Source organism: Geomonas sp. Red276, assembly GCF_054784495.1.
The window spans coordinates 1-57,671 of the sequence record NZ_BLXW01000030.1 but is presented as its reverse complement, the minus strand read 5'-3'; the positions used below and the strand labels follow the sequence as shown (position 1 = coordinate 57,671).

Genomic DNA, 57,671 nt, shown 5'->3' with positions numbered 1-57,671 from the left:
TGACCATCGCGCTTCTGGGGCTGTACCGGATGTCACAGGTCCAGGAGCAGGTGGAACACGTGGTGAAGAGTAACTTCGTCAAGCTGAACACCGCCTTGGAGGCCTACGAAGCGATTCAAAACGTCACCGGCACCGTGAACAGGATCACCATCATCGAGGACCCGGCCGCTCGCCAGGCCGAACGCGCCAAGCTCGACGGCTACCGGGCCGCCTACCGCGAATGCATCACCAAACTCGATGAGATGGAGAGCCTGCCGGAGGGGAAGTCGATCATCGAACGGATGAAGAGTTCGACCAAGGAGGCGTCCGAGGTCAACAACCGGGTGCTCGATCTCGCCATGCAGGGGAGATTGCCGGAGGCGCGCCGCATCCTGCTTAACGAGACACCCAAGCCGGACCAGGAGATGCTGGCGAGCTTCGCCGCCATGCAGCAGTTCCAGAAACAACGGGTGGATTACCGGTACACCGAAGCGGTGACCCTTTACCATACGGCCAGGACCGGATTGCTCATCTCCCTGGTGTTTGCCGTCCTCCTCGGCTCCTTCTCCGCGTTCATGGCCTCAAGGAGCATCACCAAGCCGCTGAAGAGCCTCATCGAGATGCTGCGCGGCATCGCCCAGGGGGAGGGGGACCTGACCCAGCGACTGGAGGAGCATTCCAAGGACGAGCTCGGCCAGCTCGCCCACTGGTTCAACGTCTTCATGAAGGTGGTGCACGACATGGTGCAGACGGTAACCAGGGACGGCATCCAGGTGGTGATCGGCTCCGACCAGGTACACGCCGAGTCGGCGGCCATCTCCGCCAGCGCCGAGCAGCTGGCGGTCAGGGCGGCGTCGATCGCCACCGCCAGCGAGGAGATGTCCTGCACCTCGAGCGAGATCGCCCACAGCTGCGCCCAGGCCGCGGAAGCCGGCACCCAGGCGAGCGAGATCGCCGCCAGCGGGGCGGGAGTCGTTAGGGAAACGGTGCAGGGGATGAACCGCATCGCGGAACGGGTGCGGACCGTGGCGGAATCGGTGGGGCGGCTGGGGGAGAGATCCAAGGAGATCGGCGAGATCGTGGGAACCATCGAGGAGATCGCCGACCAGACCAATCTCTTGGCCCTCAATGCTGCGATAGAGGCGGCGCGGGCCGGCGAGCAGGGACGCGGCTTCGCGGTGGTGGCCGACGAGGTCAGGGCGCTGGCGGTACGGACCACCAAGGCGACCAGCGAGATCGGGGCCATGATCCGCTCCATCCAGGCGGAGACCTCGGCAGCCGTCGAATCGATGGATGCCGGCGTGCGTGAGGTGCACAAGGGATCCGAGGACGCCGAGCGCTCGGGTGCCGCTTTGGATCTCATCATGGGGCAGATCGAGGCGGTGACCATGCAGGTAAGCCAGATCGCCACCGCCGCCGAGGAGCAGACGGCGACCACCAACGAGATCGCCGGCAACATCCAGCAGGTGACGACTACCGCCCAGGCGGCCTCGGAAGGGTCGCAGGGGAGCATGGCGACCTCTCATAAACTGATGGAGCGGGCCAAGGAGCTGATGGCGATGCTGGCCAAGTTCAAGGTGGAGGAGGATGCGTCTCTCTCCATCAACAAGGGAAAGGCCGCGCACCTCGTCTTCGTCGGGAACATCAAGGCACACCTGGACGGCGCGAAAAGGGTCGACGCCCACGCACTCCCCACCCATCTCACCTGCGCCTTCGGCAAGTGGACCCAGGAGACCGGGCGGGAGCGCTGCAGCCATTCCGGTTATTTCCAGAGGATCGAGGGGCCGCACGCCCGGGTCCACGAGCTGGGCAAGCTGACGATCCAGGCCTTCGACGCGGGGGACCGCAGCAAGGCGGAGGGGTACTGCGAGGAGATGGTGCAGCAGTCAAGGGAGCTGATCGGGATACTCGGGGAGCTGGAGAGGGAGTGCGGGAACGGGAGGTAGTACAAACCTCCCTCACCCGGCCTCCTTATACCCTCTCCCCTATTCAATCTCCCCTCGCCCGATGAGCGGAGCTAGGGCAGAAGATCAGTGGAAGATGATGCCGGTTTCGCCTTCCAGACTCAACTGGAGGGAGAGACGGTCCTGCTGGACCAATAGATCGTTCAGCTTCAGCGAGTTCAGCTTCCCGGAGAGGTAGACGTTGTCGGCCAGCTTTACCCTGTCCAGCGATTTTCCCGCCAGCTCGCGGGCCTGCTCCAGGCGCGGGGTCAGGTCCATGGCCAGCTTTTCCTCGATGGTGCGCCTGAAGGTGCCGTGCAAGAGCCAGTCGGCGGACCGCACCAGGAGGCTCTGGGTCTGCAGGTCGAAGTCGACGTCCTCCATCGAAAACCGGTTGGTCTCCGGCCTGAAGACCGGCTTCCCCGTCAGGTAGAAAGTCCCCTCCACCGTCCCCGCCATCTCCACCTTGAGCTGAAGGTGATCCCCGTTCCCGCTGATATCGATCGCTTTCAGGATGACGCTCTTGCCGTCTTGCCCGAGCTCCCTGTTGAGCAGCAGCGGAGCCGCCGCCTTGGCGAGGTCGTGGTAGAAAAGGTCGGTGGCCAGCGAGATCTTGAAGGAACGGTCGTTCCCGCCAACGAGCTTCAGCGGGGGAAGCGGAACCGGCCTTCCCGCCGCCGGGCGGGGGCCAACGACCACCCGGGCCACCGAGGTCACCCCCACCGCAACCTTCATCCGGTCCCTCTGCAGGGAGAGCGGATAGAGCACCACCTCCCGGGGAGCCATCACCAGCCAGGCGCCGTAGCGGCTATCGAGCAGCAGGGGCTGCTGGGCCTGCGTCCAAACCTTCGCCACCTTCCCCCTCAGATCGAGCATTTCGTTCAACTTGGTGGTCGCCAACTGGGAGAGCGTTCCCTGCAGCGGACGGGTCATGTCGTTCACCAGACTCTTCGGCTGCACCGAGAAGGGGCCCACCCGGAGCTCCGCCGGCAAGGCGTCGGCGAGCCCCAGGAAGCGGACGTCGGCCACCACCTTCCAATCCGGCGTGAAGCGCGCCCCCACCTCGAAGTTCAGCCTGGTGGGGAGGGCCGGCGTCTGGATGATCCCATAGCCGAGCGAGATCCCGACCGGGATGGTGACTTGGCAGCGGTTGTCGGCGAAGGCAACCGAGATGGGACCTCTGCGGGTCACGGCGAAGGGAAGGTCGGTGGAGGTGTTGCCCCGGTAGAAGTCGTGGGGTACGACTCGGTTGAGGGTAGCGCTCAACTCGGCGGCGGACATCTCCACCCCGACGTTGACGGTGGAAAGCTCCTGCTTCACCTCCGTCCGGAACGCCTCCTGCCGCGGCATTTCCGCGGTCAGCCGCTGGGCAGGCGTGACACCTGCACAGGCGGTCAGGGCAAGAAGAGTGATGAAGGGAAGAGCAAAACGAAACATGCGGATGAGACAGTTCATGGCAACCTCTTCACGCAGCCGCTCCCAATCCATTCAAGATGAAAGGCGGAAACAGGCTGGACAGAAAGTATTCACGGGAGAGATGAGAGATTAACGAAGCGGGAGTGTAATTCCTTGTCGCCCACAACTCAACCCTTAAGTTGCCGCTGGCGATCGATGCCCGGTCAACACGCTCAAAGTTAAAAGATATCCCCAGGGCTACCTATTGATACGATAACCAATATGGTTAATATTGGCAGATAGAAAAGCGCACGCCACAGTACGATTTAGCCGAAGTCAAGTTGGTCGTCGCCAACCGCCGCGCCACGGCTTTCACTCGGAAAAGCGATCGAAAACGGCAGGCGGATGGGGCTAACGGTTGACGAAATGGTAGAGGTGGTGCGCTCCATGAGCGGGAGCAATTTATACAAGTCGATGACGGCCTATCACGACCACACGGAATGGCAGGATGTCTATCATGCTCTGACGCCCCACGGCACGGTAGCATACATCAAGGTTTCCAATCCGCATCGGAAGGTCCCGGTAATTCAATTTAAAGAGAAATAAACGGGAGATTGAAGCCAGCTATGAGGGAATCGATACAGTGTACAAGCTGCGGGTTTAAGGGGATGGTACGCGAAGAGAACCGTACCGAGACCCTCACCCATAGCGGCGAGTCCGTCACACTCACCGGCCTCTCCGGTTGGGTTTGCCCGTCCTGCCACGATGGCTGGTTCGACGAGGCTGATCATATCCGGTTTGCTGCTGCGGGCGACGAGTTGGTACGCCGTGCGCGGGAGCGCGAAAGTAAGGAGCTTAGAAGGATACGTAAGAAACTGGGGCTGACACAAAAAGACGCGGCGAGGATTTTCGGCGGCGGGGTCAACGCCTTTTCCCGTTATGAGCGGGGGGAGATAGAGCCCAGCACATCCACTATGAAACTTCTCCGCCTCTTGGACCGACATCCCGAATTACTAGTCGAGGTGGCGAAGGAGTAATTCCCGGCCGCCTCTGACTCCACGAGAACCGTGCATCATCCTCACCCCAGCCCTCCCCTGGTAGGGGGAGGGAGAGATTGAGAAGGCGCGAATTGACTCTACGGGATGCGGCTTTCGCAGGGGACTTTGGTCTGGCAGAGGCCGCAGCCGGTGGCGGTGACGCCGTATGCTCGGGCGACGGCGTCGGGGGCGGCGCCGTAGACGTACTGGCGGCAGACGGTCTTGTCGTGGCCGTCTTTGCTGAGGGCGCCGACGGGACAGCGGGCGATGCAGGCGCCGCAGCTGCCGTTGCGGTAGTAGAGACAGTTATCGGTGTGGTTGGGATAGGTCCTGAGCGTCGGTTCGAGCTCGAGGTCGGTGATGACGCTTCCCAGTCGATGGGCGATGCCGCGGGGGGTGATGACGGCATCGTTCAAGCTGAAGGTGCCCAAGCCCGCGGCGTAGGCGGCGTGGCGCTCGGACCAGGAGGAGGCGACGCCGACCGGGGTGTCGACGTACTCTTTCCAGGCGGGATGAAACTGGGGGGCGAAGGCGCGGCATCCACGGGCGGTAAGGAAGGCGACCAGGTGCCTGCGGAGGGCGCCGTTGAAGGCCTCGCCGAAGTTGCGGGTCTGGGCCCAGGCGCGCGAGGGGAAGCGATCTTCGCGGCGGTTGGTCTCGCGGGTGGCGGCGGTGATCGGGAGCACCCAGGTGATCACCGTCTTCGGCTCCCAACCTCCCCCCTCCTCCAGCCGGTCGGCGAGTTCAGTCGGGGTCAGGTGGAAGTCGCCGATGACCGACTTGTACTCGGCGAAGAGGGGATCGGCGGCGGCAGAGAAGCCGACCAGGGGTGCGTCGAAATAGGGGGCGCCGTCGGGAAAGCGGTTGCCGGCATCGTCGCGGACAAAGCGGCGGATCTCTTCGCAGATGGTCTCTCTCATCCTCTACCTCCTCGTTTTAGCCCTACCCTATCCTCACCCGTTGCCGTGCCCCGTCAACTTCTCCCGGCCCCAAACGTCAGCTCGGTTTGGCCCCATCCTCACCCTGTCCCTCCCCTTGCAGCGGAGGGTACCTTGGTCCGGCTTGGTCGTTTTGTAGTCTTTCGGAAAACCGCGTGGGCACGGGGTGCCCACCCTACGAGTCGCCAATCGTCAGCTGGCCTCGGCTTCCATCCTCCCCCAGTACCCCTTGAGGGGAGGGGTACTGGGGGAGAACTTCGCAGTATAAACGGGCGACGAGGAAGAGCAGACGAAATAAGGCGGATCGTTTGGCGCGGTAGGTTAGCATGAGTCGGGGAATGGAGATAGAAAAATTAGAGGGATGGGGCGGCAGGGCGGCAGGCTGAGACTTCTTATGAGGGTGGCCGGAAGGCCCCTGCCCCTCTCCCCTGAAGGGGCGAGGGGATAGTGCCCTGATTGGCGGGGGAAAACCGAACAGGGTGGCCTAAACGTGGAACTTGCGGGCGAGGTCGTTGTCGATCACGTAGACGCAGATCTCCTTGGCGGCCTGCTTGGTGTACTTGAACTTCTCCGAGCTCAGGTTGTTGATCAGGAAGGTCACGTCGTCCCGGATCCGCTTGTCGTAGGTCTTGAAGGCCTCGGTGTCGTAGTCCTTGATCGCCCGCCGGAAGTTGGAGTTCTCCAGGAACGGCTCCAGCACCTTCTCCTTCAGGTTGTAGACGTAGCGGTCGTGCAGCGACTGGAAGAGCTGGGTCTCCTGCGGCGGCTTCCCTTCCACCATGATCTCCTGGGTCAGCGTCTTGCCGGTGTACTCGTGCTGGACCTCCTGGCGGAAGGTGAGCCGGGACTGGGTCTCGGCCTTGGCCGCCCCCAGAAGCCTCCCCTCGATGCCGGAGAGGAGCTCCTCGGTGACCTCGAGCTTGTCGCCGGTGAAGGTGCAGATCTGCACCGCGCCCGGCTCGAAGTTCACCGCGAACATGTAGTTCAGGATGTCGCGCTCGATCTGGGCCTCGTTGTAGTAGTACAGCGCCTCCTTCACCTCCTGCAGCACCAGGTAGTCGTAGTTGTGGATGAGCGACTCCATGAACCCCTCCGGGATGGCCTCCTTCAGCTCCTTGTGCCAGCGCGTGAAGAAGGTGGAGAGGTGGGACATGGTGATCATCTTGTCCTTTCTCGCGTAGGCGGAGTAGAAGTCGGAGAAGATCTTGATCGACTCCCTCCCGGAGAAGCCGTGGTCCCCCTCGTGCTCACTTTCGGCGATGATTTTTTTGCGCCGCTTGGCGTTGAGCCTTTTGCGGTCGTCTTCCGTGAGCCAGTCGGGGATGTGCCCGGTGTAGATCTCCATCTTGAGGATCTGCAGGTGCTCGTCGCAGTAGAGGCGGTACTTCTCAGGGTCCCCGACCCATTCCAGGAGCGCATCGGACTTGATGTTCATCCTGGTCGAGATGATGACCCGGGCGAAGTTGTGCAACACCCGCGGCAAAAAGCTCTCGTCGATGTGCTTGCCGAAGATGTTCCGGTAGATCTCCACCTCGGTGTTCAGGTCCATGACGTAGGGGATGTTGATGAACTCGATGCGGTCGGTGAAGGACTGGACCCCTTCGATGCTCCGCTCGTCCTCGGGATTCATGAGGGCGATGAAGAGCGAGCGGACGTTCTCCTCGACCTCCTCGACCTTGTGGATCCCCTCGGAGATGATGTTGTGGAGCTCCAAAAGCCTCTCGGCGTTGTGGGACTTCACGTCCATCAGCGCGTAGATCCCGTTGTTGGTCTTGGCGAAGTTGGAGAAGATGTACTTCACCTCGTTGGAGTCCCCAAGGAGGAGATCGATCTTCCGCTGCAAGAGCTCGTTCGAGTGGATGTTCACCTTGGTCGAGCGGTCGCCCGGGTTGTAGACGGTGATCCCCTCCCCCAGCCGCCGGTTGAACCGGTAGGGGCGGACCTGGATCATCTTGAAGAGGTCGGCGGGGTCCTCGAGCCTCGCACAGAGCGCCTGGAAGAGCGAGGTGCAGATGGTGCAGGGGGAATCCCTGAAGACCCAGTCGTACTCCTTGTCGGTGAACAGGCGCCATTTGAACGCGTCGTTCTCGAGGAGGTCGTCGAAAAAGGCGCGCCGCTGCGACTTGTCGATCATCAACAGCGGGTGGTCGTGGGAGGGGCAGGGGACCTCCACCACGTCGGAGCCGCGCAAAAGCGCCGCCTTGGCCTCGGAGAGGTCGGAGGGATCGAGCTCGTACTCGTCGAGCAGATGGGAGAGCCTCTCCATGAAGGAGGCGACCTGGTGCTCCTTGAAGCGCCCGAGCACGTAACGGTCGAGATGCCAGACCACCTCGTAGCAGCGGCCGGCCTCGGTGTTCGCGTACTCCTCGAACTTCATCAGGAGGTTGTTCAGGAAGGTGCTCTTCCCGGAGCCCGGCGGCCCCTCGAAGATGTAGATCTTGTTCTGCCGCGCCCCGGTCTTCATGGCCGCCACGTGGCTCATGAAGCGGTTGGCGAACAGGCGGTCGGCGAAGAAGGGACGGTCGGAGTTCTCGACGAACAGCCGCCTCGTGTCGTAGTTGACGAAGTTGATCGACTCGGGGTCGTCCGGGTACTCGTCCACCCCTTCCGAGACATAGTTTTTGATCATATCGTGAAACAGCTGGAAGATGTTGCGCATCATCATCTCCGGCTGCTGCGACACGAGCTGCATGTACTCCTGGAACGAGAAGGTCATCGACTTCTCCCGTTCCACGATGGTACGGCCCAGTTGTTTCAGTACGGTATCGAGTTCCGGCATAGTTTTCCCGCCTGTCACAGCGCTTTCCTTTCCAGTACCTTGTCCTTCATGGTGTAGACCACCCGCTGCCAGGTTATCTCGGGCTCTTCGCCCCCGTCGCGGTTGCCGCGCGGGGCCTCCACCACCGCCTCGCTGGTCTCCAGCTGGACCGGGGCCCCCCAGAGGTACTCGATCCCCACCATGGTGTTGGCGATGTAGTCCTGGACCAGCTGTTTCCCCTCGAAGTGGTGGACGAGGTAGAGGGAACCGTGCTCGCCCCGCTCGGGGGCGATCTCGATGAACGGCGGGTGGTAGAGCGAGGCGAGCACCATGTCCCGGTACTGCCGGGCGTCCCTGCTCTTCACGTAGTACTGCCAGACCATCCGCTGGGGATCGAGCCGTTTGCCGGTCACGAAGAGGTCGAAGCGGTCGGTGAAATCCTGGTCGACGAAGTCTTTTATGAAAAGGTAATCGCAGTAGTTGGAGCGGACCCGGAAGAGGAACTCGTCCCCCTTCCCCGCCTCGCTGTCATACTTCTTCCTCATCTCGGCATTGGTCAGCCGATGGAAGTCGTACCCGGTTCTCCCCTTGTCGGCGGTCTCCTTCAATTGGTACATGAGCCTCATGCCGAGGGCGTAGGGGTTCATCCCAACCCGCGGCATGGAGGTGACGCCGGCATGCACGCGGGCGAAATCGACCTCGTGCCCCTTGATGCGGTCGTCCTCGAGGAAGAGCTTCTCGTGCCAGTAGCTCGCCCACCCCTCGTTCATGATCTTGGTGCGGATCTGGGGCTGGAAGAAGATGGAGGTCTTCCTGACCACCTCGAGCACCGAGCGCATCCAGACGTTGTCGTCCTTGGCGAGGAACTCGGAGTTCTCGATCAAAAACTTCAGGAGGTCGTAGCGCTCGACCCGCTTCACCGTCAGCTGTTTCTGGTAGTGGGCCTCCATCTCCGGATACTTCCTGGTCACCTCGATGAAGAAGACCCGCTCCCCGTCGTCGCCGAAGGCGTCGATGTTCTCGTTGTAACGGGTGATCTCCTTCAGGTACTCGCTGACGGCGACCTTCTTCTCCACCTGGAGAAAGACGTCGAAGTAGTAGTTGAGGCGGCTGGAGCAGGCGCGGTCCGGGGAGGCGAAGAGGGGTGAGAGCTCGGCGTGGTAGCCGACCAGGTTGTCGAGGGAACGGGCGAACTCGAGGATGTAATCCACCCAGCGTCCCTTCTCGGCTCGCAGTTTGGCGATCACCCGCTTGTCCGACAGAGCCTGCCCGGTGAAGTCGTACTCCCAGGTATGGCGGAAGTAGAGGTTGTTCTGGAAGAAGTCGATGTGGCCCAGCACGTGGTAGAAGATCATCACGTTCAGCCAGTCGGGGTTGTTGTCGTTGTAGAAGGAGATCGGCGGCCGGGTGTTGATGACGGTCTCGTAGGGGTTATGCGGGTAGAGCTCGTACTCGCCGCGCCCGCGCAAGACCTCCACGTCGTGGACCCAGTAGTCGTAGAGGGTCGGGATCATCACCTTGGGGGAGAGCTCGATCAGGTCCCGGTTGGTGACGATGTACTCCAGGCTCTCGTCGGTGAAGGAGAGCCCCGCCGCCCGCGCCCGGACCTTGCACCCTTCCATGATCTCCTTGGTATGTTGGTTGATAAGTTCCATACGCGGTCACATCCCGTTTCTAATAATTCGAACGTTCGAATTTTTTCTGCAACCTCTCGTGATCACACGCGAATTCCGATTTTTTCTGCGCGGCCCGGTCTCCTTTTCCCGCCGTTTCCCCGTCTTCGGGGGCCATCGCTGCTAGCTGATCAGCCGCTTGATCCCTTCGATCACCCTCGCTTCCTCGGCGTCCTCGGCCATCACGTCCATCCGCAAGAGGTGCGGTTTGTCGCGCAGGAGCCCGGAGTTCTCCAGGTAGCGCGCCACCTCGGTCCACTGGGTCCCGGAGTGCTCGGCGATGGTGACCCCCATGCGGCTTACGTAGGAGAGGATCTTGATGAGCTCGGGGATCGACTTGTCCCCGCCGGTGTCCCAGTCGTCGCCGTCGGTGCCGTGGAAGACGTAGATGTTGTAATCCGCCGCCAGGTTCTCCTTCTCGACGATCTCGTTCACGAGCTTGTAGGCGCTCGCCACCTCGGTCCCGCCGGCCACCCGGGAGTTGTAGTAGGTGTGGAAGTCGGGGACCTCCTTGGCCTCGGTGTCGTGGAGGATGAAGCGCGACTCCACCTGCCCCGCGTACTGGTAAAGGAGCCAGGAGTAGATCATCACGTGCTGGGTCGCCACCAGCTCGGTCACCTTGCCGGCCATCGACCCGGAGTAGTCCCTGAGGAAGAAGACCATGGCCTGCGGCTCGTAGTCCTTCTCCTCGGAGAAGATCCGGTACACCTTGTCGCGGGGGGAGATCAGGAAACGGGTCGGGTCGAGATCGGAAGGGTCGGTGATGTTCCCGAGCGAGATGTTGGTCTCCATGATCTTTCTCAGCGTCGCCTTCTTGTCGAGCACCTGGCCGGAGCCGCGGTTTCGGTCGGTAAGATCGTAGATGTAGCGGGTGAAGGAGCGCTTCTTTCCTTTCTCCTTGAGGTTCGGGAGCTGGAACTGCTCGGTGAGCACCTTGCCGAGCTCGTAGGCGGAGGCGCCTACCTCGTGGGCCTCGCCCTCCCCCTGCCCCGGCCCCTGCCCCGGCTCCTCGCCGGTCTCGCGGACCTTCTGCTCGCCGATGACCTCCCCTTCCTCCCCCTTGCCGCTGCCGCCGGTGGCGCCGCCCTCACCGGGAGGGCGCACGGAGGGGTCGTGGACGAACTTCTCCTCCTCGGTGGAGGGGACCACCACGACCTTACCCTTGCCGCCGACCTTACCCGGCTTGATGAGGCGGCCTACCCGGATCTTCCTCGGGAAGCCGTCCTTCTCGCGCTGGCGGTCCCGCTCCAGGAGGTCGTCCAGCGACTTCATCTCCAGGCCGAAGGGATTCTGCACCGGCTCGCGCCCCTCCAACGCCGCCATGTCGTGCCAGGCGTAGAGGCTCTTGGCGAAGTCGGGGAAGGGGCCGCCGCGGTCGGAGGAGGTGAGCTCGGCGCGGCGCCGGGCAAGCTCGTCTCTGAAGCGCTCGTAGCGCTCCGGGTCGAGCCCCCTGGCTTTCAGTTCTTCGAGGTATCGTTCGGGATCTCTCATGGCGTCGACCGCTCGCTAGCTCTCGTCCTCTTGGGTGCAGAAATACTCGATGGTCTTCTGGGAGCAGGTGCGGCAGTAGCCGAGCTTGCTCAGCATGGTCACGATCATCCGGTCGTAGAGCTTCTGGTTCTCCTCGTTGGTCCGGTTGGCCAGGGCGCCGATCAGGCTCCCGGCCCCGGCGATGTCCGATTTCAGCCGGACGTCGGTGACCGCCTTGACGAGCTCCAGGTTGTCCATGAAGTCGTAGTTGGGGTCCACCGAGATCTTCTGGCCGTAGATCTTCCTGATCGAGGTCCTGAAGGAGGAGCGCTGCTCCTCGGTCTTCAAACCGATCCGCTCCTCGACGCTTTTCACGTAACGCTCGTCGATCTTCAGGGCCTTCAGCTCGCCCGACTGGGGGTCCTTGTACTTCCACATCCGGTCGGGTCCGAGATTTTCGGCGTCGATGCCGATGATCATGTTGACATAGTTCTGAACGTCCTTCTTAATGGCGAACGGCTCGTCCATGTAGGCGTTGAACATCTCGGTCATGATCCGCTCGCGGTAGAGCTTCTTGGCCGTCTTCAGGTCCTCGAGGTACTTGGCCCGCTCGTTGGTCTCCACCACGTAGTCGAGCACCACCCGTTCCAGGGCCTTGAAGACGTCGTAGGCGACCATGCAGCGCCCCTCGTTGGTCTCCGAGCTCTCCTTGAGGATCTGGATGCTGCGGCCGAGGCTCCGGTGCCCCAATCCCCGCTGGCCGAAACGCTTGGTGATGTCGGGCTCCTGGCCGAGGGTGTCGATCACCTCGGCGAGCGCCTTGATGCTCTTCTCGCCGGCCACCTCGCCCGCGGCGAGCTTCATGGTCTCGATCGGGGTGAGCTTCTCGCTTCTCGGGAGCCTGGTCAAGACCACGCCGACCGAGGCCGCGTAGTTCAGGTTCGGGTCCTGGTGCAGGGTCTCCTTGGTGAGGGTGGTCTTGGACTCGCTGCCGATCGCGTAGGCGGTCAGCCCCTCCTGCATCCGGTAGTTGGTGTTGTGGGAGACGTAGCAGATGCGGCAGCGGTCGACGATCGGCGCCTCCTCCTTCTCGGAGAGGAAACGGTTGAACTCGGAGTTGTTGCTGGTGGCGATGATCATGGAGTCGATCGGCCACTTGTAGCCGTCGATCTCGATGGCCCGGTTCTGGATCACCCCGAGGTAGACCTGGACCAGGTCCTTCTTGTTCTTGAAGATCTCGTCCGAGAAGTGGATGCCGCCCCCAGCCACCCGGGCCAGCGCGCCGCGCCTTAAGTCGAAGCGGTACGGGTTGTTGGTGTCGGTGAGATGGAGCAGGCGCTGGATCGACTCCTCGCCCAGGAGGTCGACCGCCGACGAGGTGATCTTGTCCTTGGCCGGGTACTTGCCGGTCAAGGTGCCGAGGCTCTCGCTCATCGGGACCGGGACCACCAGCACCGAGTCGAGCATCTTCTCGAGGTCGAACTCGTGGAAGTTCCTGATGTCGTTCCAGATATAGCCGCTGCAGGCGCCCAGCGGGCGGTAGTTGCGGTAGAGGTTGTCGACCTCCTCCTCGGTGAACCCCTGCTCGGCGAGGAACTTGCGGTTCTCCTCCTGGTCGTCGAAGAGGTTCATGGCCAGGATCATCGGGTCCTCGTAGGTCTGGGAATCGATCTCCCGGATCCTACCGTAGCTCCCGATCTGGTCGACGTTCAAAAAGCGGAAACTGTACTTGCGGTTGCGGTCGCGGGAAAGGAAATTACGGTACTTGCCGCAGAGGAACTCGACGAAGAAGGTCTTGCCGTTACCCGGCTCTCCCACGAGGACGAAGGCCATCTCCTTGCTGGAGCCCCCCTCCGCGGCATCCTTCACGAACGAGACGAAGCTGTTGATCTCGTCGTACATGCCGATGGTGTGCTTGCGGCCGGTCCGGAAGATGTTGAAGTCGTAGGTGGTCTTCCCGTTGACGGTGACCTTCTCGAATCCGGGTTCCAGGATCATCCTGATGATCCCTTGGAAGGCGTTCTCGAAGACCCGCTCTCCCGCCTTGACGGCGGCCAGGTGTTGACGGAGCGTCTGGTTCTTCTGCGCAGTCATGATTCCCTCCGCACTAGCGTTTTTGTGCCATTTATTGGGCCCGAGGGTTCCGGGTTCTCATTGGTTTAGGCGTTTAGGTCAAGTATACGCCTTACCCCTGTATTGTGCAAAATACGGCAAGTAAGCTTTCCTCAGGCCGGGGGCGGCCGGCCGGGGAGGCGGGTGGCGTCGGGAAAGGGCAAGCATTTCAAGGGAGTCACTGAATTGTACCGGGGAGGATCGTTTCCGCAAGGAGAGGGGAGATCTTTGCTTTGGGTGGCTATTTGGTACTATCTAACATTATCGAACGAGCAAGGCTCAAGAGGAGGGAGTTATGAGAGGGAAGCTTTGGACAATTCTTTTGCTGCTGGTGGCGGTAACGCTGGCGGGGTGCGGAGGAGGCGGGAACGACCATCCCCTCATCACGCAGGATATCCTCAGTAACGACAACGTGGACGGCTACGTGGTGGAGAACACCGCCGGCAACCGTTCGGTGGGGCTCGTGGTCCGGGACGGGCTGAACACGGTGCCGGCCGGCATCGACCCGGTCAGCGATTCCGAGTACCGGGCCTTCCTCGACTTCCCGCTGGACACCATCCCGCTGCGGGCGTCGGTGACGGGGGCCACCCTCGACCTCACCATCCGCGACTACAACTCGAAGGCCTCTTCCATCCCGCTCCGCATCGAGCTCGTCAACTTCGGGCCGCCCTTGTCCACCGACGACTACGACCGCGCCCTGCTGATCCCGCTCGACGTCAGAACGGTCAACATCTTCCCGAGCGACTTAAACCATCACGTGCTGATCGACGTGACCGATCTCATGCTGACCGCCCAGAGGCTCGCGCTGGCGAACTTCCAGATCCGGGTCATGGAGGATCTCGGGACGGTGATCCCCGGGAGAATCGCCATCGACGACTCGACCAGCACCTCGGTGGCGCCGCTTCTAACCGTGGATTACGTCATGTAGGTCAGAGCAGGTAGCGGTTCACCTCGACCCCGAGCAGGCTCGGGTCCACGGTGGCCACGATGGCCCGGGGCGGGAGCGCCCGCCCCGGGACGAAGACTTCCCCGTCCGTCTCCCGTCCGGCGGCGTCGGCGATGACCCGCACCCGCGGCTCGGCCGCCTCCACCGGGTCGGGGTTGGTCTCCACCACCACCGCCAGCTCGCCGCTGTCCAAAAGCACCAGCGACCCCAACCCGTGCAGACCGACGCAGCTCACCAGCACCTTCAAAAGCGGCGCGTCGAACTCCTTGCCGGCCCGGCTCAAGAGGTAACGGATCGCCTTGTCCGGCGAGACCGCCGTCCTGCCGTGCACCCGCGAAGAGGTCAGGGTGTCGTAGGTGTCCGCCAGGCTGACGATCCTCCCGAAGAGGGTGATCCTGCCGTAGGGAAGCCGGGGGTAGCCGGAGAAATCGGCCAGCAGGTGATGCTCGAAGACCCCGGAGATGATCCGGGAGGTCATCTTGTCGAGCCCCTTCAGCATGGCCAGCGAGCTCACCCCCTTGAGGGGGTGGGTCTCGAAGGCCGCCTGCTCCTCGGGGGTGAGTTCGCTCTCCTTGTCGAGGAGGGAGGGGGGGAGGTGGGCCTTGCCGAGGTCGTGGAAGAGCGCGGCCATCCCCAGCTCGCAGAGGTGGAACTTGGAAAGCCCCAGCCGCTTCCCCATGGCGAGCGCCAGCAGGCAGACGTTGGCCGCGTGCATCTCGCCGTAGGAGGTGTGGCAGCGGTTGGCGGTCAGCCCCAAAAGGCACGATTCGTGGCTGTAGAGATGGTCGATCAGGTGCTGGACCACCCGCTTGCACTCGCGGAAGCGGATCGGCTGCCCCGCCGCGGTACTGGCCATCACGCTCTCCATGGCGGTGATGGCCTTCTTGTAGAGAAGCCTCGCCTTCAGCCGGTCGTCGCTCAGCTTGTCGGCGTCGACGTCGGCCGCCTCGATCCCCTCCACCAGCATCTCCACTTCGAGCTGGACGATCCTCCTCGCCTGCATCCGCTCGAGCATCCGGCCATAGGGGTCGGTGGTCGTCTCGTCGGCCTCCTTCAAGGCGTAGACGAAGCTGCGGAGATCGGCGGCGGTCACCTCGGGGGTGAAGGTGACCCGCCCGACCTGCCGGCTCTTCAGCTCGTGGGCGAGGAAACGCGAGGCCTCGTAGCCGGCGGCATCGGGGCGCAGCCGGTGGTCGCCCAGGTAGAGATGGCTCCCCTTCATCCGCAGGGTCGCCTCCTCCCGCTGCTGGATCTCCCTGATCACCTCCAGCACCTTGGCCACCGGGAGCTGCACCGCCGCGTGCCCCTCGCTGTAGTGGGCCGACGTCTTCAAGAGCACGAACAGCTGGGCCACCAGGGCCTTGCCGAGCTTGACCATCTCGGCGTGCATGCCGTCACGGAAGATCTCGGGGGCCATCTAAACCTCCTCCCCTTCCAGGGGATCGCTCTCGTCGCTTCCCGACAGGGAGGAGAGCGCCTCGGCGATCAGCTCCCGCACCTCGGGATCGCGGCTGTGCTTCCCCTCCTCCAATAGCTCCAGCGCCCCCGGGCTCCTCATCTTGCGAAGCCCCGCCACCGCCAGGAGGGCGTTCTCCCGCTGGGCGGCCTTCTGGAACCAGCGCTTCTTGAGGAGCATCTCGCGGAAGATCGGAAGGAGGGAGTCGTTCCCCAGCTCGCCGATCAGCCCGTAGACCGCCTTCTTCTCGTCGAGGGGACGGAGCTTGAAGTCGTCGCTCTGGGTGAGCGCGATGGCGGGCTTGAGGGCGAAGGTGAGCCGCTCCCGGGCCATGATCTGGAGGGCACGGATCCTCAGCGCGGTCGAGTCGTCCCTCAGGTACTTGAGGAGGTAGTGCTTCGCCTTGGGGTCGGGGGAGCGCTCGAGGAACCCCAGCACCTCGCGGCGGATCCGGGGCTCCTTGCTGGAGATCAGTCCCACGATCATCGCCAGCGCCTTGGGGGTCCCGACCAGCGAGAGGACCAGCACCAGGTTTCTCACCAGGTACCAGCGCGGGTCGCTTAGGTAGGGGGCGAAGACCTCCGGGCGCGCCCGTCCCAGCTCGACCAGCACCTCGACGATCAGCTTGCGTATCTTGAGCTTTTCCACCCGCCCCAGGAGATCGCAGATCCCCCCCAAAGACGGCACCCCCAGCATCATCAGGAGGTCCCGCACCTCGTCATACCCCACCGTGCTGTCGGCCGCATCGATCGCCTCCTGGAGCGCCGCCACCGTGGTGTCGGAGAGGACGCCGTCGATGACCGCCCGGACCTGGTCGGCCAGGGGGGGGGGAAGCTTGGGGTCGCCGGCCAGGTGATCCAGGAAGCGGATCATCTTCAGGGCGCGCCCGATCTCGGCGCCGAGGAAGAGGTTGCCGAGGAGCTTTCCGGAGATGGAGAGGAAGTCGCCGAAGATCTCGGGGTCCCGGTTGGCGCCCAGGACGGCGAACAGGATGGTGAAGACGTCCTCGAGCGGTTCGCGGGTCACCTCGAGCTGGCGCGCCTTGCGGAGCCAGGCGGCGTCGTCGCGGGTGAGAGCGAGGAAGGTCTTCGGGATGGGACGGGGGGGAGGGACCGGCTCCTGCCTCAGGTAGGCGAGCGCGCGGGAGATGGCCCCCTGCTGCGGTCCCTCGGGGAGAGCCCCCCCCTCGATCGCCATCTCGACCAGGTCCTCCTCGAGAAGATAGCCGATGTGGGGGAGGTTCCGCTCCCAGAGCTGGGTGACGATGTCGTCGTCGGCCTGGGTCGTCTGCTCGAAGGCGACGATGGAGAGGAAGGTCTGCAGCTCCCGCTCCTCGAGCCCGGAGGCGAAGGAGAGGAGCCGGATGCCGTCGGAATGGATGCGGAAGGCGAGGCTCTCCTTGGGGTCGGCGTTGTCGTAGACCACCTGGCAGCGGTAGCGCATGACGAACGGCTCGATCTCCAGGCGGAAGTCGCCGAACTGCGAGAGGTGCTTCGTCATGCGGGCGTTGAGGTCGTGCATGAAGCGGATCAGGACCGGGTTGTTGGGCAGGTAGATGCGGATCCCCTTGGCCGCCTTGACCATGGCCTGGATGACCTCCTGCGCCGAGGCGACCTCTTTCTGGTCGGTGGCCACCGTCACGCGGCCGCTGTCGAATCCCTGCTCCCTCATGCCCTTACCGACTCCCGTCCTCATTAAGCCTACGCCGCCGCGCACTCGGTGTAAAGCGGCACATGTGCGGGAGGCAGCCTCCCCTCTCATCTCTTCGGCAGCCCCGAAAAAAGATCCAGCGGTTTCTGCCGCTTACCGGGGAACAGGGATAAAAAAAGGAGCCGGCCCCAAGGACGACTCCCTTTTCACTTCATCGCGGTGGGGACGGATTACATCATGCCGCCCATGCCCCCCATGCCCCCCATGCCCCCCATGCCGCCCGGCATGGCCGGCATGGCGCCTTCCTCTTTCGGCTTGTCGGCGATCATGGCTTCGGTGGTCATCATGAGACCGGCGACCGAGGCGGCGTTTTGCAGCGCGGAACGGGAAACCTTGGTCGGGTCGATGATGCCGGCTTCGATCATGTCGACGTAGACGTCGTCAGCGGCGTTGTAGCCGAAGGCGCCCTTGCCGTTTTTCACCTTGTCGACCACGATGGAGCCGTCGACGCCGGCGTTCTGGGCGATCTGGCGGATCGGCTCCTCGATGGCGCGCTTGATCACGTTGACGCCGAACTGCTGCTCGGTCGGGAGGTCAAGCTTGTCGAGGGCGACCATGGCGCGCAGGTAGGCGACGCCGCCTCCCGGGACGATCCCCTCGTCGACGGCGGCGCGGGTGGCGTGCAGGGCGTCTTCCACGCGGGCCTTCTTCTCTTTCATCTCGACTTCGGTGGCGGCACCGACCTTGATCACGGCAACGCCGCCGACCAGCTTGGCCAGGCGCTCCTGCAGCTTCTCACGGTCGTAGTCGGAGGTGGTCTCTTCGATCTGGGCGCGGATCATCTTGACGCGGCCGGCGATGTCGGCCTCGGAGCCGTTGCCGTCGATGATGGTGGTGTTGTCCTTGTCGACGGTGATCTTCTTGGCGCTGCCGAGCATGTCGTAGGTGGTGTTCTCGAGTTTGAAGCCGACTTCCTCGGAGATCACCTTGCCGCCGGTCAGGATGGCGATGTCTTCCAGCATGGCCTTACGACGGTCGCCGAAGCCCGGGGCCTTGACGGCGCAGACGTTCAGCACGCCGCGGAGTTTGTTGACCACCAGGGTGGCCAGCGCCTCGCCCTCGATGTCCTCGGCGATGATCAAAAGCGGACGGCCGCTCTTGGCGGTCTGCTCGAGGATCGGGAGGAGGTCCTTCATGTTGGAGATCTTCTTGTCGTGGATCAGGATGGCGACGTTGTCCATGTTGGCTTCCATGCGCTCCGGATCGGTGACGAAGTACGGGGAGAGGTAGCCGCGGTCGAACTGCATCCCTTCCACGGTCTCCAGGGTGGTCTCCATCGCCTTGGCTTCCTCGACGGTGATGACCCCTTCCTTGCCGACCTTCTCCATGGCCTGGGCGATGATGTCGCCGATGGTCTTGTCGTTGTTGGCGGAGATGGTGCCGACCTGGGCGATCTCTTTGTGGTCCTTGATCGGCTTGGAGATGGACTTCAGCTCGGCGACCAGGGCCTCGACGGCCTGATCGAGACCGCGTTTGATCTCCATCGGGTTGTGGCCGGCGGCGACCAGCTTGGAGCCCTGACGGTAGATGGCCTGGGCCAAGACGGTAGCGGTGGTGGTGCCGTCACCGGCGACGTCGGAGGTCTTGGAGGCGACTTCCTTCACGAGCTGGGCGCCCATGTTCTCGAACTTGTCCTCGAGCTCGATTTCCTTGGCGACGGTGACGCCGTCCTTGGTGATGAGCGGAGCGCCGAAGGATTTCTCGATGACGACGTTGCGGCCTTTGGGGCCGAGGGTCACTTTGACGGCGTCGGCGAGGGTATTGACCCCTTTAAGGATACAGTTGCGGGCATCCTGGTCGAATTTGATGATCTTTGCTGCCATGTGAAGATTCCTCCTGTAATTGGTAAGTATGAAAGAGTGGATCGGAGCGGGTGCCCGCTCCCGGACTTTACCTACTTCTCGATGACGCCGAGGATGTCGTCCTCGCGCATGATCAGGTAGTCCTCGCCGTCGAGCTTCACGTCGCTCCCCGCGTATTTCCCGAACAGCACCTTGTCGCCGACCTGGACGTCGAGCGGGTAAACCTTGCCGTCCTCGCCACGCTTGCCTTTGCCGACGGCGACAACCTCGCCCTGCTGCGGCTTCTCCTTGGCGGTCTCCGGGATGTAGAGCCCCCCGGCGGTCATGGTCTGCTCCTCAACCCTCTTCACGATGATGCGGTCCTGCAGCGGTCTAATCATACTTGTCTCCTTTCCATTGAGATTCGGGATCTCTCGTAGTAGAAAAAATTTAGCACTCATCAGTGGTGAGTGCTAAGAACTCCGTAAATATAAACAGCGTCCCGTGAAAAATCAAGGGGCCATGGCAAAATTAATTTCGAGGGGAATGACGGGGACAAAAAGGCAATAAAATCGATAGGATTTAAAAACAGGAACCGCTTCAAAAGCATTGGAACGCGGATGACGCGGATTGGGCGGATGAACGCGGATACGGCAAAAACCAACGAACCGTGTTACGGCAGAACAGCCTTGACCAGTCAAAGGCAAACCGACATCCGGGGAGAGTACCAGCCAGGCGGGAACAAGGTCCCCCTTTGCTAAGGGGGGACAGGGGGGATTTTGGACCAGGCCGCGCGCAGCCGCCGACGCTGCCTCCAAAGAAAAGGGAGGCTACCCACCACCCTGTTACCACTTCCTTTTGGCGAGCTCCTCGGCGTAGAACTTCTGGTAGAGGATCTCCCACTCGCGGCTCCCGGGGACCTTGGCCTGGCTGTAGGAGGCGAGCTTTTCGCGGACCACCTGGTCGACCTGCCCCACAGCGGAGAAGAACGCTTCGATGGAACCCTTGATGGAGTCAAGGGCGCGCCGCTCGTCGGGGAAATCGGCTAAGTCGTCGCGGTAGAGCTTGTCGAAGATCTTGTGGGCGATATGGGAGATTCTGTCTTCGGAGATGTGCATGGCATCCTCGCGATGCGGCCGCAGCCGCGGGTATGGCTAAAGGACGATCTTTCTTTCCTTGGCCAGTCGGTCCTTGATCATCTTGAGCATCTTGTGGCGGTCGATGCCGGCGCCGCCCCCCATACTCTTCAGGGTCTGCTCCAGGAGCGTCTCGGCGTCCCGCTCCAGGGTCTCCTCCTGCTTGACGTCGGCAGCGATGGCCGCCCGAGCGGCAGCGAGCAGCGCGCCCCGCTCCCCTTTTGCGGTGATGAGCCCCCCCCTTTCGAGATCTCCCAGCACTCTCTCAGCCAAACGCGCGACCTGATCATCCTTGAGACGCATACATCCTCCCGCTTACCCGTGGTTCGCGGCATTGTACGTTAATCACCTGAAAAAGCAACCTGGTTTTCCGCCATTTCGGGGTATTACTCATAGAGCATTCTTAATCAATCAAATTTATGTCAAACCCCGCGAGAAATAAGAGAAAACGTCTTGATTTCTGTCTTGGCCAAAGATAGAATACAGCCACTAGACGCTCTCTCTGCCGTGACCGTATGGCCTTTAACGCCCCTGCGGAATAATCATTGAACGGGCGACTGTCTGTGATCGTGGTGTGCTGCCCCATTGCGCGGGAATTGCCTGAAGCGATCTACAGGAGCCCACCTATCAGGGAACTCGCTGTGAGGCTCCCGGGCCCACGGCACGGTGGAGAGAGTACACATAAAAAGGGAATCGGAACGCTCCGATTCCCTTTTTTGTTGTGCGGCGACAGGTTAACCGCTATATATGAAGTTTCGCAGGTAATAGCGACCGGTTCGTTGCCTTTTCGGCGCCTCCGGTGGAGCAGGTTTCATGACGAAGGGCCCAACCTCACTTCCCGTTTTTTCCACCCTCAGCACCGGGCTTTTGGCGGTAGCCGGCATCGGGGTCCTCGACTTTCTGACCGGCGAGTACTCCCTGCTGATCTTCTACGCCCTGCCGGTGGGGGTCGTCGGGTGGCGGCTGGGGCGCTGGGGGGTAGCGGTCACCTCGCTCGCCTCCGGGGTGGCCCGCTGGATTTCCGACTACCTGAGCCATGCCGGCGCCCCGGTCTCCACCGCGGGCTACTGGAACTTGCTGCAGGACGTGGTATTTCTTCTCATGTTCGGCCTGCTCCTCGTGCTGGCCAAGACGCTGATGACCGAGGACGGGAGAAAGGACGAGGAAGAGGAGAAGAAGGAGCCGTAAGACAACCATCCTCCCCCTCCCCTCCCCTTGAAGGGGGGGCCGAGTGAAGGGTCGAGCAGAAAGCACGGCATCAAGTTCGGTTCAAAGGTCGACGTAGAAGATAGAACCAGTTTCAAGGAGCGGGGCATGAAGGTAGTCGGGTTCAACGGGAGCGGACGGAGCAACGGGAATACCGCGATCCTCCTGAGGAGGGTATTCGCCGAACTGGAGAACGAGGGGATCGAGACCGAGCTGGTCGAGCTGGCGGGAAAACCGTTCCGCGGCTGCACCGCCTGCTACAGCTGCTTCCGCAACCAGGACCGGCGCTGTGCAGTCAAGGGCGACTTCGTCAACGACGCCATCGAGAAGATGGACGCCGCCGACGGTATCCTGATCGCCTCCCCGACCTACTTCGCCGACATCACCAGCGAGACCAAGGCGCTCATCGACCGCTCCGGCATGGTGGCGCGTGCCAACGGCTTCATGTTCCAGCGCAAGGTGGGCGCCGCCGTGGTGGCGGTGCGCCGCGCCGGTGCCATCCACGCCTTCGACAGCATCAACCACTTCTTCCTGATCGGCCAGATGATCGTCCCGGGCTCGAGCTACTGGAACATCGGCTTCGGCCGCGAGATCGGCGAGGTCGACGCGGATACCGAGGGGGTCGCCACCATGGAGACCCTCGGGAAAAACATGGCGTGGCTCCTCAAGAGGCTCCACGGGGAGGGGAAACCGTAAGCCGGAGGCCGGCTCACCCCGCTTTCCCGGCTCTTCTCCCACCGCAACCGCTACCTCCAGAGCTACCGAGGAGGAGGCATCATGACTCCCCATTTCCTTCCTACCCTGGTCAATCCCCCCTTCGGCGATCCTGGGCTCTACGTCGATTTCCAGTTCGCCCACCGCGCCATCCTCTTCGACCTGGGTGACATCGCCCCCCTCTCCCACCGCAAACTGCTGAGGATCAGCGACGTCTTCATCTCCCACACCCATATCGACCATTTCATCGGCTTCGATCGCCTGCTGCGCGTTCTCTTGGGGCGCGACAAGGCCCTCCAGGTCTACGGCCCTCCCGGCATCCTGCGCCAGGTCGAGAACCGCCTCGGCTCCTACAGCTGGAACCTGATCCAGAGCTACCCCACCACCTTCACCGTGACGGTGACCGAGCTGCACCCGGACGGGAGCACCCTGCGGGCCTCCTTTTCCTCCCGGACCGCCTTCGCCCGTGAGGGGGAAGAGTCGTTTTTCCGCAGCGGGGAGACCGTCATGGAGGAGGAGAATCTCCGGGTGAGGGTGGCGTTTCTCGAGCACAGCATACCGTGCCTCGCCTTTGCCTTCGAGGAGATGCTCCACGTGAACTTCATGAAGAACAAGCTGGAGGAGCTCGGCGCGCCGGTCGGCCCCTGGCTCTCCCTCGTGAAGCGGGCGGTACTGACCGGGGAGCCCGACGAGACGAACGTCGCGGTACCGGTCCGGGACGGCGGCGAACGGCTCATGACCCTTCGGGAGCTCAAGGAGCGGGTGCTGACCGTGGTGCCGGGCGAGAGGATCGCCTATGTCACCGACACCGCCTACACGCCGCAAAACCGGGAGCGGATTGTGCGCCTTGCCTGGGGAGCCGATTACTTCTTCATCGAGGCGGTCTTTCTCGACGCGGATCACGCGCGGGCAGCCGAGCGGGCGCACCTGACCGGCCGCCAGGCGGGATCGCTCGCCCGCGAGGCGGGTGCCGCCCGGGTCTTCCCCTTCCACTTCTCGCCCCGCCACCTTGGCGATGAGCAGGCCCTGCGCCAGGAGGTGAGGGATGCCTTCGAGGGTAGAATGCCATAATTCTCCCACACCCGGCCTTCGCCCCCCCTCTCCCCCAAGGGGGCGAGGGTACATAACCAACCCCTGCCCATAGACACCTGCGGCAAGGAAAAAAGAAAGGGGGCCCGCGATGAGCCCCCTTTCCTTTCAGCCTTCACCTTCCCTTCCCTATTCGACCCTCATGGCGGTGAAGAGCGAGCTGTTCCCCCGTTTGAGGAGCACCTTCAGGTACCCCCCCTTCTTCACGGTGGCGATCGCCTTGCTGTAGTCGCTCACGCTGGTGATGCGCTGGCCGTTGATCTCGCGGATCACGTCTCCCTCCACGATCCCCGCCCGGTCGGCCAGACCGTCCGGCTGCACCTCGGCGACCAGCACGCCGCGTTCCCCCCGGCTCTGAGGAGCCCGCTCCGGGGTGAGCTCGGCCACCTTGATCCCCAGCTTGTCGCCGGTGGTGGCCACGTCCTCCTCGTCGCCGTCCTTCATCTTCTCGATGGTTACCGGGACCTCCTTCTGCTTGCCGTCACGCAGGATGACCACCTTCACGGTCTTGCCGGCCGGGGTGGCCGCCACCATGCGGGGAAGTTCGCTCATCTCGTGGATGGTCCGGCCGTCGAACTGCAGGATGATGTCGCCTCCCTGCAGGCCGGCCTTGTCGGCGGGGCTGTCCTTGGTGACCTCGGAGACCAAGGCCCCCTTCTCACCCTCCAGCCCGAAGGACTGCGCGAGGTCGGCGGTCACCATCTGTACCGAAACGCCGAGCCAGCCACGGGTCACCTTGCCGTTCTGCTTGAGCTGATCGATGATCGCCTTGGCCATGTTGACCGGGATGGCGAAGCCGATCCCCTGGCCCCCCGAGAGGATGGCGGTGTTGATGCCGATCACTTCCCCCTTGGAATTGAAGAGGGGACCGCCGGAGTTTCCGGGGTTGATGGAGGCGTCGGTCTGGATGAAGTCGTCGTAGGGGCCGCTCCCGATCACCCGCCCCTGGGCGCTGATGATCCCGGCGGTCACCGTCTGGGCCAGGCCGAAGGGGTTGCCGATGGCCATCACCCACTCGCCTACTTCGGCCTTGTCGCTGTCGCCGAGGGGAGCCGCCGGAAGATGCCCCTTGGCGTCGATCTTGACGAGGGCGAGGTCGAGCTTTTCATCGCGCCCCTTGATCTCTCCCTTGAATTCGCGGCCGTCGGAGAGCTTGACCTTGATCTCGTTGGCGCCGGCAACGACATGGTTGTTGGTAAGGATATAGCCGTCATCGCTGATGATGAAACCGGAGCCGAGATTCTGCTGCTTGTGGGGATGCTGACGGGGTGTATCGAAGAACTTCTCGAAGTATTCCTGGAAGGGGTCGTTCCCATACAGGTGCCGCTTCTGTACGGTGACGGTTTTGGAGGTGCTGATATTGACGACGGTGGGTTTGAGTTGCTTGGCCAGTTTCACGAAGTCGGGACTCACTGCCGAGCCCCATGCTCCCGTGGCAGAGAGTGAGGAGAAAAGCAGGGTGAGTGTCAAAAGAATCGCCTGAAACGTTGCCCGCATGGCTACCTCCTGGGTTTTGGTAGCGTTAAGCTAATACCGGCTCCTTTGTTTGTCAAGGGAGTGGGGGCGAAGCGGGGGGCTCAGTCACGGCTGAGTTTGTGGCGTCACCCCGCCCTCCCTCCTACCCTCCCCTTGCAGGGGATCGAGAGAGATGGGAAGGAGTGGGCAAAAAAAGACGCCTCCGGGGATGAGCCGGAGGCGTCGTGAGGTGTTGCCTGACCTCCCCTTGAAGGGGAGGGGGGCGAGTTTCCGATTACTCCTCTTCTTTGAGGATGTAGCCTACGCCGCGGACGGTGTGGATGAGCTTCTTGTCGGCTTCGCGATCGATCTTCTTACGCAGGTAGTTCACGTAGACGTCGATGATGTTGGTGAAGCTGTCGAAGGTGTAATCCCAGACGTGCTCGGCGATCATGGTACGGGTGAGCACCTGGTGCGGGTTGCGCATGAAGTACTCGAGCAGGCCGTACTCCTTGGCGGTCAGATCGATCTCCTTGTCCTTTCTCCAGACCTTGTGGGTGACCGGGTCGAGACGGAGATCGGCGAAACGGATCTCGGCGCCGCGGTCGAGCTCGCTTCTTCTCATCAGGGCCCGGACCCTGGCCAAAAGCTCGGCGAAGGCGAACGGCTTGGTGAGGTAGTCGTCCGAGCCGGAGTCCAGGCCGGCGACGATGTCTTCGACGGAATCCTTGGCGGTCAGCATCAGGATCGGGGTGACGTTTTTCCTCTCCCTGAGCTCCTTCAAGACGGAGAGACCGTCCTTTTTCGGGAGCATCCAGTCCAAAACGATCAGGTCGAACTGTTTCTCGAGGGCGAGCTTCAGCCCCTCTTCCCCGTCGGCCGCAGTGTGGACCTCGTACTGCTCCTCTTCAAGACCACGCTTGATGAAGCTCGCCACCTTCTTCTCGTCTTCAACCACCAGGATTCTCATTGTGTTTTCCTCTCTCTGTTAATATGTACGCTGTCTAATCGTGCCGTAATTCACCGTGAAGCCTGCTGAGGATCTCTGCCGCCGACTCCTCAACGGATTTGTTGGTAACGTCAATGACCAGCCAGGAGGGGTGCGAGCGGTAGAAGCGGCGGCAGTGGGCCAGCTCCTCTTCCACCTGCTCGTAGGCCGCGTAGCTCCCCTTGGGACTCTGCCTGAGGTTCCTGAGCCGCGCGCTCCTGATATCCACCAGCCGCTGGGTCGAGATGATCAGTCCCACCACGCGCCCCGGCTCGACTTTCTCCAGTTCCGGCGGCGGGTCGATCCCCGGAACGATGGGGACGTTGGCCACCTTGTACCCCTTGTGGGCCAGGTACATGGAGAGCGGTGTCTTCGACGATCGGGAAACCCCGACCAGCACGATGTCCGCCTTGTGCAGGTTGCGCGGCTCCTGGCCGTCGTCCTGCTTGACCGTGAAATCCACCGCCTCCATCCGGCGGTAGTAGTCGGAGTTCATCTCGTACTGCAGGCCGGGAAGCTTCTGAGGACGCATCTTCAGGAAGTCGGCCAGCTTGAATAAGAGCGGGGTGATCAGGTCCACCGCCTCGATCTGCCGGGCCTCCGCCTGGTCCTTGACGAACTGGGCCAGCTCGGAGTTGACCAGGGTGTAGAAGACGATCCCCGGCGCGGCTGTTACCTCGTCCAGGGCGCGGAGGATGTCCTCCTCGTTCCTGATCTGCCCCACCTTGTGCAGGCGGACGTCCACGTCCTTGAACTGGGTAAGGGCGGCGCGGGCCACCCTTTCAACTGTTTCACCGGTGGCGTCCGACAGGAGGTATACATGTCTCATTGGTAATTTTTCCCAAAAAACCTAGCAATTCCGCGCAACTTTGGCGTCAGCCGCAGTCACTCATTAGATATATACCATGTTTTTAACAATACTGCAAAACTAAAATTTAATTGGAAAATGTTCTGTAGGAAAAACAAAGTTTGATTTTATCTTTCCCGGTCCTTTCGTGTCCCCCGGCGTGCCCCCCGCTCACGGTTTTCATTGGCGCTCGACTCGGTTTTCTGGTACCTTGATCCGCTGCAAATCCTCATCAACCTTTAGGAGCAACGAGCACTTATGCAAACCGATTGGGCGGAAATCGTCTGCGAGGTACCGGCCGAGATGGTCGATTCCCTGGCGGACTTCCTGGTGGAACTGACCGGCAACGGCGTCGGCATCGACAACCTTCATCTGGACACCTTTTCCCTCGACACCGTCGAGGATACTCCCATTAAGAGCGTCAAGGGGTACCTCCCCGCGGACGCCGGCCTCGAAGAGGTCCGCATCCGGGTCGAGGAGTACCTGAGAACCAACGGCCCCTCCTTCGCCGGCTTCGTCTACCGGGCACCGGTGGTCAACGTGGTCCGCAACGAGGACTGGGCCAACAACTGGAAAGAGCATTTCAAGCCGGTCAGGATCGGGCAGCGGATGGTGATCAAGCCGACCTGGGAGGAGTACCAGGAGCAACCGGGCGACCTGGTGATCAAGATCGATCCCGGCATGGCGTTCGGCACCGGCGCCCACCCGACCACCCGGATGTGCCTCGAGTCCATGGAACGGATCTGCTTCGACGCGCTGGCCGGCCGGCTCCCGGCGCGCCTTCTGGACGTCGGAACCGGCTCGGGGGTCCTCTCCATCGCCGGGGCTCTCATGGGAGCCACCGAGATCGTCGCGGTCGACATCGACCCGGAGGCCGTGCGGGTGACCGAGGAAAACCTGGAGCTCAACGAGGTGACCGTGGTGGAGGCCTCGACCACCCCGCTTGACCGCATCCCCGGCGACTTCGGCGTGGTGGTGGCCAACATCCTGGCCGAGGAGCTGGTACGGCTCTCCGCGCAACTGACCGCCCGGGTCGCCCCCGGCGGCTGGCTGATCCTCTCCGGCATCCTGACCGAGAAGGAGCAGCTGGTCGTCGACGGCTTCCCCGGCCTCGCCCTCGTCGAGATCACTCATGATGCCGAATGGAGCTGCATCACCATGAGGAAGGCGGCCTGAGGTGCGCACCTTCTTCCTGGGAGACCACGCGGTAAACGGCGACCTGGTCACCGTCACCGGGGAACTCTACCGGCACATGGCCCGGGTGCTGAGGCTCAAGGCCGGCGACGAGGTCGCCCTCACCTCCCACGACGGTTCCCGGCTCTTCGGAGCCATCGAGGAGGTCGCCGCCAAGGAGCTGATAATACGTATCGGCACACGGGAGCATTTTCATGAGGGGGATAATGCAATAAAAGTTACCCTCTACCAGGGGCTCCCCAAGGGGGACAAGTTCGAGCTCATTTTGCAGAAGTGTACCGAGCTCGGGGTGGCCGAGGTGGTCGCTTTCGAAGGGGAGCGGTCGGTGGTGAAACTCACCAGGGAGCGAGGGGCGTCGAAACTGGAGCGATTCCAGAAGATTGCCCAGGAAGCGGCCCGCCAATCGGGGCGGCCGTCGGTTCCGGCGGTGCGGATCGAGGGGAAACTCGGCGAGGTGCTGCGGGGGGCGGACCAGGCGGTGAAACTGATTCTCTGGGAGGAGGAGCAGGGAAACCGGCTGAAGGAGGCCTTCGAAGCCGTTCATGAAATTCCCGACAGCGTGGCGGTGGTCGTCGGTCCGGAGGGAGGGTTGAGTCCCGAGGAGGTGGCCGTCGCCAAGTCGTGCGGATTCGTTCCGGTCTCGCTCGGCAAGCGCATCCTCCGCACCGAGACCGCCGGGCTCGCCATGCTGGCAATCCTGCAGTACCAGTGGGGGGACATGGGGTAGAAAGGGGCGGGGTTTCCCTCAGTGGATGCGTCCCCCCCCCCCCCACCCCCCTCGCCCCCTCCCTCCAAGGAAGGGGGAAAGGGGGGTGGACGTCAGCGGGAGAGGACGATGATCAGCGAGGTACCGGCGGCGATGAGCGCGAGGACGCCCAGGGCGGTCATCAGCTTGAGCCGGGCGGAGAGAACCTCCAGGGCCTTTTCCAGCGCGGCCACCCGCGCCGAGCTCTCCAGCAGCGCGTCGGCCAGCTTCAGCTGCTCTTCCCGCATCGCCTCCAGCTCGTCGGCGAGCCCGTGGGAAGCCCCAGCCCCCAGCCGCTCCCGCACCCGTTCCACCAGCTCCACCACCACCGGCGCGTTCTGAACCAGTGCCCTCCACGGGATGTTGGTGGCCGCCGTCTTCAGCAGTTTCAGCACGACTCCGCTCGGCATAGTTCCCTCCGTATACCTCAGAGTTTCAGCTGCAAAATCATCCACGGCTTCCGGCCCCCGATCCCGATTGAACCCGGTCGCGGCGCCGGCGAAAAGTCTCCCTCACCCGGCCTTCGGCCACCCTTGTCCCCTTTCGATCTCCCCTCGCCCCCATCGGGGGAGAGGGTCAGGATGAGGGGGCGGTTCCGGCAGGGGAAAAACCTCCCTCACCCGGCCTTCGGCCACCCTCTCCCCTAAAGGGGCGGGGGTTAAAAAACAAAAGGCGGCAACCAGCATAAACAGGTTCCGCCTTTTGTGTTTGGTAGGTAAGCGTACGCTAGATCAGCGAGGCGAGCTCGTCGCCGAAGGCCTCTTTCTGCCAGCGCTTCAAGAGGGAGAGCTGCGGCGAGGAGGGATCGGCCAGCGCCTCCAAGAGCGCATTGTTCGCCACCAGCCCCACCCCGAGTCCGAGCTGGGCCGACTTCGTTTCCCGCCATACCTTGAGCTTCTTGACCCGCTCGTCCTGCTGCTTGTCGAGCATCGGCCGCCGTCCCCCCTGGACCTGGGGGAGCCTGTCCTGCGGGACCGCCAGCCCGGTGGCGACCGCCTGCAACAGGCCGCGCCCCAGCCGCTCGATCAGTTTCGACGACAGCGCCGGGATCCCGACCAGCTCGAAGTTGTTGCGGGGCTGCTTCTCGGCCAGCTCGCGCAAGAGATCGTTACTTAAGATCCGGAAGGGGGGAAGATCGGCCAGACGGGCCTTCTCGTCCCTAAACTTCAGGAGCTCCTCCAGGACCGCCAGCTCGCGCGGCTTCATCTTGTTGGCCCCCTTGAAGCGCAGGCACATGAACTCGCCGTCGCGGGAGGCGTAACGGACCCCGGCCACCAGCTCGGACTCCTCCTCGACCCAGGAGAGCCTCCCCTTGGCGATGAGCTCCGCCTCGAGCTGGCGGTAGAGCTCGATCAGCAGCGAGGTGTCCTTCATGGCGTACTCCATCATCTCCGGGGAGAGGGGACGCCGGCTCCAGTCGGCTTTCTGGTACCGCTTGTCGAGCTCGACGCCGAACCGCTTCTTCAAGAGCGCGGCCAGGCCGAACTCGCTCTCCCCGAGGAACTGGCTGGCGATCATGGTGTCGAACAGGTTCACCACCTCGATCTCGAAGTCCCGGTAGAGGGAGCGCATGTCGTAATCGGCGCCGTGGAAGATTTTCTTGATGGCGGGGTTGGAGAAGATGGGGGCCAACGCCCTCACGTCCAGCGGGGCGAGGGGGTCGATCAGCCTTGTCTCGGATGCCGAGGAGACCTGGATCAGGCAGACCTTCTCGGTGTAGTGATGAAGGGAGTCCGCCTCGAGGTCGAAGGCAAGTACCGTCTCCCGCGAAAGCCGCTCCACCAGTTGGTCCAGAGTCTTTTGATCGGTGACCAGGCTGGCCGCCGCGGAGTTGTTCATTCCCTTGTTATTCGTCTGCAAAAGTTGCCGTCCGTTTCCGCACTTGCATGCTGGGCTGAGGTTTCCGGGGCTACCCGGTGAACGTCCCGGTTTCCGGGGCGAGCCTAAGAACATTACAGTATTTTCATAATCATCGCAAGGGGCGGCCGCTCATTTATTCGGCCGCCCCTTGTTACTTTTTTTTCAGCGTGCCACCAGCTCGGTCATCGCCTGGACCGTCCGTTCCATCTCTTCGCGGGTCCCGATGGTGATCCGCATCCCGTGCTTTAAGACCGGGTCGGAGAAGTGGCGCACCAGGATCTTCCGGTCGTAAAGCCCCTGGTAGAGCCTCGCTCCGTCGCTGTCGGGAGGGGAGGCGAAGACGAAGTTGCCGCTGGAGGGGATGACGTGGTAGCCGGCTTTCAAGAGCTCCGCCGTGAACCAGGCGCGGGTTTCCTTGATCTTGGCCACGCACCCCTTGAGGTACTCCTGGTCGGCAAGCGCGGCGACGGCGGCCACGTGGGCCAGCCGGTCGATGTTGTAGTGGTCGCGGATCTTGTTGAGCGCGGCGATCACCTCGGGGCGGGCGATGGCGAGACCGAGCCGCATCCCGGCGAGCGAGTAGCTCTTCGAGAAGGTGCGGGTGACCACCACGTTATCGAGGGTACGCACGAGGTCGAGGGAATTCTCTTCGGCGAAGTCGACGTACGCCTCGTCCACCACCAGGACGCCGGTGATCCGCCCGGCCAGCTCCTCGATGAAGCTCCGCGAGAAGGTGAAGCCCAAGGGGGCGTTGGGGTTGGTGAGGAAGAAGAGGCGGCAGTCATATTTCTCCGGCAACCCCACGATCTCGAATTCCGGGGAAAGGCCGAAGTAGCGCATCCTCGCCCCCTGGATCTCGGCCAGAGTCCCGTAGTAGGAGTAGGAGGGATGCACGCAGGCGATCTCCTCCCCCTCGTTGGCGAAGGCGCGGATCAGGTTGTTCAGGACCTCGTCGGATCCGTTGGCCATGATGATCCAGGAGGGATCGAAGCCGTAGACCCTTCCCGCCTCCTCGCGGGCCAGTTTGCTGGCGGCGTCGGGGTAGCGGCGAAGCCCCTCCCCCATCTCCTTGGCGATCGCCTCCAGCACCCGGGGAGACGGGGGGTACGGATTCTCGTTGGTGTTCAGCTTGATATAGGTCTCTGCGTCGGCGGGTTGGAAGCCGGGAACGTACCCGGCCATCTCCTCGATGTTTTTACGCAGCTTGATCATGACAACTCCTTGGGGTGGCGAAAACGGTTTTGGGCCGCCTTGGCCGGTTACGCCGAAACTTGACGACTATACCCAATTAGGGTCGGCAAAGTAAAGAGATCAAAAGGTGAAGGGAGGCGGAAAATGGCCGGCGGCCCGATCCGGCCGCTAGTAGCGCTCCAACTCCTTGTAGAGGGTGGTCCTCCGGACCGGGGTGAAGCCGGCTCCCCTGATGAGGGAAATCATCTCCTCGCGGGACATCCGGAAGCAGCAACCGGCCGCGGCCACCACGTTCTCCTCGAGCATGGTCCCGCCGAGGTCGTTGGCGCCGAAGAAAAGCGCCACCTGGGCCATCTTGGCCCCCTGGGTGACCCAGCTCCCCTGGATGTTGGGGACGTTGTCGAGCACGATCCGGGAGAGGGCCAGCACCTTGAGGTACTCCACCCCCGAGGCGGTCGCCCCCCCGAGCTCGGTGTTGCCGGGCTGGTAGGTCCAGGGGATGAAGGCGGTGAAGCTCCCCCCCGCGGTCTGCAGCTCGCGCACCCTGAAGAGGTGCTCGACGATGTCCTCCGGCTTCTCCTTGGAGCCGAACATCATGGTGGCGGTGGTGGAGAGCCCCTGGCGGGCGGCCTCGGACATGACCGCCGCCCACCCTTTCCAGCCGATCTTCTTGGGGGAGATCTCCGCCCGTACGCTGTCCACCAGGATCTCGGCGCCGCCGCCGGGGATCGAATCGAGCCCCGCCTCCTTGAGCCGTGCGATGGCTTGGGCGATGGTGAGCCCCGACAGTTCGGCGACGTGGGTGATCTCGGCGGGGGAGAGCGAATGGTTCTGCAGGTTCGGGAAGCGGCTCTTGATTTCGCGGAAGAGCCGTTCGAAGTAGGCGATATCCAAGCCGGGATGAAGCCCCCCCTGCATGAGGAGCTGGGTCCCCCCCTGCTCGACCAGTTCCTCGATCTTCTTGATGATCGCGGAGTTGGGAAGGAGGTAGGCGTCGTCGTCGGTCAGGTTGCGGTAGAACGCGCAGAACTTGCACTTGGACTCGCAGACGTTGGTGTAGTTGACGTTGCGGTCGACGACGAAGGAGACCAGGCGCTCCGGGTGCTTGCGGCGGCGGATGGAGTCGGCGAGCCTGCCGACCGCCAAGAGATCGCCTTCGGTCAGGCACCAGAGGGCCTCTTCGCGGGTAATCGGCTCCCCCGCGGTGACTTTTTTGGTGATGGTATCGATCATGGGTACGACCCTTTCTGTCTTGGAACATCGGGAAGGGTGGCCGGAGCCTTATCCCCCTCACCCCTCCCCCTTTGTATGGTCATCCCCTCTCCCCCCGGGAGAGGGTGGCCGAAGGCCGGGTGAGGGCAGGTTTTTAGAACCACCCTCACCCCGGCCCCTCTCCCGGAAGGAGAGGGATTACCTTGTCCGCTCCTCAGTACGACCTGATCTCCCGGTACAACGTGTCGCGCTCAACCGGGATACGCCCCGCCTTCTTGATCATGGTGACGATGGCGTCGCGGCTCATCGCCTGCGGCGAGTCCGCCCCCGCCTCGTGGCCGATCCGCTCCTCCACCACGGTGCCGTCCAGGTCGTTCACCCCGAAGGAGAGGGAGACCTGGGCGATCTTCTCGCCGAGCATCACCCAGTAGGCCTTGACGTTGGCGAAGTTGTCGAGGTAGATCCGCCCGACCGCCAGCGTCCTCAGGTCGTCCACCCCCGTGGTCCCGGAGCCGGAGAGCTTCAACTGGCTGTGCTCGGGCTGGAAGGCGAGCGGGATGAAGACCTGGAAGCCGCCGGTTTTGTCCTGCAGCTCGCGCAGCTGCCGCATGTGGTCGACGCGGTCGGCGAGGCTCTCGAGGTGGCCGTAGAGCATGGTGGCGTTGGACTTGAGCCCCGCCCGGTGCACCATCTCCATGATGGAGAGCCACTCGGCGCCGGAGATCTTCTCCGGGCAGAGCTGGTCTCTCACCTCGGGGGCGAAGATCTCGGCCCCCCCGCCGGGAAGCGATCCCAGCCCCGCCTCCTTGAGCTTCTCCAGGGTCTCAGGGATCGGAAGGCCGGCCAGCTTGGCGAGGTAGGCGATCTCCACCGCGGTGAAGGCCTTCACGTGGAGATCCGGCGACACCCCCTTGATGGTGGCGATCATCTCCAGGTAGAAGGAGAACGGGAGGTCGGGATGGAGCCCGCCCACCACGTGGATCTCGGTCGCCCCCTGGGCGAGCGCCTCCTCGGCCCGGCTGCGGATCTCGTCGAGGGTCATCAGGTAGGCGCCCGGCTGGTCGGCGCTCCGGAAGAAGGCGCAGAACCGGCAGCGGTTCACGCAGATGTTGGTGTGGTTGATGTGGCGGTTGACGTTGAAGAAGACCCGGCGGCCGTTACGCCGCTCGTTGACCGCCTGGGCGAGCTCCCCCAGGGCGAGGAGATCTTCGTGCTGAAAGAGGCGAAGCGCCTCGGCCTCGTCGATCCGGCCGCCGGCCAGGACCTTTTCCGCTATGGCTTGAAAGTTCATGCGATTCCGATCTTGGTCCCCCAAACGGGGGGTGATTATGAGTAGGGTGGGAACCCCGTGCCCACGCGGGTGGGCCGAAACGAACTCCGCCCTGCCCCCTCATCTTGAAGGCGCAGCGCAAGGGGGACAGGCACCTTGGGAGCCAGTCCCCTACCCGCCTCCCCACCTCTTGAAGAGCCGATGCTCGATCCCGATCGCGTCCAGCACCTTGCCGACCACGAAGTCGACCATCTCCTCCACGGTGGCGGGATGGTGGTAGAAGCCGGGCATGGCCGGGATCATCCGCACCCCCAGCCGCGAGAGCTTCAGCATGTTCTCCAGGTGGATGGCGTTTAACGGCGTCTCCCGCGGCACCAGCACCAGCGGGCGTCCCTCCTTGAGCATGACGTCCGCCGCCCGCTCCAGGAGGTTGGCCGAGTTTCCGCAGGCGATCCGCGAGAGGGTCCCCATCGAACAGGGGGCGACGATCATGGCGTCGGGAGCCGCGGAGCCGGAGGCTATGGGGGAGAAGAGGTCATCCACCGGGTGGTACCCGATCCGGCCGGGGAGCCCCTCGAAATGGGTGTCCAGCGCGGCGCGAACCTTTTCCGGCTCCCCTTCCCACCTAAGCCCGCACTCCTCGCCGAGCACCGCGAAGCCGGCGGCGCTTATCGTGAGGCTCACCCGGTGGCCGCCCCGCAAGAGCTCCTCGGCGAGCCTCACGCCGTACACGGCACCGGAGGCGCCGGTTATGGCCAGGGCGAAGTGACGGGACAGGGTCATGCGGCGCCCCGGGTCAGGGTGTCGAGCAGGGTGGCGACCAGGATGGTGACGCTGATGTAGCCGTTCATGCTGAAGAAGGCCGCGTCCAGCTTCTCGAGGTTCCCCCCCCTGAGGAGCCAGTGCTCATACAGGAGCATGGCGCAGGTGGTGACGCACCCCAGCAGGAAGAAGGTACCCAGCTGCAGGGTGAGGTAGAGGGCCAGTAACAGCACGCAGGAGAGGACGTGGAAAACGCGGGCGGTCCAGAGCGAGCCGTTCACGCCGAGCCGGACCGGGATGGAGTGCAGCCCGCTCCTGCGGTCGAAGTCGAGATCCTGCAGCGCGTAGAGGATGTCGAAGCCGGCGACCCAGAAGAGGACCGCGAAGGCGAGCATGAAGGCCGGGACCGGCGCCTCGCCGCGGATGGCGATCCACGCCCCCAAGGGGGCGCCGGCGAGGCAGATGCCGAGCACCACGTGGGCGAGCGAGGTGAAACGCTTGCAGTAGGAGTAGAGGAAGAGGAAACCGAGCGCCACCGGGGAGAGGTAGAGGCAGAGCGGGTTCAGCATGCGGGCGGCGAACAGCATGAGGAGGATGGAGAGGGCGATGAAGACCATCACCGCCCCCTTCCCGAGGAGCCCCGCCGGGATGGCGCGGGTGGCGGTGCGGGGATTCTTCGCGTCGATCTCGGCGTCGATCACCCGGTTGAGCCCCATGGCGGCGGTGCGCGCCCCTACCATGGCCAGGACGATCCACCCCGCCTGGGAGAGGGTCGGCAGCCCGCGGGCCGCCAAGAGCGCGCCGGTGAAGGCGAAGGGAAGCGCAAAAATGGTGTGGGCGAACTTGATCATCTCAAGGAAGACCCGCACCCGGTCGAACATGGTCATCTCTACTCCAGCCTTGCCGTGCATCCCGGCATCTACCTCCGTTTCTAAAAACCGTACTCGCGCCAGCGGCGCTCCACCAAGCGGGCGACCGCGGGATCGGCGAGAAGCTCGGCCGCCCCGTCGCCACCTTCGGCGGGGAGCTTGCGGGTGGCGTCCACCCCCAAAAGCCCCTGATCGACCAGGAGATCGTCCGGGAAGCGGACCCCGTTCAGGGCCCGCCAGAAGAGCCCGGCGAGGGTTGCCTCCCCCTTCCCGGCGTCGACCACCACGAGGAGTTTCCCGCGCCTGAGCCAGCTCCCTTCACGCAACGATTCCAGCACCTTGCGCCCCTGCCCCGGAAAGGTCTTCCTGATGGCCACCAGCGCGCAGCCGTGGAAGATCCCCTCCATCGGCATCCGGACGTCGACCACCTCGGGACAGAGCCGGGTAACCAGGGGAAGGAGGATCCGCTCGGCGGCCCTGGCCATCCAGCAGTCCTCCATGGGAGGGGCTCCCACCACGGTCGCCTGCAGGATCGGGTCCCGGCGATGGGTGATCCTCTCCACCCGCAAAAGCGGTACCCGTTCGCCCGGATGATAGCTCCCGGTGTGGTTCCCGAAAGGACCTTCCGAGGCGAACGCACCCGGCTCCAGGTACCCCTCGATGACCAGCTCAGCCCGGGCCGGGACGCTCAGCCCCGGGAAGAGCGAAGGGGTAATCTCGACCGGTTCGCCCCGCAGGTAGCCGGCGAAGGAGAGCTCGTCGAGGGGATCCGGCAGGGGGAGCGAGGCGGCCAGGGTGAGGACCGGATCGGCACCGACCGCGATGGCCACCGGCATGGGGACCCCGGCCTCGGCGTAGCCGCGGTAATGGGCAAAGCCGCCGGAGCCGGGCTTGCAGCGGAGGCCGGCGGTGGCGTCGTCGAAGATTCGCACCCGGTACATGCCGCAGTTCACCTCCCCGGTGGCGAGGTCTCTGGTGAAGACCAGCGGCAGGGTGATGAAGCGGCCCGCTTCGCCGGGCCAGCTCTTTAAAAAGGGGAAGCGGCTGAGCCCTCCCCGCTCGGTCACCACCTCGCGGCAGGGAGCGGCCGGGACGGTCACCGGAGGGACGGCCAGGGCGGGGGAAGCAAAAAGGGGAGCCGACCGGCCGGTCAGTTCGCCCAGATCGGCGACTCCCAGGGCCAGGGCCATCCGGGCCGCGGAGCCGAAGAGGTTGGTGGCCACCGGGACCGCGCTCCCCCGAACCCGCTCGAAGAGGAGGGCACGCCCGCCGCCGGGCGCCTTGCAGTGGCGGTCGGTGACCGCGGCGATCTCCAGCTCGGGATCCACCTCGGCCGCGACCCGGTGAAGTTCACCGGCGGCGTCGAGTGCGGCGAGAAAGCCGCGTAAGTCCCTGAAGGCCATAGCTACCCCGGAAAATTTCTAAGCGTCAACTCTTACCATCTTCCACCCTGCACTGACAACGTTTTTCTTCCCCGCCGGCACCGGCCTTCCCCGCGCCGTTCACCCCGCGGACAGCTTGCTGAACATCCCCCCCCTGCCCCAAGTTCAAACTTTGCACACACCCTTTCTGAACCTGACTTTCAAAACCGCGCCCCCGTCCGCCGATTTCCTGCGCCCATTCAAACAGTTCCACCTTTTATCCGGAAAGGAATCATTCTGGCACTTCGTGTGTAACAGCAAGGGCAACAGGGAAGCAAAAGGAGGCGAGGCCATGAAAACGCCGACAGCCAATTCGATAGATAGATGGGGAAAACGGGGAGCCAAAGGGGCGATAGTCGCCCTGGCACTGATGTTGGCCGCTTGTGGGGGCGGAGGCGGAGGCGGGAACGCTCCGGCAGCCGTCAACAACGCGGGGAGCCAGCCGGCGCAGAGCGCCGCGGCAGCCACCGGCTCCTTCCTCTTCACCACCGATAACTACGGCATGGAAAACGCCAACTTCGTCTGCGCCACCAGCTCCAACCTCGGCCTCGTTTTGAGGGCGGCGGTGGCCACCGGGGTCACCGATCCCAACTTCCGGACGGTGGCCCGCATCGACGTGACGGCTCCCGGCCAGCTCGCCACCGGCACCTCCTATGCGCTCGACCCCGCGGCCTCCTCCTACCAGTTCCCGGGCGCGGTCTACTTCTTCAACGGCCACCAGTCGACCCTTTTGAAGACGGTGGGGGGCACCATCACCTTCACCTCGCTGGGGACCGCCCCCGGCCAGGCCATCACCGGCTCCTTCGATGCCAGCGTCGAGGACGACAGCGATCCGGCCAAGCCGGTCTACCGCGTGGCCGCCAGCTTCAGCTTCACCAGCGAGGGGGCCGGCGCCATCCTCCCGGCCCCGACCCCGGTGCCGGCCATCGCCGCCTCCACCTACAACGCTAACTGCGCGGGCTGCCATACCCTCGGCTCGCTCGACTCCACCCAGGGAAGCGGACCCGACCTCGCCCTCAAGGGAGGGAAGCTCACCCCGCTCTTCCCGACCAACGCCACCGGGCATAACGGGGTGGACCTCTCCGCCGCCGAAGTCTCCGCCCTCAAGGTCTTCCTCAACGTGAACTAGCCCCATCTCTGGGAGATACTGCGGGGCCACTGCAGTATCTCCCAAGTTAACCTCCCCCGCGCAGTCCCCCTTCCCTTTCGCCCATCTTTTCCCGTCAAAACGCAACCCCTCTCCCGCAAAACGGCCAACAAGCTGCCACCTCTTGTTTTTCAGGCAGTTACACTATCTCGTCAAAGACTCAGTCAGGGTCAAAATCAGTCATTGGATCAGGTACGAAAGGTGCACTGACACAGTTTGGTGACCTCTCTTCAAAGGGAAATTCCCAAATCACCAATGAGAGCACAATGATCTTTTTTTGACAGATGCTCATTTTTTTAGTGAGTTAAGCAGTGATTTCAGTGCAAATTTCCTTTTTATTTACTGCCAGATTTGCTATTGTGCCACAATTGCTGACCCTACCCTCTTCCGCCAAATGGCCGGATCGGTGAGCAGCCAAATGCCGGAAATTGCGTCAAAAAATGATCGTCCAGGCGAGTGATACCAAAATATCATTAGAAACTGATAGAAATCGACTTCGGACAGGCCAGCCGCCGACGAGGAGGAAAAACAGAGCCCGCAAGCCGTGTCCCGGCTGCCGCGGGTGACATAAAACCCAAGCATAACGACCACATACCTAACTCCGATAAAGGCAAAGCCGGAGCAATCCGGTGACGCAAAGCCACGGGTCCACACGGGTGGATAGCCGGGTTACCGAAGAGCATCAGGAGCTAGGCACTTGGCCACCCCGCGAAATGGCCAGGAAGCAACACGCCCGACTCCTGTGAAAGTCGGGCTTTTTTTTGTTTTTTGCATGAGGAATTCGGTTCCGTTAACCGCTCACGTCACAAGGAGGAAGATCAATGAAACTGCAGCAGTCATGGAAGCTCCCGGGTAAGGGATGGGTCGCGGCGCTCGCGGCCCTGGTAGTTGGCTCGGCGCTGGCCGCCGGCCAGGCCGAGGCGGCACTTCCCGGCACCGCCGGCAACGCCATCGTCAGGAACACCATCACCGTCAACTACGCCGACGCCAAGGGGAACGGCCAACCGGCGGTCAGCTCGTCGGTGGACGTGACGGTCAACACGGTGGCCGCCACCCCGACCATCGTCTCCATCGCCACCACCCCCGGCACCACCGACGGCACCGGCGCCACCACCGGTTACACCTTCACGGTGAGGACCAACTCCAACGGTCCCGGGAACATCGCCCTCGGGATCGCCGACTGCACGGTGACCGCCAACAACTGCGTGGCGCCCAGCAACATCTCGGTCTCCGGGACCTCCCCCACCGCGGCCCCGGGAAGCGTCTACCTGGGGGCCACCACCTTCGACCCCAACGGCAACGGCTCCATCCTCGGCGTGGCCCAGAACATCGCCGTCGGGGCATCCATCACCATCGCCGTCCCCGCCGACGGCGGCATCGCCGGCTCGGGCGACAACGGCGGCACCCACACCCTCCCCGACGCCGCCACCATCAACGGCCTGACCGTCAACGACACCGTCTGGGTCTCCGACGGCACCACCTTCTACGGCCCGCTTACCGTCACCGCGGTGAGCGACCCGAGCGTCCCGGCCACCTCCACCAACACGGCGGTCCCCAACGGCAGCATCACCCTCAAGAACAACGGCTCCTCCCCCGTCAGCTTCACCCCCACCATCGGGTGGCAGATCGTGGAGTCCAAGCCGGTCAGCGTGACGGTGACCCAGGGGACCATCCCGGTCGCCAGCGCCAACACGGTGGGGACCTGGTACACCCAGCTGACCGCCACCATGACCGGCGCCACAGCCGCCAACTTCCCGATCGCCCAGACCAACGGGCACCTGGGGAGGATCTCCATCAGCAAGTACGTCCGTAACGTCACCCACCCCGCGATGACCGGGAGCAACAGCCTGGCGGTCACCTTCAACGCCACCTCCAACACCTACTACGGGACCGGGGTCACCGGTAACCCGGGCGACGTGCTGGAGTACCTGGCCGTGCTTAGCGACGACGGCACCGGCAACTCGCAGGCGGTCTACGCGACCGACGTGACCCCGACCTACTCGACGCTGGTCACCGGGTCGAGCTACGGCACCGGGACCGGCAACGTCTTCGCGATGGCCAAGATCGGGACCGCCACCACCGGCACCGAGGTCTCCCTCTCGACGACCGGCACCGGGCAGGCCAACATCGCCTACGGCAAGACCACGACCAGCGGCAGCACCACCACCATGTACTACAACTTCGGTACCGGCAGCTCCAACACCTTCCCCACCGGCGGGGGAGGCACCCTGACCCCGGGGCAGACCGGCTACGTCATCTACCAGGTGAAGATCAACTAGCCCAAAGAAACCGCAATGAAATCTTGCAGCTCAGCTGAACCCATCGAAAAGGAGAGATTTATGAAGAAGCAGGCAAAGGTAGTTATGCTCGCCATGGCCGTCGTGCTGATGGCAACCGCGGCGTTCGCGGCACCCAAGGTCGAGATCAAGATCAGGGCCGAGAAGGCCAAGGTCACCGTGGCCAAAGACGGGACCAAGAGCACCAAGATGGTGCTCGCCAAGAGCTTCACCCCCGGCGAAGTGATCCACTACATCGTCCTCTACCGCAACGCCGGCAACGAGGACGCCACCGCCGCGGTGATCAGCGACCCGATCCCGCAGGGGACCGTCTACATCCCGGGGAGCGCCAGCGAGGTCGGCGAGGTGAGCTTCTCGATCGACGGCGGCAAGAGCTACAACCGCCCGGCCCTTTTGACCTACCAGACCAAGACCGCCAGCGGCGTCGAGAAGCGGGTCGCCTCCCCGGAGGAGTACACCAACATCCGCTGGGTGATCAACCGGATCCCGGCCGGCAGCCAGGGGAAAGTCAGCTTCCAGGTGAAAGTCAAGTAACCGTTACCCATACCTCAGTGACCGTTAACCCAAAGACAAGGAGATAGACCGATGAACAGGAACCGTGGACGACCGGCAGAGAATGAACCAACAACCATGCAATCGACGCAGGACCTTGAAATGACATCAATGAAAAGGAGAATCACCATGCAGCACACCCTCAGCATCCGCAGCATCGGACGCGCCGCCGCGGGCGTCCTGGCGCTCGGCGCGCTCCTCGCGGTCAGCCAGCCGCAGGAGGCGGCGGCCAGCACCACCGCCAACACCAAGCTCTTGAACGTGGTCACCGTCAGCTACAAGGACGCGAGCAACAACAACACCTTCTCGGCCAACGCCTCCACCCAGGTCACCGTGAACCTGGTCAAGGCCGGGCTCAACGCCATCTCCGCCCCGACCAGCTCCGTCGGGGGGCTCAGCTGCCTGGCGCCCGTCAACACCCCGTCCGGCGGGACCATCACCACCCTCTACGCGATGGTCGCCAACGCCAACGGCTCCGACACCTACAACTTCGGCCTGACCGCCACCTCCGGGACCAACACCAACGGGGCCCTGGCCACCAACGTCACCTCCCACTTCCAGTTCCTAAAGTACGACGGGAGCACCGACGGCGCCCAGGACACCGGCACCCACGTCTTCGCCAGCGGCATCGGCGTCGGCGTGGCCACCGGGAGCAGCGACACCATCCTCTTCCCGGGCGGCTCGCTCGACTCCAACACCTTCGCCCCCAACAAGATCGTGGTGGTGACCTACCTGGACGGCAAGAAGCAGGCCTTCCTGGTCTCCAACGTCGCCGGCGGCTCCGCCGCCAGCATCAACGGCAACAACGCCGGCGGCGCCTACTCGACCGTGGCCTCCACCACCGGCGAGACCCAGGGGCAGCTGAAACTGGCCGCCCTTCCCACCACCTCCATCGACGGGATCAACGTAGGGGCTAACGCCGCTCCCGACTTCGACACCCACGCGGTCGACTTCTCGGTGCCGATCGCCGAGCTGGCCCTCGTGCAGGTGAGCGTGACCGCCAGCGTGGCCCAGACCAACACCGACGCCACCGTCAACTTCACCCTGACCGGCTCCACCCAGGGCCCTGGCCCGCAGAGCGCCGCCATCACCTGCACCGACGGCACCTGGGTCGCTCCCCAGCTGACCATCAGCAAGCTGGTGAGAAACGTCTCCAAGGGCGGCACCTTCGTCGGCAACCTCGGCACCGCCAACGCGGACCCCAGCGACACCCTCGAGTACCAGGTCACCGTCACCAACGCCGGCGGCGACGCCAACAAGGTGGTGGTAACCGACGCGGTCCCCGCCTACACCACCCTGGTGGCCGGCAACACCTACGGCACCGCGGGCACCCCGACCTCATCCAGCATCTTCGCCCAGGTGACCAAGAACGGCGGCACCGCCATCAACATCGACATGGGGACCTCGGCGGTGGAAAGCCCCAACGTGGCGGGCGGTGACGCCGGCGGCGTGGCGGCCAAGAGCCCGCTCAACTTCTACTTGGGCGACACCAACTCCACCTCCACGGGTGGTACGGTCAAGGCCGGCGAGACCTTCGTGATCATCTACCAGGTGAAGGTCAACTAGCCCGGCGGGGAGCGCTCCGCACCGGGCGCTCCCCGCTTCGCCATGGCGGGAGACGGTCATCCCGCCGGACCATGAATCGGGTCCCCGCGACGTCAGGGGAAAAGACCGGGCAACAGCCCCGGTCGCGGGACCCAGTATCTTCAATGATGTGACAAGGAGACAGCAACATGAACAAGATCAGGACCTCGATAGCCCTGCTCGCCCTGGCGCTGGTGACGGCGTTTGGCAGCAACGCCTGGGCATCCACCGCGGCCAACACCCAGATCGTCAACACCGCAACCCTTACCTTCAACGGCGGCTTCAAAACCGCCTCGGTCACCGTCGCCGTCAACCTGGTACCCGCCGCCCCGACCCTGGTGCTCAACAACGGCACCGGCACCTACACCGGCCCCGACGCGCAGGTGCTGACCGACTCCCTGGTGCTCACCTCCAACGCCAACGGCCCGGCCAGCTACCACGTCACCGTCGCCATGGGGACCAGCGGACCCCAGGCCTACAGCAACACCACCAGCCCCTCGGTCTCCGACGGCAACTCCGGCCTCGGCTTCGACGTCACCCTCGGCGCCTCGGTGACCACCGTGGGGGCCTCCAACGCCTCGACCACCACCACCCTGGTGATTCCGGCCCCCGACGCCGGCCACATCACCGGCTCGGGCTCCACCCTCCAGGTCAACGGCATCGGCATCGGCTCGGTGATCACCTTCTCCACCTACACCCGCAACGTGACCGCCATCGCGCCCAATGCGGACGGCACCTACACCATCACCTTCGACGGCACCCCGCTGGGCTCCCCGGTCCCGGTCGGCACCCCGGTATTCGAGCAGAAGACCGTCAACAACATCACCGTCAAGCCGGGTACCATCACCCAGCTCGGCACCGTCATCAACGTCTACGCCCAGGCGAGCGTCACCACCTCCGGCGTCTCCGGCACCACCAACAGCAACTGGGCGCTCGACACCTGGACCAGCGGCTCGCCGAAGGTCGACATCACCAAGTACGTCCGCAACGTCACCACCGCAAGCTCCAACAGCACCGGCTCCGGGGCAACCTCCTTCGCCATTAACGGCGCCGCCAGCACCAACTACTACACGAGCGGCGTGACCGCCAAATCGGGCGACGTCCTCGAGTACGTGATCAGGGCCGGCAACAACTCGGGCACCGACGACATCACCGGGGCCGCCCTCTCCGACGCCGTCCCGACCAACTACGTCGCCCTTCAGTACGGGGCCTTCGGCGGCGCCGGCGCCGACGTCTTCTACTCCCCGGCCGGCGACGGCGCCGGCTCGGCCCTGGCCTTGGGGGCTTCCGCCGCCACCAACCAGGCCTACACCACCGCCACCAACAGCGCCACCACCACCCTGACCGTCAACGTCGGGACCGGCGCCGGGGTCAACACCACCGGCACCATCGCCAAAAACAGCGGCACCGAGAACTTCGTGATGATCGTCTACCGCGTGAAAGTGAACTAGGCGGAGACTGTCACACGAATGACCCGCAGCCTGACTAACAGCCTCCGCGGCCGCCACGAAGGCCATGGTGCGCCCGCACCACGGTCCACGGCGGAGCTGCGTCCGGCCGGGTCGCCCGGCAAACGCACCTTCCAGGCAGGGCTCCCGCTCGTCGGGGCCCTGCTCTGGATGGTCGTTTCCCTCCTGTACGCCGCCCCCGTGTCGGCCCAGGTGAATATCGTCAACACGGTCCAGATCCAGAGCAACTCGATCCCGTTGGCGGAGAGCCAGGTGACGGTCCAGAAGACGGCCGTCTCGGACACCCCGGTCCTCGAGTTCCTCAAGTACGCACCGCTTCTTTCCACCGCGCAGCAGGTGGTGGTCTCCCCGACCTGGTACAGCACCACCGGCAACTCGAAGGCCTCCTTCTCGATGATGCCGCCGCCGGTGCCGGCCGGGTCGACCACGCCGATCGATCTCACCAAGCCGGTGCCGCTCACCCCGACCACCATCTTCCACCAGTGCGAGCCGATCTTCGTCCGGCTGACCGACCAGGGGAGCAACCTCGACCCCGCGGTGGCGGACAGCGCGGTGGTCACCCTGACCGATCCGGCCACCGGCGACGTGGAGGTGCTCCGCCTGAGCGAGACCGGCGCCGACACCGGGGTCTTCACCGGCTACATCCAGTCCTCGGGGAGCGCCTGCCAGGTCAACCCCGCCCCGGGCACCTACTCCGGCTACCTCCCGGTCACCGACGGGAGCAAGATCACCGCGGTCTACACCAGCACCGACGGCACCGAGACGGTCAACAGCGTGGCCGTCGTCGACCCCTACGGGATCATCTTCAACAGCATCACCGGCAAGCCGGTGGACGGGGTCTCCATCACCCTGATCGACGACTCGACCGGCCAGCCCGCCGACGATCCGGCCAACAACAAGATATTCGGCGACGACGGCGTGGCGACCTTCCCGGCCACCATCGTGACCGGCAGCACCACGACGGACACCCCCCCGGCCGGAAAGCCCCAAAGGACCTACGACTTCCCTCCGGGGCAGTTCCGCTATCCCTTCGTGAAGCCGGGGAGCTACCGGTTCCAGATCAAGGTCCCCGCGGGGTACTCGCTCCCGTCCACGGTTCCCGACGCCACCCTGCAGAAGCTTCCCACCGGCCCGTTCGCCCTGACGACCGGCTCGCGGGGCGGGGGACCGGTCACCGCCGCCCAGCCGACGGTGAGGCTCGAGCCGTTCACGGTGAACCCGGGCCCGGCGATGCACATCGACATCCCGATCGACCCGCTCCCCGCTTCGCTCTGGCTCGTGAAGAGCACCGGCAAGGCCCTGGCCGCCATCGGCGACTTCGTCCCGTACCAGCTCGACCTCACCAACAACGACCAGGCGGCCACCGCCATCAACCTGTCGATCACCGACACCCTCCCCCCGGGGTTCCGCTACCGCCCGGGCTCCACCACCGGCAACGGGGTGCGGATGGCCGACCCGGCCCTCTCCGCCGACGGGCGGACCATGGTCTTCACCCTGGCCGACCTGGCCCCCAAGGCGAGCGTCAGCATCCGCTACGTGGTCGAGGTGGCGGCCGGCGCCCACGACGGCGCGGCGATCAACACCGCCACCGCGAGAAGCTACGGCACGGCCTCCAACACCGCCCAGGCGACCGTCATGGTCCACTCCGACTTCATGAACAGCAAGAGCCTGATCATGGGGAGGGTCGAGCGCGGCCCCTGCGGCCTGGACTGGGACGAAGGGGTGGAGGGGATCCGGATCTACCTGGAAGACGGCACCTTCGTGAACACCGACAAGCGCGGGATGTTCCACTTCGAAGGGGTGAAGCCGGGGACCCACGTGATCCAGCTCGACCTCGACTCGCTCCCCGAGGGGTACCAGGTCTACAGCTGCAGCGACAACAGCCGCTTCGCCGGCCGCTCCTTCTCCCAGTTCGTGGACGCCCAGGGGGGAACCATGTGGCGGGCGGACTTCAGGGTGGGGAGGCCGGACGACGTGGCCCTCTACCAAAAGCGGGCCACCGAGAAGGCCGAGGCGGCGAAGAAGAAGGCGGACGAAGCGGCCATGAAGATCACCGAGGCGCGGCTCGCCGAGCTCAAGCGAAGCGCCGAGGCCGCGGCGTCGGCCAAGGCGGAGGCCGAAGAGGTGGAGCCGCCCAAGGACGACTGGGCTCCCGAGCAGGCAGGCGGCGAGCCGGAGCCTGAGGTCGAGCAGGCCGCCAAGGACGACTGGAGCGATCCGCAGCCGGAGGAGGCCCCCGCCACGGTGGTGGAGAACTCCGCGCCCGACGCCATCGCGCTCGAATTGAGAAGCCGGCTCGAGGAGGGAGGGGTGATCCTCACCCCGACCGTCGAGCTCTCCCGCCTCCCGGCCCGCACCCGCGCCCTCGAGGTCGAGCTCCCCGCCGGGCTCCGCTTCCGGGCCGGAAGCGCCACCCGCGGCGGCAGGCAGATCCCCGACCCGGCCGTCACCGGCCGCGTGCTGAGCTTCCCGCTGGAGAACGGGGGGGCGGGCGAGCGGGTCGCCCTGCGCTTTGCCGCCGACTTCACCCCCGAGGCCCCCTCCGGCGAGTTCATCACCCGGGCCACCGTGGCCTACAGCGGTGAGAGCGGCAAGGTCGAGCACACCGTCTCGGTGGACAACGTGCTGGTCAGGATCAAGGCGCAGGAGGCCGGGTCGCTGCCGAGCCTGGTGGTGCGGCCGACCTTCGAGGTGTTCGAGGCGACCCTCTCCCCCGAGGACAAGAAGACCCTGGACGCCACCGCCGAGACCATCAGGAACTTCACCGCCAAGGGTCTCATGCGGGTGCGGCAGCTGCTGGTGGTCGGCCACACCGACTGGACCAGGATCGCGCCGAGAAGCCGCAAGGTGTACCGCGACAACATCGCCCTCTCCCAGGCGCGCGCCCGGAGCGTCGCCCTCTACCTAAAAGAGAAGCTCGGGCTGACCCCGGCCCAGATCTCCGCCTCCGGAAAGGGGCAGAGCGTCCCGGTGGCGAGCAACAAGACCGCGGAAGGGCGCTCCCTCAACCGCCGGGTCGAGGTGACCATCCTCACCGAGCAGGTGGTCGAGCGGGTCTCCACCAAGATCACCAAGGACGCCGACCGCGCCTCCCGGAAAATCGCCGGGGAGGGTTCGGCCAGTGCGGTTCCCCGCAGCGGGCCGGCGGCCGCGGTGGTGAGCGGCGCGCCCGCTGCCAAGGCGGCCAGAGCCAAGAGTGCTGGGGCCAAGACGGCCGTTGCCCCGGCCGGCGCGGAGAGCGAGGAGAGCGAGACCTCCGACGCCGCAGGATCGGCGGCGGGCTCGGCGGGAAGTGCCGGAGCCGCCACCGCGGGCGCGGCATACCCGGTCTCCGGATCGCTCTTCCCCGGCTTCCCGGCCGCCAGGGGGCTCGCCGGCTTCCCGCTGCTGGCCGCCAACCTGGCGACCCCGGCCACCGCCGCGGCAGGCGGCTATCCGCTGCCGCTTGTCTCCGAATCAAGCGCCATGATGAGCGTCCCCGCTTCGGAGAGCGAATCCGAGGTCTGCTACCTCGCGGCGGCAGCCGCCGTGGATTCTCCCAAGGAGCCGGTGAAGACCCCGCGGCTGACCGAGGTGGGGATCATGTCCCCCGCCGACGGCTTCCTCCTCCCCGACCCGATCTCCGCGGTCAGGGTGGTGCTCGACTCCCAGCTCACCCCGCACCTTCTGGTGGACGGCAGCGAGATCAGCGCCGAGCGTATCGGCTTCACCCTCAAGGACAACACCACCGAGAAGACCCTCTACAGCTACATCGGGGTCAACTTCGGCGATCCCGGCCAGCACACCATCGTGCTGCGCGGCACCGACACCTTCGGCAACGTCCGCTTCGAAAAGAGCGCCAAGGTGACCCGGGTGGGCGCCATCGCCACCATCCGGGTGGTGGGCACCGACGGCAACGTGGCCGACGGCAAGAGCCCGGTCAAGGTCCGGCTGGAGCTCTTCGACGCCGCCGGGACCCCCTTCCGCTCCGCCACCCAGCTGAGCGTGCAGGAGGGGAACCTGAAGCCGTACCGCCAGGAGGCGATGTTCAAGGATCCGGCCGACAAGGGGGACAAGGTGACGGTCGACTCCGACGGGTGGGCGCTCTTCCAGCCGGTCAACGCCTCCGGCCCGTACCGCGCCGTGCTGGCGGCCGGCAAGACCGCCGTGGAGGTGGAGACCTACGTGCAGCCCAAGATGCGCGACTGGATCCTGGTCGGCCTGGGCGAGGAGACGGTGGGATACAACACCGTCACCGGGCACATGGAGAACTTCAAGGCGTCGGGCGAGGATAACAACCTCTACGAAGACGGGCGGATCGCCTTCTACGGGAAGGGGACCATCCAGGGGAAATGGCTCCTCACCATGGCCTACGACAGCGCCAAGCAGAACCCGCAGGCCTCCAACAGCCTGTTCCAGACCATCAACCCGGAGACCTACTACACCCTCTACGGGGACGCCTCGCAGCAGCAGTTCGACGCCGCCAGCGCCCGGAAGGTCTACCTGAAGATCGAGCGCGAGCAGTTCTACGCCCTGTTCGGCGACTTCGACACCGGCCTCACGGTGACCGAGCTCTCCCGCTACTCGCGGCGCCTCAACGGGGTCAAGGCGGAGTGGCAGGGCAAGAAGTTCGAGGCCAACGTCTTCGGGACCAACACCGCCCAGGCCTACGCCCGCGACGAGATCCAGGGCGACGGCACCTCCGGCCTGTACCACCTGAGCCGCAAACCGATCGTGCTCAACTCGGACAAGGTCACCATCCAGGTCCGCGACCGCTTCCGGAGCGAGATCATCGTGAGCAGCCAGGACTTGGCCCGCTACACCGACTACACCATCGACTACGACGCCGGGACCATCTTCTTCAAGCAGCCGATCCCCTCCCGCGACGAGAACTTCAACCCGATCTTCATCGTGGCGGAGTACGAGGTCAACAACCAGGGGACCGAGGCGCTCACCTACGGCGGCCGTGTCGGGGCCAAGCTTCTGGACAACAAGCTCAAGACCGGCTTCACCTACATCCACGAGGGGCAGATCACCGGCTCCGCCAACAGCTACGGGGTGGACGCCACCGCGAGGCTCGCCACCGGCACCACCCTGAAAGGCGAGGCCGCCCACACCGACACCGACTACGCGGGCGACCACCGCCACGGCGACGCCTTCCTGGCCGAGGTGCAGCAGCAGTCGAGGAACTTCGTGGGGAGGGCCTACTTCAGGGAGGAGGAGAACGGCTTCGGGCTCGGGCAGCAAAACGGGAGCGAGAACGGGACCCGCAAGTTCGGGGCCGAGGGGAACTACAAGCTCTCCGACAGCTTCACGGTCGGCGGCCAGGCCTACCGCCAGTACAACCTCGCCACCGGCGGCTACCAGGACATCGTCGAGGAGAGGAACACCTACACGCAAGGCCCCTACTCCGCCCACGTCGGGGCGCGCTACGCCAACGACACCCAGGGCGACGGGACCACGAAAGAATCCGATCAGTTGAACGTCGGCGGAAGCTGGCTCACCCTCAACAAGCGGCTCACCCTGCGGGCCGACCACGACCAGTCGATCGGGGGTAACGCCAACGCCACCTTCCCGACCAGGACCGTGGTGGGCGCCGACTTCAAGCTGACCGACAAGGTCACCCTGACCGCCGACCAGGAATTCACCAGCGGCGACGGGGCCAACACCAACAACACCCGGGTGGGCCTCAAGTCGATGCCGTGGAGCGGCGGGTCGCTGAACAGCAGCCTCGAGCGGGACACCAACGACAACGGCCAGCGGATGTTCGCCCTCTTCGGCCTCAAGCAGACCTGGAAGGTGACCGACAAGTGGAGCGTGGACGGCAGCCTCGACCGGAGCCAGACCATGGCCAAGTCCAGCAACTACACGCTCAACACGAACGTCCCGGCCGCCTCCGGCTCCAGCGAGGACTTCACCGCCGTTTCGCTGGGGACCAACTACACCGAGAAGAGCTGGAACACCTCGAACCGGGTCGAGTACCGCACCTCCACCTCGGAGGACAAGTGGGGGATCGTCTCCTCCTTCATCGGGGAGCCCAAGGAGGGGTGGGGATGGTCGGCGAGGCTGCAGCTCTACGACAGCAAGTCGATCACCGGCGGGACCAGCATCAACGACGACCTGAGGCTCGGCCTCGTCTACCGCCCGCGGCAGACCCGCTGGATCATCCTCGACCGGCTCGACGTCATCTACTCCAACACCGACGCCCCGGGCTCCATCAGCCAGGAGAGCCGCCGGCTGGTCAACAACCTGAACGCCAACCTGCGGCTCTTGAAGAGCGAGATCTCGCTGCAGTACGGCGCCAAGTACGTGCTGGAGACCATCGACAGCGTGCGCTACAGCGGGTACACCGACCTCTTCGGAATCGAAGGGCGCTACGATCTGGCCAAGGACTGGGACCTCGGGATCCGCGGGAGCGTGCTCCACTCCTGGGGGGTGGGCCAGGTCGACTACTCGACCGGCGTGTCGCTCGGCTACAACATCGTCCAGAACGCCTGGCTCTCCCTGGGGTACAACCTGATGGGCTTCACCGACAAGGACTTCTCGGCCTCCGACTACACAGCCCAGGGCCCCTACCTCAAGTTCCGCTTCAAGTTCGACCAGAGCTCGGTGAAGGACGCCGCCAAGTGGCTCAACCGGTAGCCGCCGCGGTCCGCTGCGTTTGGGCCGGCCCAGCTCCCGGGCCGCGCCAGGAGGAAACAACCGCCCCATGAATGAAAGCAATCCCCGCCGGACCGGCCCCCCTCTCCCCCCGGGGAGAAGCGCCGTTTCGGCCAGCCGTTCCCTGCTACTGCTATTTATATATATAGCGGCGCTGTCGCTCATCCCCTGCCGCACCGCAAAGGCCCTGGTCTGCTCGGTGCCCGGGCAGGACGGACCGGCCAGCGTCTCGGGGATCGTCAATACCTATTACGCCGGCCGCTCCAACACTTCGGTCCCCGCCGGATCGACCGCGGTCCCGGTGGGAAGCATCGACACCTCCAGCGGGGGGGCCTCCACGCCCTTCGCCGCAGGCGACCTGGCCCTGGTGATCCAGATGCAGGACGCCGACATCAGCTACTCCAACGACGCCTCCTACGGCGGCAGCGGCGGCGGGGCCGGCTACACCTCGCTCAACTCGACGGGGCTCTACGAGTACGTGGTGGCCGCCGGGCCGGTCACCCTCGGCTCGCTCCCCATCACCTCCCCGCTCGTCAACAGCTACCGCTCAGCCGACGCCAGCGCGGTCTCCGGACAGCGCCGCTACCAGGTGATCAGGGTCCCCCAGTACTCCTCGGCCACCCTGGCCGGGCAGGTCAACGCCGCCGCCTGGAACGGAACGACCGGCGGCGTGGTCGCCTTCGACGTGGCCGGGCAGCTCAACTGGAACGGCAGGGTGGTGAACGCAAGCGGCCGCGGCTTCCGCGGGGCGGCCGGGCTCACCGCCATGGGGGACGCCTCCCAGCCGACCACCACCGTCCCCCCCAACGCGGCGCCCAACGTCTACGCGTCCCCCGCGCCTGCGGTGGGAGCGGTGCCGTATTCCGGCCAGTGCACCAACTGCTACGACGGCGGGAAGGGGGAAGGGATCGCCGGTACGCCGCGCTTTCTCTACATCCCCGCCGTCCCCGAGAACGGAGTCCGCTACGACTCGGGGAGCACCTACCTTTCCAACTTCGCCGACGGTTATCCCGGTGGGAGCTACAGCCGCGGCGCCCCTGGAAACGCGGGCGGCGGGGGCTCGGACGGCAACCTCAACGACAACGACGAGAATACCGGCGGTGGCGGCGGGGGGGCCTACAGCTCCGGGGGGATGGGTGGATACGGCTGGACACCCAACACCCCTCCCGGCGCCCAGACCGGAGGCATCGGCGGCTACTCGGTCCCGCTCGCCCCGGGGCGGCTCACCATGGGTGGCGGCGGCGGGGCAGGGACCACCAACAACGGTACCGGCCCGCTCCCCACCGGACTCACCTCCTCGGGAGCTCCCGGCGGCGGCATCGTGCTGATCAGGACCGCCACCGCCATCGGCAGCGCCACCATCAACGCCAACGGCGCCCCCGGGGCCTGGGACCCCAACGGCAACGTCCCCAGCTCCTCCTATACCCCGCGCATCGTCTGCAACGACGCCGCCGGCGGAGGAGGGGGGGGCGGCAGCGTGCTGATCTTCGCCTCCAACTCCAACGTGGGAACCCTCACCATCAACGCGTCGGGGGGAAACGGCGGCAACAACACCGGCACCGCCGGCTGCGGCGTCTGCACCGCCACCAACTGCCCGCACGGCCCGGGCGGCGGCGGCAGCGGCGGCTTCGTGGCGCTCACCACCAGCACCGGGGTGACCGTCAACGTGGCGGGGGGGGCAAGCGGCCTCTCCTCGGGGAGCCCCACCTCCACCCCACCCTACGGCTCTTCCTCCTCGTCGGGCGGGTTCCAGGTCTACACCATCCCGCCGGTCTCCATGCCGGGGGCCAGCGTGGACGCCATGTGCTACCCCTCGCTCACCGTCTCCAAGGTCACCGGGCAGGCCAACGCGGTCCGCGGCGGGACCACCACCTACACCATCACGGTCACCAACCAGACCGGCTACGGCACCGCCACCGGGGTGACCATCAACGACACCCTTCCGGGTGCCCCCTCCCCCTTCACCTACGCATCGACCGGCACGGTGACGCTCGCCGGGGGGGCCACCCGCACCTCGACCAGCACCCCCGCCGCCGGCGCGAGCTCCCCGTCGTGGGGAAAGTTCAGCATCCCCGGAGGGGGCTCGGTGTCGGTCACCTTCACCGTCAGCATCCCGGCGGGGACCAACCTGGCGACCTACCAGAACTCGGCCACCGTCACCTACGACGACCCGACCCGCACCACGGCAGGGCAGACCGTCACCCCGGGCGGGACCTACGCGGAGGGGGGGACGGTGGCGGGAAGCAACTACAGCTCCGGCTCCTCCACCCAGGAAGACGTCACCGTCTGGATGCCCGCGACGGTGACCAAGAACTTCACCCCGGCCGCCATCGAGGCGGGAGGGAGCTCGGTCCTGAGCATATCCATCACCAACCCCAACTCGACCGCGGTCAGTAACGCCTCCTTCACCGACAGCTACCCGAGCGGCCTCAGCAACAGCACCACCCCGGGCGCCGCCTTCACCGCCGCCTCGCTCGCGGCCGGCTGCTCCGGCACCCTGACCGCCCTCGCCGGGGGGGGGAGCCTCGGGCTCTCGCTGGGCGCCATCCCGGCCGGCACTACCTGCACCATGACGGTCAACGTCACCTTCACCACCGCCACGAGCTACACCAACACGTTCGCCGCCCAGTCGTTCGCGAACAACCTGAACGTGACCAACCTGACGGCGGCCTCGGCCACCCTGCTGGCCAAGCCGATCATCGTCAAGAGCTTCTCTCCGCTGGCGGTCAACACCGGGGTCAATTCCACCCTCTCCTTCGCGGTCACCAATCCCAACGCCACCGGCAACGACCTGCACGCGGTGGGGTTCTCGGACAGCTTCCCGAGCGGATTCTTGGGAGGCTCCCCCAACGGCGGCCAGCTGGTGGCCACCGGCGGCGCCATCACGGTGACCGGCACCGGCTGCAGCGGATTTGCCCCCACCACCATCGCCGCCAACGCCACCACCCTCACCGTGAGCGGAGGGACGGTCCCGGCCGGGACGACCTGCACCATTTCTTTCCCGGTCAAAAGCGCCACCACCGGGTATTATCCCAACACGGTGACGGGGGTCTCCTCCACCGAGACCGGCGCGGCGGGAAGCGGCTCGTCGGCCGCCCTGGGAGTAGGGGTCATCACGGTGGGCGAGGCCTTCGCCCCGCAGACCATCAAGAGCGGGGGGAGCTCCACCCTGACCTTCACCCTCGCCAACCCGACCGGGGTGGCCCAGACCGCGGGCGCCTTCACCGATACCCTGGCCAACATGCAGGTGAGCGCCAACCAGACGGTGGGGGGAAGCTGCACCTGGACCCCCTCGGCCCCCACCCTCACCGCGGGGCAGACGGCGCTCAGTTTCACCGGCATCAACATCCCGACCAGCGGATGCACCATCTCCCTCACGGTGACGAGCTCCACCGGCGGGGTGCAGAGCAACGCCACCAGCTCCGGCGTCTCGACCGCGCTGTTGCCGGCCGGCCCCGTCTCGTCGCCTGCGAACCTCACGGTGATCGCCCCCGCGGCGATCGCCAAGAGCTTCTCCCCCTCCACCATCGAGACCGGGCAGAGCTCCACCATAACCTTCACCCTCACCAACCCGAACTCGATCCCCCTGACCGGCGCCTCCTTCTCCGACACGCTGACCGGGATGCAGGTCTACGCCGCGGGGGCCGCGGGGGGAAGCTGCGCCGGTGCCTCGGGGAACTCCTTCACCGCCGGGCAGACCGGCACCCTGAACTTCACCGGTCTCACCATCCCCACCGGTGGGGCCGGCTGCACGGTGACCGTCAACGTGACCTCCACCACCGCGAGCCCGCTCGCGACCGGCTACCCCAATACCGCCTCCGGGGTCGCGAGCAACGAGGCCAACACCGGCTCCCCCTCCAACTCGGCCTCGCTCGTGGTCGCGGCCCCCGCCGCCATCACCAAGGGTTTCGGCACGAGCCCCATCGTGCCGGGGGGGACCAGCCTGATCACCTTCACCCTCGACAACCCGAGCGCCATCCCGCTCACCGGGGCCTCCTTCAGCGACACCCTGACCGGGATGCAGGTGAGCGCCGCCGGCCCCGCCGGTGGGAGCTGCACCGGTGCGGGGAGCAACAACTTCGTCGCCGGCCAGACCGGAACCATCACCTTCTCCGGGCTCACCATCCCGGCCTCCCCGGCCACCTGCACCGTCACCCTGACGGTGACCGCCCCCTCGGCCGGGAGCTTCCCCAATACCGCGGGCGGAGTGACCGCCAACGAGACCCCGGTGGCCGGGTCGGGCTCCAACACCGCCACCCTGACCGTGCTGTACCCGCCCCAGATCGCCAACGCCTTCTCACCCGGCTCCATCCAGATCGGCACCGGGCAGTATTCCACGGTCACCCTCACCCTCACCAACCCGAACGCGGGGAACGCGCTCTCCAGCGTCGCCTTCACCGATACGCTCACCAACCTCCAGATCGCCGCCACCGGGACCGCCGGCGGGACCTGCACCGGTGCGAGCGGCAACTCGTTCACCGCCGGGCAGACCGGGGCGCTGAGCTTTTCCGGAATCAGCATCCCGGCAGGGGGAAGCTGCACGGTGACCTTCAGGGTGACCGGCACCACCATCAGCCCGGCGGCGGGATACCCCAATGCCACCTCCGGCGCCACCAGCGTCTCGGGTACGCTCACCCTGCCGGCCGGCTCCCCCTCGAACACCGCTTATCTGACCACCCTGCAGGCTCCGACCATCACCAAGAGCTTCAACCCGGGAGCCCTGACCGGCACCGGCAACTCGGTGATCACCTTCACCCTGACCAACCCCAACCCGACCCCGCTCACCGGGGCGGAGTTCTCGGACCCGCTCCCGACCAACATGTCCATTCCGGCGGGGTCCACCACGCCGCAGAACTACATCGCCTCCTGCTCGGCGACCGGAGCCCCCGCCGGGACCGGCACCTGCACCGGCACCATCCCCTGCGGCAATCCCAACACCAACGGCACCGCGCAGACCGGCACCATCACCTGGAGCGGGACCACCATCCCGGCCAACTCGAGCTGCACCATCACGGTGACCGTACGGGCCTCCACCAACAACACCAACTACACCAACACGGTGGGGGGGATCACCACCGACCAGACCCCGGTGGCCGGTCCCGGCTGGACCGACACCCTGTCGGTGACCACCGTCGATACCGTGAAATCCTTCGCCACGGCGAACGTGCTGACCAACACCACGGTAAACGCCAAGTTCACCCTCACCAACAACAGCGGCACCTCCCGTAACGGCACGGTCACCTTCGTGGACACCTTCCCGGCCGGGATGACCTTGGCGGCACTCCCTGCCGCCAACCCGTGCGGCTCCGGGAGCTCCTTCAAGGACCAGTCGGGGGGAACCCTGGCGGTCGGCGATGGGGGCTTCACCCTGGTGGCCGGCACCCTGGCCAGAAACGGCGGGACCTGCACCTTCACTGTGCCGGTCAAGATGAGCAACAACGGCACCTACTACAACACGACGGGAAGCGTCTACTCCGGGGCCACCCTGATCGGCCCCACCAGCAACACGGCCTCGGTCACCGCCCAGGACCAGGTCGTCCTCGCCAAGAGCTTCAACCCGTCGAGTATCGACCTCTACGACAGCTCGACCATCACCTATACGCTGACCAATCCCAACACCTTTGCCCTTACCGACGCCACCTTCACCGACACCTTCGCGAAGAACCCGACCTCGCTGGCGGCCGGCTACACGGTGTCGGCCGCCGCCTATGGCGGAACCTGTGCCGGGGTCACCGGGGTCCCCGCGGTGGGGGCCTCCACCGTCTCGCCGACCGTGGCGACGCTGTTACCGGGGAGTTGCACCATCACCGTGCCGGTGACCAGCGCCGAGCAGACCGGGCCCTTCCCGATCGCCTACGGAAGCGCCTCCCTCACCGGTGTCACGGTGGACCTGGGAGCCGGGCAGACGACGGGGGCGGTACCGGCCACCATCCCGACCCTGACCGTTAACAAGCTGCCGATCACGGTGGTGAAGACCGCCAACACGGCCAACTCGAACCCCGGGGGGACGGTCGGGTACACCATCAGCTACACGAACCCCAACAACTCCATGAGCCTGACCAACCTGGTCTTCACCGACGTGGTGCCGACCTACTCCTCCTTCCAGTCGGCCTCCTGCGGCCCGCTCCCCGCTTCGCTCACCACCTGCAACATCTCCGCCCCGGCGGTAGGAGGCAAGGGGACGGTGACCTGGACCATGGGGGGGGCGCTCAACGCGGGGGCAAGCGGTAACCTCTACATCAACGTGAAGGTGGACTAGCGGCGGAAGGCGGGGCCGCCCCACCGCCGAGGGTGGAGGACGCCCGACGCCCGGCGGGCGGAAAGGGAGGGGTACCGGCGGCAGCGGCACCTACGTATTTAAGTAACGCGCGCGCGAGGCCCCGCCGGCCGGGTCCCCTTCATTTTTTCGGTTGACATCGAGATCGAAAAAGGTTAAATACAGAGCTTCCCGAGAAACGAATCGGAATGTAGCGCAGCCTGGTAGCGCACCTGCTTCGGGAGCAGGGGGTCGGAGGTTCGAATCCTCTCATTCCGACCATTATCGAGAAAGGCCCTTGGCTCATCCAAGGGCCTTTTTTCGTCCCCGCTCCGGTCCACCTCCGGTCCGCCGAAATTTTTCCTTTGCTCGCCTAGCTTCTTCTCCTCTGCCTCGATAATCCCCTCTCGCTTGCGCAAAACCTCATCCGAACTCTAATCCTTTCCTGATTAGCGCCAATCTTCCGCTAGGCGTAACCACCGCTCTGGTCGGCTGCCAGTCCGGGCAGCGGCAGCAGCGAGGCGGGGAAGCATAGCAGCAAGATCGAAACGACGGTTAAAGCGGTACTGA

37 protein-coding genes, 1 tRNA gene, 1 other RNA gene, 2 pseudogenes and 1 riboswitch (1 of these 42 running past the window's edge) are annotated in these 57,671 nt (G+C 64.7%); of the genes and pseudogenes, 18 read left to right on the top strand and 23 right to left on the bottom strand.

Annotated features, from left to right (window positions below; all coding sequences use genetic code 11):
* Positions 1-1,925, top strand: the 3' portion of a protein-coding gene (locus ACYVL5_RS17885; RefSeq protein ID WP_460596934.1) for a methyl-accepting chemotaxis protein. It extends 64 nt beyond the left edge of the window; 1,925 of the gene's 1,989 nt are visible here — the last part of the coding sequence; its start codon lies beyond the left edge, outside the window; it ends in the stop codon at positions 1,923-1,925.
* Between the two features lie 84 nt (positions 1,926-2,009).
* Here the strand turns inward: ACYVL5_RS17885 and ACYVL5_RS17880 are convergent, their stop codons facing one another.
* Positions 2,010-3,377 (bottom strand): DUF4403 family protein, encoded by a 1,368-nt coding sequence (locus ACYVL5_RS17880; protein ID WP_460596933.1) that lies wholly within the window; start codon positions 3,375-3,377, stop codon positions 2,010-2,012.
* Between the two features lie 327 nt (positions 3,378-3,704).
* Between ACYVL5_RS17880 and ACYVL5_RS17875 the strand changes: the two genes are divergently transcribed.
* A complete protein-coding gene (locus ACYVL5_RS17875; RefSeq protein ID WP_460596939.1) occupies positions 3,705-3,923 on the top strand; it encodes a type II toxin-antitoxin system MqsR family toxin in 219 nt (72 codons plus the stop codon).
* Positions 3,924-3,943: 20 nt separating this feature from the next.
* The gene (locus ACYVL5_RS17870) at positions 3,944-4,354 is read left to right on the top strand and encodes a type II toxin-antitoxin system MqsA family antitoxin (protein WP_460596932.1); all 411 of its coding nucleotides are present in this window, start codon (positions 3,944-3,946) and stop codon (positions 4,352-4,354) included.
* 98 nt (positions 4,355-4,452) lie between these two features.
* Here ACYVL5_RS17870 and ACYVL5_RS17865 read toward each other — a convergent pair whose 3' ends face one another.
* The 5 genes from ACYVL5_RS17865 to ACYVL5_RS17845 form a co-directional block, all read right to left on the bottom strand.
* Positions 4,453-5,274, bottom strand: coding sequence for a 4Fe-4S binding protein (locus ACYVL5_RS17865; RefSeq protein WP_460596931.1), 822 nt, complete (start codon positions 5,272-5,274; stop codon positions 4,453-4,455).
* A 502-nt stretch (positions 5,275-5,776) separates the two neighbouring features.
* Positions 5,777-8,071 carry a serine protein kinase PrkA gene (locus ACYVL5_RS17860; protein WP_460596930.1) on the bottom strand — a complete coding sequence of 765 codons (2,295 nt, stop codon included), beginning with the start codon at positions 8,069-8,071 and terminating at the stop codon, positions 5,777-5,779.
* A 14-nt stretch (positions 8,072-8,085) separates the two neighbouring features.
* On the bottom strand, positions 8,086-9,705 hold the full coding sequence (locus tag ACYVL5_RS17855; protein WP_460596929.1) for a SpoVR family protein: 1,620 nt from the start codon (positions 9,703-9,705) through the stop codon (positions 8,086-8,088).
* 141 nt (positions 9,706-9,846) lie between these two features.
* Entirely contained in the window at positions 9,847-11,214 is a 1,368-nt protein-coding gene (locus tag ACYVL5_RS17850; protein ID WP_460596928.1) for a vWA domain-containing protein, read from the bottom strand.
* Positions 11,215-11,229: 15 nt separating this feature from the next.
* On the bottom strand, positions 11,230-13,287 hold the full coding sequence (locus tag ACYVL5_RS17845; RefSeq protein ID WP_460596927.1) for a serine protein kinase PrkA: 2,058 nt from the start codon (positions 13,285-13,287) through the stop codon (positions 11,230-11,232).
* 313 nt (positions 13,288-13,600) lie between these two features.
* Here ACYVL5_RS17845 and ACYVL5_RS17840 point away from each other — a divergent pair, with 313 nt between their 5' ends.
* Complete coding sequence (locus ACYVL5_RS17840; protein ID WP_460596926.1) at positions 13,601-14,233, top strand: hypothetical protein; 633 nt, start codon at positions 13,601-13,603, stop codon at positions 14,231-14,233.
* Position 14,234: 1 nt separating this feature from the next.
* On the opposite strand, the gene ACYVL5_RS17835 is transcribed toward ACYVL5_RS17840, so the two are convergent.
* The 5 genes and pseudogenes from ACYVL5_RS17835 to ACYVL5_RS17815 form a co-directional block, all read right to left on the bottom strand.
* Positions 14,235-15,668: an HD-GYP domain-containing protein gene (locus tag ACYVL5_RS17835; protein WP_460596925.1), complete on the bottom strand. Its 1,434-nt coding sequence runs from the start codon at positions 15,666-15,668 to the stop codon at positions 14,235-14,237.
* Positions 15,669-17,378 carry a HEAT repeat domain-containing protein gene (locus tag ACYVL5_RS17830; RefSeq protein WP_460596924.1) on the bottom strand — a complete coding sequence of 570 codons (1,710 nt, stop codon included), beginning with the start codon at positions 17,376-17,378 and terminating at the stop codon, positions 15,669-15,671. It abuts the gene before it with no gap.
* Positions 17,379-17,587: 209 nt separating this feature from the next.
* The gene (gene groL / locus ACYVL5_RS17825; protein WP_460596923.1) at positions 17,588-19,240 is read right to left on the bottom strand and encodes a chaperonin GroEL; all 1,653 of its coding nucleotides are present in this window, start codon (positions 19,238-19,240) and stop codon (positions 17,588-17,590) included.
* A 71-nt stretch (positions 19,241-19,311) separates the two neighbouring features.
* On the bottom strand, positions 19,312-19,599 hold the full coding sequence (gene groES, locus ACYVL5_RS17820) for a co-chaperone GroES (RefSeq protein WP_460596922.1): 288 nt from the start codon (positions 19,597-19,599) through the stop codon (positions 19,312-19,314).
* A 444-nt stretch (positions 19,600-20,043) separates the two neighbouring features.
* Positions 20,044-20,637 (bottom strand): annotated as a pseudogene (locus ACYVL5_RS17815) (DUF507 family protein).
* A gap of 193 nt (positions 20,638-20,830) precedes the next feature.
* Here ACYVL5_RS17815 and ssrS point away from each other — a divergent pair.
* The 4 genes from ssrS (at position 20,831) to ACYVL5_RS17795 (ending at position 23,325) form a co-directional block, all read left to right on the top strand.
* Positions 20,831-21,011, top strand: a non-coding RNA gene (gene ssrS / locus ACYVL5_RS17810) — 6S RNA.
* A gap of 136 nt (positions 21,012-21,147) precedes the next feature.
* On the top strand, positions 21,148-21,522 hold the full coding sequence (locus tag ACYVL5_RS17805) for a hypothetical protein (RefSeq protein WP_460596921.1): 375 nt from the start codon (positions 21,148-21,150) through the stop codon (positions 21,520-21,522).
* Positions 21,523-21,648: 126 nt separating this feature from the next.
* A complete protein-coding gene (locus tag ACYVL5_RS17800) occupies positions 21,649-22,236 on the top strand; it encodes a flavodoxin family protein (RefSeq protein WP_460596920.1) in 588 nt (195 codons plus the stop codon).
* A gap of 81 nt (positions 22,237-22,317) precedes the next feature.
* Positions 22,318-23,325, top strand: a complete 1,008-nt coding sequence (locus ACYVL5_RS17795; protein ID WP_460596919.1) for a ribonuclease Z — start codon at positions 22,318-22,320, stop codon at positions 23,323-23,325.
* Positions 23,326-23,472: 147 nt separating this feature from the next.
* On the opposite strand, the gene ACYVL5_RS17790 is transcribed toward ACYVL5_RS17795, so the two are convergent.
* The 3 genes from ACYVL5_RS17790 to ACYVL5_RS17780 form a co-directional block, all read right to left on the bottom strand.
* The gene (locus tag ACYVL5_RS17790; protein ID WP_460596918.1) at positions 23,473-24,840 is read right to left on the bottom strand and encodes a DegQ family serine endoprotease; all 1,368 of its coding nucleotides are present in this window, start codon (positions 24,838-24,840) and stop codon (positions 23,473-23,475) included.
* Positions 24,841-25,093: 253 nt separating this feature from the next.
* The gene (locus ACYVL5_RS17785) at positions 25,094-25,768 is read right to left on the bottom strand and encodes a response regulator transcription factor (RefSeq protein WP_250677006.1); all 675 of its coding nucleotides are present in this window, start codon (positions 25,766-25,768) and stop codon (positions 25,094-25,096) included.
* 34 nt (positions 25,769-25,802) lie between these two features.
* Positions 25,803-26,615: a pyruvate, water dikinase regulatory protein gene (locus ACYVL5_RS17780; protein WP_460596917.1), complete on the bottom strand. Its 813-nt coding sequence runs from the start codon at positions 26,613-26,615 to the stop codon at positions 25,803-25,805.
* A gap of 276 nt (positions 26,616-26,891) precedes the next feature.
* Here ACYVL5_RS17780 and prmA point away from each other — a divergent pair, with 276 nt between their 5' ends.
* Both prmA and ACYVL5_RS17770 read left to right on the top strand, forming a co-directional pair.
* A complete protein-coding gene (gene prmA / locus ACYVL5_RS17775) occupies positions 26,892-27,809 on the top strand; it encodes a 50S ribosomal protein L11 methyltransferase (RefSeq protein WP_460596916.1) in 918 nt (305 codons plus the stop codon).
* Between the two features lies 1 nt (position 27,810).
* Positions 27,811-28,554, top strand: coding sequence for an RsmE family RNA methyltransferase (locus tag ACYVL5_RS17770; protein WP_460596915.1), 744 nt, complete (start codon positions 27,811-27,813; stop codon positions 28,552-28,554).
* A 92-nt stretch (positions 28,555-28,646) separates the two neighbouring features.
* Here the strand turns inward: ACYVL5_RS17770 and ACYVL5_RS17765 are convergent, their stop codons facing one another.
* The 8 genes from ACYVL5_RS17765 to ACYVL5_RS17730 form a co-directional block, all read right to left on the bottom strand.
* Positions 28,647-28,982 carry a hypothetical protein gene (locus ACYVL5_RS17765; protein WP_460596914.1) on the bottom strand — a complete coding sequence of 112 codons (336 nt, stop codon included), beginning with the start codon at positions 28,980-28,982 and terminating at the stop codon, positions 28,647-28,649.
* A gap of 316 nt (positions 28,983-29,298) precedes the next feature.
* On the bottom strand, positions 29,299-30,411 hold the full coding sequence (locus tag ACYVL5_RS17760; RefSeq protein WP_460596938.1) for a ribonuclease D: 1,113 nt from the start codon (positions 30,409-30,411) through the stop codon (positions 29,299-29,301).
* Positions 30,412-30,594: 183 nt separating this feature from the next.
* Entirely contained in the window at positions 30,595-31,644 is a 1,050-nt protein-coding gene (gene hisC / locus ACYVL5_RS17755; protein ID WP_460596913.1) for a pyridoxal phosphate-dependent aminotransferase, read from the bottom strand.
* A gap of 147 nt (positions 31,645-31,791) precedes the next feature.
* Positions 31,792-32,856: a radical SAM protein gene (gene mqnC, locus ACYVL5_RS17750; protein ID WP_460596912.1), complete on the bottom strand. Its 1,065-nt coding sequence runs from the start codon at positions 32,854-32,856 to the stop codon at positions 31,792-31,794.
* Between the two features lie 193 nt (positions 32,857-33,049).
* On the bottom strand, positions 33,050-34,126 hold the full coding sequence (mqnE, locus tag ACYVL5_RS17745; protein ID WP_460596911.1) for an aminofutalosine synthase MqnE: 1,077 nt from the start codon (positions 34,124-34,126) through the stop codon (positions 33,050-33,052).
* A 150-nt stretch (positions 34,127-34,276) separates the two neighbouring features.
* Positions 34,277-34,888 (bottom strand): UbiX family flavin prenyltransferase, encoded by a 612-nt coding sequence (locus ACYVL5_RS17740; RefSeq protein ID WP_460596910.1) that lies wholly within the window; start codon positions 34,886-34,888, stop codon positions 34,277-34,279.
* A complete protein-coding gene (locus ACYVL5_RS17735; RefSeq protein WP_460596909.1) occupies positions 34,885-35,754 on the bottom strand; it encodes a UbiA-like polyprenyltransferase in 870 nt (289 codons plus the stop codon). The genes ACYVL5_RS17740 and ACYVL5_RS17735 overlap by 4 nt, the downstream gene beginning before the upstream one ends.
* Positions 35,755-35,798: 44 nt before the next feature.
* Positions 35,799-37,139, bottom strand: a complete 1,341-nt coding sequence (locus ACYVL5_RS17730) for a UbiD family decarboxylase (protein ID WP_460596908.1) — start codon at positions 37,137-37,139, stop codon at positions 35,799-35,801.
* 310 nt (positions 37,140-37,449) lie between these two features.
* Between ACYVL5_RS17730 and ACYVL5_RS17725 the strand changes: the two genes are divergently transcribed.
* The 8 genes from ACYVL5_RS17725 (at position 37,450) to ACYVL5_RS17690 (ending at position 57,383) form a co-directional block, all read left to right on the top strand.
* A complete protein-coding gene (locus ACYVL5_RS17725; protein ID WP_460596907.1) occupies positions 37,450-38,286 on the top strand; it encodes a c-type cytochrome in 837 nt (278 codons plus the stop codon).
* A 617-nt stretch (positions 38,287-38,903) separates the two neighbouring features.
* A riboswitch (cyclic di-GMP riboswitch) is annotated at positions 38,904-38,981 on the top strand.
* A 144-nt stretch (positions 38,982-39,125) separates the two neighbouring features.
* Entirely contained in the window at positions 39,126-40,583 is a 1,458-nt protein-coding gene (locus ACYVL5_RS17720; RefSeq protein ID WP_460596906.1) for a hypothetical protein, read from the top strand.
* A gap of 60 nt (positions 40,584-40,643) precedes the next feature.
* Positions 40,644-41,135, top strand: a complete 492-nt coding sequence (locus tag ACYVL5_RS17715; protein WP_460596905.1) for a hypothetical protein — start codon at positions 40,644-40,646, stop codon at positions 41,133-41,135.
* Positions 41,136-41,282: 147 nt separating this feature from the next.
* Positions 41,283-42,719 carry a hypothetical protein gene (locus ACYVL5_RS17710; protein WP_460596904.1) on the top strand — a complete coding sequence of 479 codons (1,437 nt, stop codon included), beginning with the start codon at positions 41,283-41,285 and terminating at the stop codon, positions 42,717-42,719.
* Between the two features lie 167 nt (positions 42,720-42,886).
* On the top strand, positions 42,887-44,188 hold the full coding sequence (locus ACYVL5_RS17705) for a hypothetical protein (protein WP_460596903.1): 1,302 nt from the start codon (positions 42,887-42,889) through the stop codon (positions 44,186-44,188).
* 18 nt (positions 44,189-44,206) lie between these two features.
* A complete protein-coding gene (locus tag ACYVL5_RS17700) occupies positions 44,207-50,827 on the top strand; it encodes an OmpA family protein (protein ID WP_460596902.1) in 6,621 nt (2,206 codons plus the stop codon).
* 67 nt (positions 50,828-50,894) lie between these two features.
* Positions 50,895-57,104 (top strand): DUF7933 domain-containing protein, encoded by a 6,210-nt coding sequence (locus tag ACYVL5_RS17695; RefSeq protein WP_460596901.1) that lies wholly within the window; start codon positions 50,895-50,897, stop codon positions 57,102-57,104.
* A 202-nt stretch (positions 57,105-57,306) separates the two neighbouring features.
* Positions 57,307-57,383: transfer RNA gene (locus ACYVL5_RS17690), tRNA-Pro, on the top strand.
* Positions 57,384-57,550: 167 nt separating this feature from the next.
* Here the strand turns inward: ACYVL5_RS17690 and ACYVL5_RS17685 are convergent.
* Positions 57,551-57,671 (bottom strand): annotated as a pseudogene (locus ACYVL5_RS17685) (IS1595 family transposase); the annotation flags it as partial.

Bases quoted from the DNA above. Each gene is read 5' to 3' on its own strand.
- ACYVL5_RS17880 (WP_460596933.1), bottom strand. From the start codon at position 3,377: ATGAACTGTCTCATCCGCATGTTTCGTTTTGCTCTTCCCTTCATCACT.
- ACYVL5_RS17870 (WP_460596932.1), top strand. From the start codon at position 3,944: ATGAGGGAATCGATACAGTGTACAAGCTGCGGGTTTAAGGGGATGGTA.
- ACYVL5_RS17865 (WP_460596931.1), bottom strand. From the start codon at position 5,274: ATGAGAGAGACCATCTGCGAAGAGATCCGCCGCTTTGTCCGCGACGAT.
- ACYVL5_RS17860 (WP_460596930.1), bottom strand. From the start codon at position 8,071: ATGCCGGAACTCGATACCGTACTGAAACAACTGGGCCGTACCATCGTG.
- ACYVL5_RS17855 (WP_460596929.1), bottom strand. From the start codon at position 9,705: ATGGAACTTATCAACCAACATACCAAGGAGATCATGGAAGGGTGCAAG.
- ACYVL5_RS17850 (WP_460596928.1), bottom strand. From the start codon at position 11,214: ATGAGAGATCCCGAACGATACCTCGAAGAACTGAAAGCCAGGGGGCTC.
- ACYVL5_RS17845 (WP_460596927.1), bottom strand. From the start codon at position 13,287: ATGACTGCGCAGAAGAACCAGACGCTCCGTCAACACCTGGCCGCCGTC.
- ACYVL5_RS17840 (WP_460596926.1), top strand. From the start codon at position 13,601: ATGAGAGGGAAGCTTTGGACAATTCTTTTGCTGCTGGTGGCGGTAACG.
- ACYVL5_RS17835 (WP_460596925.1), bottom strand. From the start codon at position 15,668: ATGGCCCCCGAGATCTTCCGTGACGGCATGCACGCCGAGATGGTCAAG.
- ACYVL5_RS17830 (WP_460596924.1), bottom strand. From the start codon at position 17,378: ATGAGGGAGCAGGGATTCGACAGCGGCCGCGTGACGGTGGCCACCGAC.
- groL (WP_460596923.1), bottom strand. From the start codon at position 19,240: ATGGCAGCAAAGATCATCAAATTCGACCAGGATGCCCGCAACTGTATC.
- groES (WP_460596922.1), bottom strand. From the start codon at position 19,599: ATGATTAGACCGCTGCAGGACCGCATCATCGTGAAGAGGGTTGAGGAG.
- ACYVL5_RS17805 (WP_460596921.1), top strand. From the start codon at position 21,148: ATGACGAAGGGCCCAACCTCACTTCCCGTTTTTTCCACCCTCAGCACC.
- ACYVL5_RS17800 (WP_460596920.1), top strand. From the start codon at position 21,649: ATGAAGGTAGTCGGGTTCAACGGGAGCGGACGGAGCAACGGGAATACC.
- ACYVL5_RS17795 (WP_460596919.1), top strand. From the start codon at position 22,318: ATGACTCCCCATTTCCTTCCTACCCTGGTCAATCCCCCCTTCGGCGAT.
- ACYVL5_RS17790 (WP_460596918.1), bottom strand. From the start codon at position 24,840: ATGCGGGCAACGTTTCAGGCGATTCTTTTGACACTCACCCTGCTTTTC.
- ACYVL5_RS17785 (WP_250677006.1), bottom strand. From the start codon at position 25,768: ATGAGAATCCTGGTGGTTGAAGACGAGAAGAAGGTGGCGAGCTTCATC.
- ACYVL5_RS17780 (WP_460596917.1), bottom strand. From the start codon at position 26,615: ATGAGACATGTATACCTCCTGTCGGACGCCACCGGTGAAACAGTTGAA.
- prmA (WP_460596916.1), top strand. From the start codon at position 26,892: ATGCAAACCGATTGGGCGGAAATCGTCTGCGAGGTACCGGCCGAGATG.
- ACYVL5_RS17765 (WP_460596914.1), bottom strand. From the start codon at position 28,982: ATGCCGAGCGGAGTCGTGCTGAAACTGCTGAAGACGGCGGCCACCAAC.
- ACYVL5_RS17760 (WP_460596938.1), bottom strand. From the start codon at position 30,411: ATGAACAACTCCGCGGCGGCCAGCCTGGTCACCGATCAAAAGACTCTG.
- hisC (WP_460596913.1), bottom strand. From the start codon at position 31,644: ATGATCAAGCTGCGTAAAAACATCGAGGAGATGGCCGGGTACGTTCCC.
- mqnC (WP_460596912.1), bottom strand. From the start codon at position 32,856: ATGATCGATACCATCACCAAAAAAGTCACCGCGGGGGAGCCGATTACC.
- mqnE (WP_460596911.1), bottom strand. From the start codon at position 34,126: ATGAACTTTCAAGCCATAGCGGAAAAGGTCCTGGCCGGCGGCCGGATC.
- ACYVL5_RS17740 (WP_460596910.1), bottom strand. From the start codon at position 34,888: ATGACCCTGTCCCGTCACTTCGCCCTGGCCATAACCGGCGCCTCCGGT.
- ACYVL5_RS17735 (WP_460596909.1), bottom strand. From the start codon at position 35,754: ATGACCATGTTCGACCGGGTGCGGGTCTTCCTTGAGATGATCAAGTTC.
- ACYVL5_RS17730 (WP_460596908.1), bottom strand. From the start codon at position 37,139: ATGGCCTTCAGGGACTTACGCGGCTTTCTCGCCGCACTCGACGCCGCC.
- ACYVL5_RS17725 (WP_460596907.1), top strand. From the start codon at position 37,450: ATGAAAACGCCGACAGCCAATTCGATAGATAGATGGGGAAAACGGGGA.
- ACYVL5_RS17720 (WP_460596906.1), top strand. From the start codon at position 39,126: ATGAAACTGCAGCAGTCATGGAAGCTCCCGGGTAAGGGATGGGTCGCG.
- ACYVL5_RS17715 (WP_460596905.1), top strand. From the start codon at position 40,644: ATGAAGAAGCAGGCAAAGGTAGTTATGCTCGCCATGGCCGTCGTGCTG.
- ACYVL5_RS17710 (WP_460596904.1), top strand. From the start codon at position 41,283: ATGCAGCACACCCTCAGCATCCGCAGCATCGGACGCGCCGCCGCGGGC.
- ACYVL5_RS17705 (WP_460596903.1), top strand. From the start codon at position 42,887: ATGAACAAGATCAGGACCTCGATAGCCCTGCTCGCCCTGGCGCTGGTG.
- ACYVL5_RS17700 (WP_460596902.1), top strand. From the start codon at position 44,207: ATGACCCGCAGCCTGACTAACAGCCTCCGCGGCCGCCACGAAGGCCAT.
- ACYVL5_RS17695 (WP_460596901.1), top strand. From the start codon at position 50,895: ATGAATGAAAGCAATCCCCGCCGGACCGGCCCCCCTCTCCCCCCGGGG.